This window comes from Jannaschia sp. W003 (genome assembly GCF_025144335.1).
GTDB lineage: Bacteria > Pseudomonadota > Alphaproteobacteria > Rhodobacterales > Rhodobacteraceae > Jannaschia.
The window spans coordinates 2,571,810-2,626,018 of sequence record NZ_CP083539.1 but is presented as its reverse complement, the minus strand read 5'-3'; the positions used below and the strand labels follow the sequence as shown (position 1 = coordinate 2,626,018).

General features: G+C 73.8%; 58 protein-coding genes and 1 tRNA gene (1 of these 59 only partly in view). 29 read left to right on the top strand and 30 right to left on the bottom strand.

Features of this window, described 5'->3' with window-relative positions:
• The 6 genes from acs to K3554_RS12875 all read right to left on the bottom strand — a co-directional run.
• Nucleotides 1-593, bottom strand: partial view of an acetate--CoA ligase gene (gene acs, locus K3554_RS12900; protein WP_259940872.1) — the start only. It extends 1,366 nt beyond the left edge of the window; only the first 593 of its 1,959 coding nucleotides appear in the window; it begins with the start codon at nt 591-593; the stop codon falls past the left edge of the window.
• Nucleotides 594-688: 95 nt separating this feature from the next.
• The gene (locus K3554_RS12895; RefSeq protein WP_259940870.1) at nt 689-1,444 is read right to left on the bottom strand and encodes an ABC transporter ATP-binding protein; all 756 of its coding nucleotides are present in this window, start codon (nt 1,442-1,444) and stop codon (nt 689-691) included.
• Nucleotides 1,445-1,446: 2 nt separating this feature from the next.
• Nucleotides 1,447-2,208 (bottom strand): ABC transporter ATP-binding protein, encoded by a 762-nt coding sequence (locus K3554_RS12890; RefSeq protein WP_259940868.1) that lies wholly within the window; start codon nt 2,206-2,208, stop codon nt 1,447-1,449.
• Nucleotides 2,209-2,211: 3 nt separating this feature from the next.
• The gene (locus tag K3554_RS12885; protein ID WP_259945952.1) at nt 2,212-3,429 is read right to left on the bottom strand and encodes a branched-chain amino acid ABC transporter permease; all 1,218 of its coding nucleotides are present in this window, start codon (nt 3,427-3,429) and stop codon (nt 2,212-2,214) included.
• 69 nt (nt 3,430-3,498) lie between these two features.
• A complete protein-coding gene (locus K3554_RS12880; protein WP_259940865.1) occupies nt 3,499-4,530 on the bottom strand; it encodes a branched-chain amino acid ABC transporter permease in 1,032 nt (343 codons plus the stop codon).
• A gap of 62 nt (nt 4,531-4,592) precedes the next feature.
• Nucleotides 4,593-5,969, bottom strand: a complete 1,377-nt coding sequence (locus K3554_RS12875) for a substrate-binding protein (RefSeq protein WP_259940862.1) — start codon at nt 5,967-5,969, stop codon at nt 4,593-4,595.
• Nucleotides 5,970-6,283: 314 nt separating this feature from the next.
• Here K3554_RS12875 and K3554_RS12870 point away from each other — a divergent pair, with 314 nt between their 5' ends.
• The 9 genes from K3554_RS12870 to K3554_RS12830 all read left to right on the top strand — a co-directional run bounded on the left by K3554_RS12870 (nt 6,284) and on the right by K3554_RS12830 (nt 14,926).
• The gene (locus K3554_RS12870) at nt 6,284-7,441 is read left to right on the top strand and encodes a short-chain fatty acyl-CoA regulator family protein (RefSeq protein WP_259940859.1); all 1,158 of its coding nucleotides are present in this window, start codon (nt 6,284-6,286) and stop codon (nt 7,439-7,441) included.
• Nucleotides 7,442-7,523: 82 nt separating this feature from the next.
• Nucleotides 7,524-7,922, top strand: a complete 399-nt coding sequence (locus K3554_RS12865; RefSeq protein ID WP_259940856.1) for a response regulator transcription factor — start codon at nt 7,524-7,526, stop codon at nt 7,920-7,922.
• A complete protein-coding gene (locus K3554_RS12860; protein WP_259940855.1) occupies nt 7,919-8,176 on the top strand; it encodes a hypothetical protein in 258 nt (85 codons plus the stop codon). Before K3554_RS12865 ends, K3554_RS12860 begins: the two co-directional genes overlap by 4 nt.
• A complete protein-coding gene (locus K3554_RS12855; RefSeq protein ID WP_259940854.1) occupies nt 8,173-10,836 on the top strand; it encodes an ATP-binding protein in 2,664 nt (887 codons plus the stop codon). The genes K3554_RS12860 and K3554_RS12855 overlap by 4 nt, the downstream gene beginning before the upstream one ends.
• A gap of 102 nt (nt 10,837-10,938) precedes the next feature.
• Entirely contained in the window at nt 10,939-12,039 is a 1,101-nt protein-coding gene (locus tag K3554_RS12850; RefSeq protein WP_259940850.1) for a hypothetical protein, read from the top strand.
• Nucleotides 12,040-12,104: 65 nt separating this feature from the next.
• Nucleotides 12,105-12,860, top strand: a complete 756-nt coding sequence (locus K3554_RS12845) for an HpcH/HpaI aldolase/citrate lyase family protein (protein WP_259940848.1) — start codon at nt 12,105-12,107, stop codon at nt 12,858-12,860.
• 134 nt (nt 12,861-12,994) lie between these two features.
• Complete coding sequence (locus tag K3554_RS12840) at nt 12,995-13,147, top strand: RSP_7527 family protein (RefSeq protein WP_259940846.1); 153 nt, start codon at nt 12,995-12,997, stop codon at nt 13,145-13,147.
• 64 nt (nt 13,148-13,211) lie between these two features.
• Nucleotides 13,212-14,390, top strand: coding sequence for an RSP_2647 family RNA methyltransferase (locus K3554_RS12835; RefSeq protein WP_259940844.1), 1,179 nt, complete (start codon nt 13,212-13,214; stop codon nt 14,388-14,390).
• Nucleotides 14,387-14,926, top strand: coding sequence for an RSP_2648 family PIN domain-containing protein (locus K3554_RS12830; RefSeq protein ID WP_259940842.1), 540 nt, complete (start codon nt 14,387-14,389; stop codon nt 14,924-14,926). Before K3554_RS12835 ends, K3554_RS12830 begins: the two co-directional genes overlap by 4 nt.
• 124 nt (nt 14,927-15,050) lie before the next feature.
• Here the strand turns inward: K3554_RS12830 and K3554_RS12825 are convergent, their stop codons facing one another.
• Nucleotides 15,051-16,196: an acetoin utilization protein AcuC gene (locus K3554_RS12825; protein WP_409197317.1), complete on the bottom strand. Its 1,146-nt coding sequence runs from the start codon at nt 16,194-16,196 to the stop codon at nt 15,051-15,053.
• Nucleotides 16,197-16,287: 91 nt separating this feature from the next.
• Here K3554_RS12825 and K3554_RS12820 point away from each other — a divergent pair, with 91 nt between their 5' ends.
• From K3554_RS12820 to modC, 5 genes are read left to right on the top strand one after another with little or no spacing between them, the layout of a single operon-like run.
• The gene (locus tag K3554_RS12820; protein ID WP_259940838.1) at nt 16,288-16,704 is read left to right on the top strand and encodes a DUF1178 family protein; all 417 of its coding nucleotides are present in this window, start codon (nt 16,288-16,290) and stop codon (nt 16,702-16,704) included.
• Nucleotides 16,704-17,327 carry an SDR family NAD(P)-dependent oxidoreductase gene (locus tag K3554_RS12815; protein WP_259940837.1) on the top strand — a complete coding sequence of 208 codons (624 nt, stop codon included), beginning with the start codon at nt 16,704-16,706 and terminating at the stop codon, nt 17,325-17,327. Before K3554_RS12820 ends, K3554_RS12815 begins: the two co-directional genes overlap by 1 nt.
• Complete coding sequence (modA, locus tag K3554_RS12810; RefSeq protein WP_259940835.1) at nt 17,305-18,036, top strand: molybdate ABC transporter substrate-binding protein; 732 nt, start codon at nt 17,305-17,307, stop codon at nt 18,034-18,036. Before K3554_RS12815 ends, modA begins: the two co-directional genes overlap by 23 nt.
• Nucleotides 18,033-18,716, top strand: a complete 684-nt coding sequence (modB, locus tag K3554_RS12805) for a molybdate ABC transporter permease subunit (protein ID WP_259940833.1) — start codon at nt 18,033-18,035, stop codon at nt 18,714-18,716. Before modA ends, modB begins: the two co-directional genes overlap by 4 nt.
• Nucleotides 18,713-19,747 carry a molybdenum ABC transporter ATP-binding protein gene (gene modC, locus K3554_RS12800; protein ID WP_259940831.1) on the top strand — a complete coding sequence of 345 codons (1,035 nt, stop codon included), beginning with the start codon at nt 18,713-18,715 and terminating at the stop codon, nt 19,745-19,747. Before modB ends, modC begins: the two co-directional genes overlap by 4 nt.
• Here the strand turns inward: modC and K3554_RS12795 are convergent.
• The 8 genes from K3554_RS12795 to K3554_RS12760 form a co-directional block, all read right to left on the bottom strand.
• The gene (locus tag K3554_RS12795; protein ID WP_259940828.1) at nt 19,744-19,866 is read right to left on the bottom strand and encodes a hypothetical protein; all 123 of its coding nucleotides are present in this window, start codon (nt 19,864-19,866) and stop codon (nt 19,744-19,746) included. The two genes, modC and K3554_RS12795, sit on opposite strands and share 4 nt — an antisense overlap.
• A gap of 58 nt (nt 19,867-19,924) precedes the next feature.
• Nucleotides 19,925-20,527, bottom strand: coding sequence for an SMC-Scp complex subunit ScpB (scpB, locus tag K3554_RS12790; protein WP_409197316.1), 603 nt, complete (start codon nt 20,525-20,527; stop codon nt 19,925-19,927).
• A complete protein-coding gene (locus K3554_RS12785; RefSeq protein ID WP_259940826.1) occupies nt 20,524-21,312 on the bottom strand; it encodes a ScpA family protein in 789 nt (262 codons plus the stop codon). Before K3554_RS12785 ends, scpB begins: the two co-directional genes overlap by 4 nt.
• A 14-nt stretch (nt 21,313-21,326) precedes the next feature.
• Nucleotides 21,327-22,313 carry a glycoside hydrolase family 3 N-terminal domain-containing protein gene (locus tag K3554_RS12780; RefSeq protein ID WP_259940824.1) on the bottom strand — a complete coding sequence of 329 codons (987 nt, stop codon included), beginning with the start codon at nt 22,311-22,313 and terminating at the stop codon, nt 21,327-21,329.
• Nucleotides 22,314-23,378, bottom strand: a complete 1,065-nt coding sequence (locus tag K3554_RS12775) for an SPOR domain-containing protein (protein WP_259940822.1) — start codon at nt 23,376-23,378, stop codon at nt 22,314-22,316.
• Nucleotides 23,379-23,486: 108 nt separating this feature from the next.
• Nucleotides 23,487-25,232 carry an arginine--tRNA ligase gene (gene argS, locus K3554_RS12770; protein ID WP_259940821.1) on the bottom strand — a complete coding sequence of 582 codons (1,746 nt, stop codon included), beginning with the start codon at nt 25,230-25,232 and terminating at the stop codon, nt 23,487-23,489.
• Between the two features lie 131 nt (nt 25,233-25,363).
• Nucleotides 25,364-26,770, bottom strand: a complete 1,407-nt coding sequence (gene glnA, locus K3554_RS12765; protein WP_259940820.1) for a type I glutamate--ammonia ligase — start codon at nt 26,768-26,770, stop codon at nt 25,364-25,366.
• Nucleotides 26,771-26,826: 56 nt separating this feature from the next.
• Complete coding sequence (locus K3554_RS12760) at nt 26,827-27,165, bottom strand: P-II family nitrogen regulator (protein ID WP_259940819.1); 339 nt, start codon at nt 27,163-27,165, stop codon at nt 26,827-26,829.
• Nucleotides 27,166-27,309: 144 nt separating this feature from the next.
• Here K3554_RS12760 and K3554_RS12755 point away from each other — a divergent pair, with 144 nt between their 5' ends.
• Entirely contained in the window at nt 27,310-28,791 is a 1,482-nt protein-coding gene (locus K3554_RS12755; RefSeq protein WP_259940818.1) for an NAD(P)H-hydrate dehydratase, read from the top strand.
• Between the two features lie 26 nt (nt 28,792-28,817).
• Here the strand turns inward: K3554_RS12755 and K3554_RS12750 are convergent, their stop codons facing one another.
• Nucleotides 28,818-29,327 (bottom strand): Hint domain-containing protein, encoded by a 510-nt coding sequence (locus K3554_RS12750; RefSeq protein ID WP_259940816.1) that lies wholly within the window; start codon nt 29,325-29,327, stop codon nt 28,818-28,820.
• A 143-nt stretch (nt 29,328-29,470) separates the two neighbouring features.
• Nucleotides 29,471-29,989, bottom strand: a complete 519-nt coding sequence (locus K3554_RS12745; RefSeq protein WP_259940815.1) for a Hint domain-containing protein — start codon at nt 29,987-29,989, stop codon at nt 29,471-29,473.
• Between the two features lie 161 nt (nt 29,990-30,150).
• Here K3554_RS12745 and K3554_RS12740 point away from each other — a divergent pair.
• Nucleotides 30,151-30,235 (top strand) — tRNA-Leu (locus K3554_RS12740).
• Between the two features lie 94 nt (nt 30,236-30,329).
• Nucleotides 30,330-30,788: a DUF1499 domain-containing protein gene (locus K3554_RS12735; RefSeq protein WP_259940813.1), complete on the top strand. Its 459-nt coding sequence runs from the start codon at nt 30,330-30,332 to the stop codon at nt 30,786-30,788.
• 104 nt (nt 30,789-30,892) lie between these two features.
• On the opposite strand, the gene K3554_RS12730 is transcribed toward K3554_RS12735, so the two are convergent.
• Nucleotides 30,893-31,126 (bottom strand): hypothetical protein, encoded by a 234-nt coding sequence (locus K3554_RS12730; RefSeq protein ID WP_259940811.1) that lies wholly within the window; start codon nt 31,124-31,126, stop codon nt 30,893-30,895.
• A 77-nt stretch (nt 31,127-31,203) separates the two neighbouring features.
• On the opposite strand from K3554_RS12730, the gene prfA reads away from it, so the two are divergent.
• The 3 genes from prfA to K3554_RS12715 all read left to right on the top strand — a co-directional run bounded on the left by prfA (nt 31,204) and on the right by K3554_RS12715 (nt 33,964).
• Nucleotides 31,204-32,259 carry a peptide chain release factor 1 gene (gene prfA / locus K3554_RS12725; RefSeq protein ID WP_259940809.1) on the top strand — a complete coding sequence of 352 codons (1,056 nt, stop codon included), beginning with the start codon at nt 31,204-31,206 and terminating at the stop codon, nt 32,257-32,259.
• Nucleotides 32,256-33,083, top strand: coding sequence for a peptide chain release factor N(5)-glutamine methyltransferase (gene prmC, locus K3554_RS12720; RefSeq protein WP_259940806.1), 828 nt, complete (start codon nt 32,256-32,258; stop codon nt 33,081-33,083). The genes prfA and prmC overlap by 4 nt, the downstream gene beginning before the upstream one ends.
• 155 nt (nt 33,084-33,238) lie before the next feature.
• A complete protein-coding gene (locus tag K3554_RS12715; protein WP_259940803.1) occupies nt 33,239-33,964 on the top strand; it encodes a DUF4167 domain-containing protein in 726 nt (241 codons plus the stop codon).
• A 4-nt stretch (nt 33,965-33,968) separates the two neighbouring features.
• Here K3554_RS12715 and rsmA read toward each other — a convergent pair whose 3' ends face one another.
• The 6 genes from rsmA to K3554_RS12685 all read right to left on the bottom strand — a co-directional run bounded on the left by rsmA (nt 33,969) and on the right by K3554_RS12685 (nt 41,402).
• Complete coding sequence (gene rsmA / locus K3554_RS12710) at nt 33,969-34,805, bottom strand: 16S rRNA (adenine(1518)-N(6)/adenine(1519)-N(6))-dimethyltransferase RsmA (RefSeq protein ID WP_259940800.1); 837 nt, start codon at nt 34,803-34,805, stop codon at nt 33,969-33,971.
• 80 nt (nt 34,806-34,885) lie between these two features.
• On the bottom strand, nt 34,886-35,893 hold the full coding sequence (gene pdxA / locus K3554_RS12705) for a 4-hydroxythreonine-4-phosphate dehydrogenase PdxA (RefSeq protein ID WP_409197315.1): 1,008 nt from the start codon (nt 35,891-35,893) through the stop codon (nt 34,886-34,888).
• Nucleotides 35,850-37,049, bottom strand: coding sequence for a peptidylprolyl isomerase (locus tag K3554_RS12700; protein WP_259940794.1), 1,200 nt, complete (start codon nt 37,047-37,049; stop codon nt 35,850-35,852). The genes pdxA and K3554_RS12700 overlap by 44 nt, the downstream gene beginning before the upstream one ends.
• Nucleotides 37,050-37,057: 8 nt before the next feature.
• Nucleotides 37,058-39,184, bottom strand: a complete 2,127-nt coding sequence (locus K3554_RS12695) for an LPS-assembly protein LptD (RefSeq protein ID WP_259940791.1) — start codon at nt 39,182-39,184, stop codon at nt 37,058-37,060.
• Complete coding sequence (gene lptG / locus K3554_RS12690; RefSeq protein WP_259940789.1) at nt 39,184-40,275, bottom strand: LPS export ABC transporter permease LptG; 1,092 nt, start codon at nt 40,273-40,275, stop codon at nt 39,184-39,186. The genes K3554_RS12695 and lptG overlap by 1 nt, the downstream gene beginning before the upstream one ends.
• Nucleotides 40,272-41,402 carry an LptF/LptG family permease gene (locus K3554_RS12685; RefSeq protein ID WP_259940787.1) on the bottom strand — a complete coding sequence of 377 codons (1,131 nt, stop codon included), beginning with the start codon at nt 41,400-41,402 and terminating at the stop codon, nt 40,272-40,274. The genes lptG and K3554_RS12685 overlap by 4 nt, the downstream gene beginning before the upstream one ends.
• Before the next feature lie 133 nt (nt 41,403-41,535).
• Here K3554_RS12685 and K3554_RS12680 point away from each other — a divergent pair, with 133 nt between their 5' ends.
• From K3554_RS12680 to K3554_RS12670, 3 genes are all read left to right on the top strand, one after another.
• Nucleotides 41,536-43,041 carry a leucyl aminopeptidase gene (locus tag K3554_RS12680; RefSeq protein ID WP_259940785.1) on the top strand — a complete coding sequence of 502 codons (1,506 nt, stop codon included), beginning with the start codon at nt 41,536-41,538 and terminating at the stop codon, nt 43,039-43,041.
• A gap of 4 nt (nt 43,042-43,045) precedes the next feature.
• Entirely contained in the window at nt 43,046-43,510 is a 465-nt protein-coding gene (locus K3554_RS12675; protein ID WP_259940783.1) for a DNA polymerase III subunit chi, read from the top strand.
• A 66-nt stretch (nt 43,511-43,576) separates the two neighbouring features.
• Nucleotides 43,577-43,735: a hypothetical protein gene (locus K3554_RS12670; protein ID WP_259940781.1), complete on the top strand. Its 159-nt coding sequence runs from the start codon at nt 43,577-43,579 to the stop codon at nt 43,733-43,735.
• Nucleotides 43,736-43,754: 19 nt separating this feature from the next.
• On the opposite strand, the gene K3554_RS12665 is transcribed toward K3554_RS12670, so the two are convergent.
• The 3 genes from K3554_RS12665 to K3554_RS12655 form a co-directional block, all read right to left on the bottom strand.
• Entirely contained in the window at nt 43,755-44,345 is a 591-nt protein-coding gene (locus tag K3554_RS12665) for a TIGR02281 family clan AA aspartic protease (RefSeq protein WP_259940779.1), read from the bottom strand.
• 28 nt (nt 44,346-44,373) lie between these two features.
• Nucleotides 44,374-44,988: a MarC family protein gene (locus K3554_RS12660; protein ID WP_259940778.1), complete on the bottom strand. Its 615-nt coding sequence runs from the start codon at nt 44,986-44,988 to the stop codon at nt 44,374-44,376.
• Between the two features lie 82 nt (nt 44,989-45,070).
• A complete protein-coding gene (locus tag K3554_RS12655) occupies nt 45,071-46,918 on the bottom strand; it encodes an ABC-F family ATP-binding cassette domain-containing protein (RefSeq protein WP_259940776.1) in 1,848 nt (615 codons plus the stop codon).
• Between the two features lie 340 nt (nt 46,919-47,258).
• Between K3554_RS12655 and ndk the strand changes: the two genes are divergently transcribed.
• Nucleotides 47,259-47,681, top strand: a complete 423-nt coding sequence (ndk, locus tag K3554_RS12650; protein WP_259940775.1) for a nucleoside-diphosphate kinase — start codon at nt 47,259-47,261, stop codon at nt 47,679-47,681.
• 69 nt (nt 47,682-47,750) lie between these two features.
• On the opposite strand, the gene K3554_RS12645 is transcribed toward ndk, so the two are convergent.
• Nucleotides 47,751-48,206, bottom strand: coding sequence for a hypothetical protein (locus K3554_RS12645; protein ID WP_259940774.1), 456 nt, complete (start codon nt 48,204-48,206; stop codon nt 47,751-47,753).
• Nucleotides 48,207-48,366: 160 nt separating this feature from the next.
• Between K3554_RS12645 and K3554_RS12640 the strand changes: the two genes are divergently transcribed.
• Nucleotides 48,367-49,725, top strand: a complete 1,359-nt coding sequence (locus K3554_RS12640) for an MATE family efflux transporter (protein ID WP_259940772.1) — start codon at nt 48,367-48,369, stop codon at nt 49,723-49,725.
• On the opposite strand, the gene K3554_RS12635 is transcribed toward K3554_RS12640, so the two are convergent.
• Both K3554_RS12635 and K3554_RS12630 read right to left on the bottom strand, forming a co-directional pair.
• Nucleotides 49,722-50,138 carry a hypothetical protein gene (locus K3554_RS12635; RefSeq protein ID WP_259940770.1) on the bottom strand — a complete coding sequence of 139 codons (417 nt, stop codon included), beginning with the start codon at nt 50,136-50,138 and terminating at the stop codon, nt 49,722-49,724. The two genes, K3554_RS12640 and K3554_RS12635, sit on opposite strands and share 4 nt — an antisense overlap.
• Nucleotides 50,135-51,337: a pyridoxal phosphate-dependent aminotransferase gene (locus tag K3554_RS12630; RefSeq protein WP_259940769.1), complete on the bottom strand. Its 1,203-nt coding sequence runs from the start codon at nt 51,335-51,337 to the stop codon at nt 50,135-50,137. Before K3554_RS12630 ends, K3554_RS12635 begins: the two co-directional genes overlap by 4 nt.
• A 91-nt stretch (nt 51,338-51,428) precedes the next feature.
• Between K3554_RS12630 and K3554_RS12625 the strand changes: the two genes are divergently transcribed.
• The 4 genes from K3554_RS12625 (at nt 51,429) to tig (ending at nt 54,162) form a co-directional block, all read left to right on the top strand.
• Nucleotides 51,429-51,824 carry a helix-turn-helix domain-containing protein gene (locus K3554_RS12625; protein ID WP_259940767.1) on the top strand — a complete coding sequence of 132 codons (396 nt, stop codon included), beginning with the start codon at nt 51,429-51,431 and terminating at the stop codon, nt 51,822-51,824.
• Complete coding sequence (locus K3554_RS12620; protein ID WP_259940764.1) at nt 51,821-52,084, top strand: succinate dehydrogenase assembly factor 2; 264 nt, start codon at nt 51,821-51,823, stop codon at nt 52,082-52,084. Before K3554_RS12625 ends, K3554_RS12620 begins: the two co-directional genes overlap by 4 nt.
• A 64-nt stretch (nt 52,085-52,148) precedes the next feature.
• Entirely contained in the window at nt 52,149-52,646 is a 498-nt protein-coding gene (locus K3554_RS12615; protein ID WP_259940761.1) for a MarR family winged helix-turn-helix transcriptional regulator, read from the top strand.
• A 184-nt stretch (nt 52,647-52,830) separates the two neighbouring features.
• On the top strand, nt 52,831-54,162 hold the full coding sequence (tig, locus tag K3554_RS12610; RefSeq protein WP_259945948.1) for a trigger factor: 1,332 nt from the start codon (nt 52,831-52,833) through the stop codon (nt 54,160-54,162).
• The last annotated feature ends 47 nt before the right edge of the window (nt 54,163-54,209 follow it).

The following is a 54,209-nucleotide window of genomic DNA, read 5'->3' as shown; positions in this document are numbered from 1 at the left end:
CGCCCGCCGCGGGGCGCCTCGTCCGCTGTCACCACGACCTTGGCGTCGCAGCCCGTGACGCGCGCGGCCAGGGCGTCCGAGGAGAAGCCGCCGAACACCACCGAGTGGATCGCGCCGATGCGCGCGCAGGCGAGCATGGCGTAGGCGGCCTGGGGGATCATCGGCATGTAGAGGATCACCCGGTCGCCGCGCCCGACGCCCATGCCCTTCAGCACGTTGGCGAACTTCGAGACGTGCGCGTGGAGCTGGCGGTAGGTGATGTGCTGGGCCCCGCCGCCCTCGACCACGGTGGGGTCGTCCGGCTCCCAGATGATCGCGGTCTGGTCGCCGCGGGTCTCGAGGTGGCGGTCGATGCAGTTGGCGGCGACGTTGAGGGTGCCGTCCTCGAACCACTTGATGGAGACGTCGCCGGGGCCGAACGAGGTGTTCTTGACCGTCTCGTAGGGCTTGATCCAATCGAGGCGGCGCCCCTCCTCGCGCCAGAAGCCCACGGGGTCGTCCACGGAGGCGGCGTACATGCGGTCGTAGGTGGCGCGGTCGCAGTGGGTGCGGGCGGCGACCGCTTCGGGGGGCTGGTGCATCGTGTCGGGCATGGGTCTCTCCGTTCGGGCCGCGGCGGCGCGGCGCGGCGCGCGGGGGCCCGTTGCTTGATCGCGTCGCGCGGGCGGCCAATGCCGCCCGGCGCGGCTCAGATGGCGAGGTACTCGGCGCGCAGCTCGGCGTTGCCCAGCACCTCGGCGGCGGTGCCGTCGAAGACCACGCCCCCGGTGTCGAGGATCACGGCGCGGTCCGACAACTTCAGCGCGCGCACGGCGTTCTGCTCCACCAGCACGGTGGTGATGCCCGACGCCTTGATCTCGAGCAGGGCCTCCTCGATCTTGTCGACGATCACGGGGGCGAGGCCCTCGTAGGGCTCGTCGAGCAGCAGCACCTTGATGTCGCGGGCGAGCGCGCGGGCGATGGCGAGCATCTGCTGCTCGCCGCCCGAGAGGGTCACGCCCTCCTGCTTGCGGCGCTCGCCGAGGCGCGGGAACAGGTCGTAGAGGCGGTCGAGGCCCCAGCCGATGGGGGGCGCGATCTGCGCGAGCTTGAGGTTCTCCTCGACCGTCAGGCCGGGGATGATGCGCCGGTCCTCGGGGACGAGGCCGAGGCCGGCGGCGGAGGCCTCGTGGGCCTTCATGGTGTGCAGCGGCTGGTGGTCGAGCCAGATCTCGCCGCGCTGGAGCTCGGGCGTGCCGACGCGGGCGCAGGTGCGCAAGGTGGAGGTCTTGCCGGCGCCGTTGCGGCCGAGGAGGGCGAGGATCTCGCCCTCGCGGACGTCGAAGGAGACGCCCTGCACGATGTAGCTCTCGCCGTAGTAGGCGTGGATGTCGTGCACCGAGAAGTAGGCGTGGCCGGGGCGCGTGGCGGCGGCCTCGGCGGTGAAGTCGGGCTTGATGGTCATGCTCAGTGTCCGCTCTGCTCGCCGAGATACGCTTCGCGCACCTTGGGGTGGCCCTTGATGTTCTCGGGGGTGTCCTCGACCAGGGGGGTGCCCTGGGCGAGCACGGTGATGCGGTCGGCGAGCGAGAACACGACGTGCATGTCGTGCTCGATGATCGCCACGGTGATGGGCCGCTCGGACACGATCTGCCGCAGCAGGTCGATCGTGTTGTTGGTGTCGGCGCGGGCCATGCCGGCGGTGGGCTCGTCAAGGAGCAGCAGGCGCGGCTCCTGGGCGAGGCACATGCCGATCTCGAGGCGGCGCTTGTCGCCGCGGCTCATGGCAGCGGCGTGCATGTCGCGCTTGTCGATCATGCGCATGTCCTCGAGCATGTGCTCGGCCTTCCCGACGATCTCGCGGTCCGAGAACATGCGCCCGTAGGCGTTGAGCGAGAACGCCCCGTCGCGCGCGGCGAAGCAGGGGATCATCATGTTCTCCATGACCGAGAGGTCGCCGAAGATCTCGGGCGTCTGGAACACCCGGGAGATGCCCATCTGGTTGATCTCGTGGGGCTTGCGACCCAGCACCGACTGCCCCTCGAAGGAGACCGAGCCGGTGTCGGGGATGAGCTTGCCCACGAGGCAGTTGAGCAGGGTCGACTTGCCGGCGCCGTTGGGGCCGATGATCGCGTGGACCGTTCGCTCCTGCACCGTGAGGTTGACGTCCGACAGGGCCTTGAGGCCGCCGAAGGTCTTGGAGACGTCGCGGACTTCGAGGGTGCTCATGGCTTATTCCTCCGCCTGGGCGCGCTTCACGGCCGCCGTGTGCTCGACGTCGCCGGCCTTGCGGTCGCGCCGGAACACGGTGGCGATCTTGCTCCCGCCCTGGATGAGGCCGCCGGGCAGGAAGATGACGACCAGCATAAAGAGCAGGCCGAGGGTGAGGTGCCAGCCCTTGCCCACGAAGGGGTGGACGATGGCCACCATGGCGTCCTCCATGCCCTCGGGCATGAAGGCGAACCACTGGTGCAGCACGCCGTCGTTGATCTTCGAGAAGATGTTCTCGAAGTACTTGATGAAGCCCGCGCCGAGCACCGGGCCGATCAGGGTGCCGGCGCCGCCGAGGATGGTCATCAGCACCACCTCGCCGGAGGCGGTCCACTGCATCCGCTCGGCGCCCGCGAGGGGATCCATCGCCGACAGGAGGCCGCCGGCGAGGCCCGCGTACATGCCCGAGATCACGAAGCAGGCGAGCATGTAGGGCTTGGGGTTCAGGCCGGTGTAGTTCAGGCGCTGCTGGTTCGACTTCACGGCCCGCAGCATCAGGCCGAAGGGCGAGCGGAACAGGCGGATGGCGAGGTAGAAGCACGCCATCATGATCACCGCGCAGAGGTAGTAGCCCGCGTTGAAGTCGAAGCTCCAGGCGCCGAGCCGCAGGGTCTCGGTCTCGCGCATGGCGAGGCCGAAGATGTGCGGCACGCTGGGCGTGGTGGCGGCGTCGTGGAAGATCTGCGGGTCGGAGCGGTAGACCTGCAGGCCGGTCTCGCCGTTGGTGAGGTTGAACGAGGGGTTCGAGAGCACCGAGTAGGCCAGCGCGAAGCTCATCTGCGCGAAGGCGAGGGTGAGGATCGAGAAGTAGATGCCCGAGCGGCGCAGGCTCACGTAGCCGATCAAGAGCGCGAAGAGGCCCGAGACGACGACCGCGAGCGCGATGCCGGGCAGCACGTTGTAGCCCAGCAGCTTGAACATCCACACGGTGCTGTAGGAGCCGACGCCGAGGAAGGCGGCGTGGCCGAAGCTCAGGTAGCCGGTCAGGCCGAACAGGATGTTGAAGCCGATCGCGAAGATCCCGAAGATCACGAAGCGCTGCATCAGGTCCGGGTAGCCGGCGTTGAACTGCGCCAGCGAGCTGTCCGCCGGGAAGGGGTTGAGCAGGAACGGCGCCAGCATGGTCAGGATGGCGACGACGACCAGGAGGCCGAAGTCCCGCTTGGCGAGCCCGAGGATCAGGCCGTCGCGGGCCGGGCGCGAGGGCGCGGGGGCGACGGCGGGGGCGTGGGTGGTCTGGTCTGTCATTTAATCCTCCATCACGCCCTTGCGGCCCATGAGGCCCCGGGGACGGGTCAGCAGCACCACGATGGCGACGAGGTAGATGATGACCTGGTTGATGCCGGGAACGGCGGTCGTGGCCCAGGTCGTGGATGCGAAGCTCTCGAGGATGCCCAGGAGGAAGCCCGCCAGCACGGCGCCGGGCAGCGAGCCCATGCCGCCGACGACGACGACCACGAAGCTAAGCACCAGGAAGTCCATGCCCATGTGGTAGTTGGGCGGGTTGATCGGGGTGTACATCACGCCCGCCAGGCCCGCGACCGCGGCGGCGATGCCGAACATGATGGTGAAGCGCCGGTCGATGTCGATGCCCAGGAGGCCCACGGTCTCGCGGTCGGCCATGCCGGCGCGCACCACCATGCCGAAGGTGGTGAACTGCAGGAAGGCGAACACCGCGGCGATGATGATGGCCGAGAAGAAGAAGTACACCAGCCGCCAGATCGGGTAGATGATCGTGTTCGGCTCGAAGCCCATCACCGCGCCGAAGTCGAAGGCCCCGCGCAGCGCGTCGGGCGCGGGCGTCGGGATCGGGTTGGCGCCGAAGAAGTACTTCACGATCTCCTGGATCACGATGGCGAGGCCGAAGGTGACGAGGATCTGGTCGGCGTGGGGGCGCTTGTAGAAGTGCTTGATGAGGCCGCGCTCCATCACGAAGCCGACCAGGATCATGATCGGGATCGCGACCAGGATCGCGAGGGGCACCGCCCACTCGATGATCGAATCGCCAAGGCGCTCGCCGAAGATGTCGTAGGCGTAGGGCACGTCGACCTTCATCGGGTTTCCGAGGAAGTCGGTGCGCGTCTCGTCGACCACCTGGTGGCTGAGCGAGAGCACGCGCGAGAGCGTGACGGCGATGAAGGCGCCGATCATGAACAGCGCACCGTGGGCGAAGTTCACGACGCCGAGCGTGCCGAAGATGAGGGTCAGGCCGAGGGCGATCAGCGCGTAGGCCGAGCCCTTGTCGAGGCCGTTCAGGATCTGGAGGAGGAAGGCGTCCATCGGGGTTCCCGCGCGTCAGGGGGAAGGGAGGGGGCCGCGCCGGCGCGGCCCCCGTCGGGCGATCAGGCGCCCGGGTTGCACTCGCCGAGCTCGCCGCCGGCGAACATCGGGTGGTCGGGCTCGTAGGTGACCTGCTCGGTCGGCGTGACCTCGACGATCTCCACGAGGTCGAACTCGTTCTCCGGGTTCTCCTTGCCGCGCACCACGACCACGTCCTTGAAGCACTGGTGGTCGGCGGCGCGGTAGAGCGTCGGGCCGTTGCCGAGGCCGTCGAACTCGTAGTCCTCGAGGGCCTCGACCACGGCGCAGGGGTTGAACGAGCCGGCCCGGTTCACCGCATCCGCGTAGAGCAGCGTCTGGGCGTAGCAGGTGTGCGCCGCCTGGGAGGGCGGGAAGCCGTACTTGGTGCCGAAGGACTGCACGAAGGCGTTGGTGCCCCGGTAGCGGTCGCCCTTCTCGTTCTCGAGCTTCCAGTCCCAGTTCTGCGAGCCGGGGATGCCGGCGATGTTCTGGCCGGCGCCGCGGGCCATCAGCTCGGAGTAGAGCGGCACCACGATCTGGAAGTCCTTGCCGTTGGCCTGGGCCTGGCGCAGGCCGAACTGCACGGCGTTGGTCAGCGAGTTGACCATGTTTCCGCCGTAGTGGTTCAGCACCAGCACGTCGGCGCCGGAGTTGAGGACGGGCGCGATGTAGGACGAGAAGTCCGTAGCCGCGAGCGGGGTGAGCACGTTCTCGACCGTCTCCCAGCCCATCGCCTCGGTGGCGGCGGCGATCGATTCCTGCTGGGTCCAGCCCCAGTTGTAGTCGGCGGTCAGGTGGTAGGCCTTGCGGTCCGTGCCGTAGAGGCTCTGGAGCACCGGCGCGAGGGCGGCGGCCGACATGTAGGCGTTGAAGAAGTGGCGGAAGCCGTTGGCCTTGCGGTCCTTGCCGGTGGTGTCGTTGGAGTGCGTGAGGCCGGCCATGAAGATGACGCCGGCTTCCTGGCACAGGCCCTGCACGGCCACGGCCACGCCCGAGCTGGAGCCGCCCGAGATCATGATCGCGCCGTCCTTCTCGATCATCGAGCGGGCGGATGCGCGGGCGGCGTCGGACTTGGTCTGGGTGTCGCCGGTGACGAACTGGACCTTCTTGCCCATGATGCCGTTGCCCTCGAGCGTCTTGCTCGAGAACGTCTGCATCATGCCGCCGTCGCCCTCGCCGTTCAGGTGCTCCACGGCCAGCTCGAACGCGCGCAGCTCGTCGGCGCCCTCGTCGGCGTAGGGGCCGGTCTGGGGCACGTTGAAGCCCAGCGTGACCGTGTCGCCCTGGGGCGCGTTGGTGAAGCCGGTGTGGGCGTCGGCCCAGGCGGCGCCGGTGAAGATGGTCGGCAGGGCGAGGCCTGCGCCCGCGGCGGCGCCGGTCTTCACCACGCCGCGGCGCGTGACGTTGCTTCTGGTCATGGAGACCTCCCTATTTCTGTCTGATCCGCCGGGCCTCTCCCAAGACGCGGCGGCGATCCGCGTTGACACGGATGAGGGCGTTATGGGCCACGAGGTGAAAACCGGGCAACGGGGCCCGTGCGGGCGTTGCGTCTTTCTGTGAAGTTCGTGACACGGCGGCGCGGATCGTTGTAAAGATCGTATCGACGCGCTGCGGCATTTCCTTCGCAGGCGCGGCAACGCCTGGGGGAGGCACCGAAATCGCCAGCCGCTCCACCATTGCCGGCGCGCGCATCCGCGAGGCCCGCCTCCACCGGGGCGCGAAGCAGCGCGACGTGGCGCGTGCCGCGGGCATCTCGGCCTCCTATCTCGCGCTGATCGAGGGGGGGCGGCGGCCGGTGAACGTGGCACTGCTCGCGCGACTCGCGGAGGCGCTGGGCGTGGACCCGGCGTCGCTCGGCACGCGGGGCGACGCGGCGCTCCTGTCGACCCTCGGCGCGCTCGCAGGCGAGGGCACCGAGGACGCCGCCGAGTTCGCGCGACGGTTCCCGGGCTGGGCGCGGCTGGTGGCGACCATGAGCGCCGAGCGCGAGCGCGACCGCGACCGCATCGCCGCGCTCTCGGACCGCATGGCCCACGACCCCGCCCTGGCCGAGGCCATGCACGAGCTGCTGACCACGGTGGCGAGCGTGCGCTCCACCGCCGCGATCCTGGCCCAGACGCCGGAGCTGGAGCCGGTGTGGCGCGAGCGCTTCCACGGCAACCTCGACCAGGAGAGCCGCCGCCTCGCCTCGGGCGCCGAGGCGGTGGTCAGCTACTTCGACCGCGGCGCCGAGGAACGGGCGGGCCTGACCCCCGCCGAGATCGCCCAGTCCTTCTGCGACGCGCGCACCTGGCCGGAGCTGGAGGAGGCCGGCGAGGGGGCGGAGCCGGTAATCGCGGCGCTGGTCGCGGAGCTGCCCGAGGCGGCGCGGCCCCTCGCCGCGGCGCGGCTGCGGCGCGAGGCCGAGGACGCCCGCGTGCTGCCCCTCGCGGCGCTGGAGGGCCGGGACGCCGCCGCGATCGCCGCGCGCACCGGCGCGGACGACGCCCGCGTGCTGCGCCGCCTCGCCGCCACAGACCCCTCGCTCGGTCTCGTGGCCTGCGACGCGGCGGGCGCGCTCCTGCGCCGACGCCCCGTGCCCGGCTTCGCGCTGCCCGTGATCGGCGCGGGCTGCCCGCTCTGGCCGCTCTTCGCCGCCCCCTCGCGCCCGCTCCACCCGATCGGGGCCGTGGTCGAGACGCCCGACGGCGCGCGCTGGCGGGTGGACGCCGCCGCCGAGGTGGTGGGGCGCGGCGCGAACGGCCCGATCCTGGAGGCGACGATGCTGATCGCCCGTGCGGCGGAAGGGGCGGGTGCCGCCGCCACCGTGGGGCCGGGCTGCCGCGTCTGCCCCCGTGCCGAATGCCCCGCGCGCCGCGAGCCGCCGCTCGTGACCACCGCCGCCCGCTGACGCCCGCGCGGGCGGGGCTGGACAGGCGGCGCCGATCCCCGGACAGTGCGCGGACCCCGCATGACCGGAAGGGAGGCCGGCCATGACCGCGACCGCGCGTGCCGGCCACGTGCTCCTGATCGAGGACGAGCCCAACATCGCCACCGCGATGGCCTTCGTGCTGGGCCGCGACGGCTGGCACGTCTCGACCCACGGCGACGGACGCACCGCGGTGGAGGCGGTGGAGCGGCACCGCCCCGACGTGGTGGTGCTCGACGTGATGCTGCCGGGACGCTCGGGCTTCGAGATCCTGGCCGCCGTGCGTGCCGGTCCTTGCGCGCACGTCCCCGTGCTGATGCTGACCGCGAAGGGGCAGGCCGCCGACCGCGCCCGCGCCGAGGCCGCGGGGGCGAGCCGCTTCATGACCAAGCCCTTCTCGAACGCGGAGCTGGCGGCGGCCGTGCGCGCGCTTGCCGGCGTCGGGGACGCGGCCGCGCCATGAGCGCGCCGCCGCCCCTCGGCCTCGACGCAGGCGCCGTGCGCCGCCTGCGCGCCCGCGCCCGCACGCAGGACGCCGCGCGGATCCTGCCGGCGCTCGCCGCCGTCGTGCTGGTCTTCGCGCCCGCCGCGCTGGCCAGAGGCGGCGTGCCCGGCGGCACCGCGTCCTGGCTCGCCGCGCTGTTCGCGGCCTGGACCGTGCTGATCGCGCTCGCCGCGCTCGTGGCGTGGGGCGTCCGCCGCGGGGAGGGGCGGTGAGCCTCGACGTCCTGGCGGCGGCCTCGCTCGCCTACGTGGCCTTCCTCTTCCTCGTCGCCTTCGCCGCCGAGCGCCGGCCCCGCGCGCGCTGGCTCCACGGCGCGACCGTCTACACCCTGTCGCTGTCGATCTACTGCACCGCGTGGACGTTCTACGGCGCGGTCGGCTACGCGGCCCGCTCGGGGCTGGAGTACCTGACCATCTACCTCGGCCCGACCTTGGTGCTGGTGGGCTGGTGGTGGCTGCTGCGCAAGCTGGTCGCCATCGGCAGGGCCGAGCGCATCACCTCGATCGCCGACCTCCTGTCGTCGCGCTTCGGCAAGTCGGGCGGGCTGGCGGCCCTCGTCACGGTGCTCGCGGTGGTGGGGACCACGCCCTACATCGCGCTCCAGCTCCAGTCAGTGGTGCTGAGCTTCCGCGCCTTCGCCGGCCCCGGGGCGCCGTCGGGCGACCCGGCCTGGCTGGGGCTGGCCGTGGCGGGGGGGCTGGCCGTCTTCACCATCCTCTTCGGCACCCGCCGGCTGGACGCGGGCGAGCGCCACCACGGCATCGTCTCGGCCATCGCCGTGGAGGCGGTGGTGAAGCTCGTCGCCCTGCTCGCCGTGGGCGCCTTCGTGGTGTGGGAGCTGAACGGCGGCATCGGCCCCACCTTCGAAGCCATCGCCCACTCGCCCGTGGCCGACTGGCAGACCGGCGCGGGGCGCTGGATGGGCCTCGTGGGCGTCTCGGCGGCGGCCGTCATCTGCCTCCCGCGCATGTTCCAGGTGCTGGTGGTCGAGAACACCGACGAACGCCACCTCGCCACCGCCTCCTGGGCGTTCCCGCTCTACCTCATGGCAATGTCGCTGTTCGTGGTGCCGATCGCCGTGACCGGCCTCGCGCGGCTGCCCCTCGGCAACCCCGACCTCTTCGTTCTGACCCTTCCCATGTCCGAGGGGCGCGACGGCCTCGCCATGCTCGCCTTCCTCGGCGGCTTCTCGTCGGCCACCTCCATGGTGATCGTGGCCGCCGTGGCGCTGGCGACGATGCTGTCGAACCACGTGGTCACGCCGCTCTGGCTCGCGCGGCCGGGGCGGGGGCGGGCGACCATCTCGGGCGACGTGCGCGACGCGGTACTGCAGGCGCGGCGGCTGTCGATCGTCGCCGTGCTGGCGATGGGCTGGGCCTACTTCCGCGCCACGGGAGGCACGGCGGCGCTGGCCTCGATCGGGCTGATCTCGTTCATCGGCATGGCGCAGGTGCTGCCCGCTCTCCTGGCCGCGCTGTTCTGGGAGGGGGCCACGCGCCGGGGCGCCGCCGCCGGCATCGCCGCGGGCTTCGCGATCTGGGTCTGGACCATGCTGCTGCCGGTGTTCGACGCAGGGTGGGTCGCGGCGGTGCTCCGCGACGGACCCTTCGGCATCGGATGGCTGCGTCCCGAGGCGATGTTCGGGCTGCAGGCCGACCCGCTGGTGGCCGCCCTGTGCCTGTCGCTGGGGGCCAACGCGGCGCTGCTCTGCGCCGTGTCGCTCGTGACCGACCCGACGCCGATGGAGCGGCTGCAGACCCCGCGCTTCACGCGCGTGTTCGACCGCGCCGCCGCGCCCCGCGCGCGCCGGGGCACGGCCACCGCCGAGGAGCTGCTGATCATGGCGCAGCGCATCCTCGGCTACCGCGAGGCGCGCGCGCTCTTCGCCGCTCAAGCCGCGTTGCAGGGGCGCACCGCCGGCGACTTCCCCGAGCCCACGCCCGAGCTGCTGGACGCGCTGGAGCGGCGCCTCGCGGGCTCGGTGGGTGCGGCCACGGCCCACGCGATGGTCTCGGGGCTGGCGGGCGATGCGGCGGTTTCGGTCGAGGACCTGATCGCGGTGGCCGACGAGACGGCGCAGCTCATGGACTACTCGGCCCGGCTGGAGGCGCAGTCCGCGGAGCTGTCGCGGACCGCGCGCGAACTGCGCGCCGCCAACGCCCAGCTTACGCGCCTGTCGGTTCAGAAGGACGCCTTCCTCGGCCAGGTCAGCCACGAGCTGCGCACGCCGATGACCTCGATCCGCGCCTTCGCCGAGATCCTGCGCGCGGGCGGCCTGAGCGACGCGGACCGCGAGCGCTACGCCGCCATCGTCCACGAGGAGAGCCGCCGCCTGACGCGCCTCCTCGACGATCTGCTCGACCTCGGCGTGCTGGAGAGCGGCAAGCTGGCCCTGCGCCCCGAGGCGGTGGAGCTGGGCACGGTGATCGACCGGGCGGTGGACGCGGCGGCCTCGGCGGCGGACCGGCGACTCGCGATCCGGCGCGACCGGGCGTCCGAGGCGGTCACGGTGCGGACCGACCCCGACCGGCTGGCGCAGGTGTTCGTGAACCTCGTGGCCAACGCCGCCAAGTACTGCGACGCCGACGCGCCCGAGCTGGCGATCGAGGTCGGGCGCGCGGGCGAGGCGGTCACGGTGGACTTCGCCGACAACGGCGCGGGCATCGCCGCAGGCGACCGGGACGTGATCTTCGAGAAGTTCGCGCGCCTCGGCGATGGCGCGCGCGCCGGCGGGGCGGGGCTGGGGCTGGCGATCTGCCGCGAGGTGATGGGGCGGCTCGGCGGCACCGTGGACTACCTGCCCGGGCGGGGCGGCGCGACGTTCCGGGTGACGCTGCCGGGCGCCGGGATCGGGCTACGGGCCGCGGAATAGGGGCATCCGCGAGGGGTTTGTTAACCTCTATCGGCCATCACGACCGCGACCAGACGCAGGGATTCCATGCCCGAGAGCAGCCCTCCCACCATTCTGCAGCGCATGGCCGGCATCGCTCCCGCGGGGGATGCCGCCGCGCAGGCCGACGCGCCGCTGCCGGGGCTGGACCGCGCGCTGGCCGAGGCGATGGTGCGGGTGGCGGCCGGGGCGGGGCTGGACGCCATGGTGGAGCGGCAGTCCTGTGCGCGCGCGCCGCGCGACACGGCGCTCGCGGGGCTGCCCGGGCACGCGCTGATCCTGCCCCTGCGCGCGCCGCCGGGGGAGTGGGCGGGCGCCGTGGTGCTCGACCCCTCGCTCACGGACGCGCTTGTGGAGATCGGCACGCTCGGGCGGGCGGAGCGCACGGCGCGCAAGGCGCGGCCGCCCACGCGCATCGACGCCAGCTTCGCGCGCCCCTTCGCCGCGCAGGTGCTCGCGGGCGCCGAGGGGCGCCACGGCACCGCGCGCTATCCCGCGCCCGATCCGGGCCGCCACGTGGCCGACATGCGCGCGCTGGCGCTGGAGGTGGAGGCGCCGTCGCTCGTGGTGGCGGAGCTGGCGCTCGCGCTCGGCGCCGAGCGGGCGGGCACGCTGCGCCTTGTGCTGCCCGACCGCCCCCGCGCCGCGCTGCCCGGGCCCGCCGTGCCCGAGGGGTCAGCGAAGGCATCCCGTTCCGAACCGGAGCCGGACCGCGCGCGCGAGACGCTCCTGCGCGCGCACGTCCGGCTGGAGGCGACGCTGCCGCCCCTGTCGATCCCGCTGGCCCGACTCACCGCGCTGCGGGTGGGCGATACCGTCCCGCTGCCGCTCGGCGCGCTGGGCGGCCTGCGCCTCGCGGCGGGCCGGCTCGGCGGGGGACACGGCGGGCCGCGCGGCGAGGGAGCGCTGCGGGCGCGTCTCGGGCAGCAGGACGGCATGCGGGCGGCGAAGCTGCAGGGCGCGCGGCCCGCCGCCGCGCCCGCCGCCGAAGGGGCCGCGGCGCCCGGCGGCGCGCTGCCCGACCTCGGCGACGCCGCGGCGGCGCCGCCGGCCCGCGTCGCCCGCCCCCCGGCCACGGCCCCGCAAGCGGCCCGGCCCGAGGCCGCCGCGCCCCCCGCGGCCGGCCTGCCGGCGCTGGCCGATCTGGACGACATGGCGGACCTGTCCGACCTCAAGGCGATGTAGCCGGCGCCGCCATTGCGTCGCGCCTCGCGCCGGGGCAGCGTCGCCCGGCAAAGGGAGGGACGGGAATGCACGGTTTCGGCCAACGGCTGCGGGGCGGTGAGCGCCTCGTGGGAACCTTCGTGAAGACGCCCGACCATGTGATGGTGGAGCTGCTCGCCCTCGCCGGCCTCGACTTCGCGGTGCTCGACGCGGAGCACGCCCCCTGGGACCGCGGCGCCATCGACGCGGCCATGGCGGTCGCGCGGGCGCGCGACCTGCCGCTGTTGGTCCGCATCCCCGTGGGCTCGCCCGAGCGGGTGCTCGACGTGCTCGACATGGGCGCCACCGGCATCGTGGTGCCGCACGTGGATTCGGTGGAGAAGGCCGAGGCCGTCGCCCGCGCCGCGCGGTTCGGCCACGGCGGGCGGGGCTACGCCGGATCGACGCGGTGGGCCGGGTTCACCGGCACGCCGATGCCCGCGCTGCTGGCCCGCTCGCGCGAGGAGACCGTGGTGATCGCCCAGATCGAGGAGCCCGAGGGCGTGGAGGCCGCCGCTGCCATCGCCGCCGTGCCGGGCATCGACGCGCTGTTCACCGGGCCGGCCGACCTCTCGGTCGCCTACGGGCACGACACGCTGGCCAATCCCGACCTCGCCCGCGCGATGGAGCGTGCCGGTGCGGCCTGCCGCGACGCGGGCAAGGGGTTCGTGACCTGGGTGCCGGATGCCGCCAAGGCGCGGGAGTGGTCGGACTACGGGTTCAACGGCTGGGTCGTGGGATCCGAGCAGAGCTGGATCCTGGAGGGCGCGCGGCGCGCCGTGGCGGAGGTGCCGGGCCGCTGACGCCGCGTCGCGGCAATGCGCCTGCCGCATGGCGGGTCTTCGGCCTTGGACGTGGTTGCAGGGGGTGGCGGTCCATACCTTGGGCCTGACCGCACGGCGCGGGGTCGTTTCCGCGCCGAACTCAGGAGCTTCCGATGCAATCCAGCCACCAGCACATCGACATCGTCGCCATCGAGCGCGAGGCCCGCGCCCTGCGCGCCCGCGTGCTGCGCGACGCCTTCGCCGCCCTCTTCTCGCGCCGGCCCGCCGCCGCCGCGCCCGCGCGCACCACGCTGCGTCCGGCCTGACGCGCCTCACGGCGGCGGACGGTTCTCCCTTCCGCCGCCGCGCCGGGCGGCCTATGGCCCGCCCATGACCGAAGACCGCCCCTCCGTCCGCCTGAAGCCCCGCGCCGACGCGCGCCGCATCCGCTGGGGCCACCCCTGGGCCTTCGCCGACGACCTCGTGCTCGACCGCCGCACCCGCGCCCTCGCGCCCGGCACGGTCGCCACGCTGGAGGACGCCGAGCGCAATCCCCTCGCCACCGTCGCCGTGACCCCGGACAGCCGCATCGCCGCGCGCGTGCTGGACCGCGACCCCGCCGCCGCGGTCGACGACCGCTGGATCGCCGGGCGCATCGGCCGCGCGGTGGACTTGCGCGCGCGCCTCTACGACGCTCCCTTCCACCGCCTCGTCCACGCCGAGGGCGACGGGCTGCCCGGCCTCGTCGTCGACCGCTTCGGCGCCGCCGCCGTGGTGCAGCCCAACGCCGCCTGGGCCGATGCGCGCCTCGGCGCCATCGTGGACGCCCTGCGCAGCCTCGGGGTGGAAACGGTGGTGAAGTCCGCATCCGGCCGGGCGCGGGCCGCGGAAGGTCTGGACGACCGGTCCGAAGTGCTCTGCGGCGCGCTGGACGGCCCCGTCGCGGTCGAGATGAACGGCGCACGCTACATGGCCGACCTGCTCGGCGGGCAGAAGACCGGGCTGTTCTACGACCAGCGCCCGAACCATGCCTTCGTGGCCCGCCTCGCGCGCGGCGCCCGCGTGCTCGACGTGTTCAGCCACGTGGGCGGCTTCGCGCTGGCCGCGCTGGCGGGCGGGGCTGCGAGCGCGGTGGCCGTGGACGGCTCGCAGCCCGCGCTCGACCTCGCCGCCGCGGGCGCCGAGGCGAGCGGCCTCGCGGGGCTGGAGACCCGGCGCGGCGACGCCTTCGACGCGATGGCCGCACTGGAGGGCGAGCGCTTCGACGTGGTCGTCGCCGACCCGCCCGCCTTCGCGCCCGCGAAGCAGGCCATCGCCCAAGGCCTGCGCGCCTACGAGCGGGTCGCGAAGCTGGCCGCGGCGCTGGTGGCGGAGGGCGGCTACCTCACGCTCTGCTCTTGTTCGCACGCCGCCGACCTCGACAAGTTCCGCGCCGCCTCGATCCGGGGCATCGGGCGGGCGGGGCGCGCGGGACAGCTGATCCGCACGGGCTTCGCCGGGCCGGACCATCCGGTGCACCCGCAGCTTGCCGAGACGGGCTACCTCAAGACCCTGACCTTCCGCCTGTGAAGGTGCTGCTCGACGCCTGCGTGCTGTTCCCGACCGTGCTGCGGGAGTTGCTGCTGGGGGCGGCGTCGGAAGGCCTCTACGAGCCGCTCTGGTCGGACCGCATCCTCGAAGAATGGGCGCGCGCGACGCCGAAGCTCGGTCCGGGCGCCGAGGCGCAGGCGCGGGGCGAGATCGCGCTGCTGCGCCGCGATTGGCCGCGGGCGAGCATCCAGCCGAAGCCCGGCACCGAGGCGCGTCTCTGGCTGCCCGACCCGAACGACGTCCATGTGCTGGCTGCAGCGATCGACGGCCATGCGGACGTGCTGGTGACGTTCAACCGCCGCGACTTCCCGAAGGGCGAGGTGGCGGGCGAGGGCATCGCGCTGCGCGACCCGGACGGGTTCCTCGTGGACCTGTGGCTCCGCGCGCCCGAGGCGGTGGAGCGGGTCGCGGGCCGCGTCCACGTGCAGGCCGGGGCGATGGGACATCCGATGGAGATGCGCGCGCTGATGAAGCGCGCGCGGCTGCCGAAGCTGGGCAAGGCGCTGGCGGGGTAGGGGGGAGGGGCGCCCCGGCCTTGCGTCGGGGCCTCCGGCTGCCACTCGCGCGCAGGTTCCGACCGGAAGCGCCAACTGCTACCAGAGGCCCCGGCGCAGGGCCGGGGCGTGGCGGCAGCGGAGGTTAGGCCGCCGCGCGCGGGATCAGCCGGTCGTCCCGCGTCCGCAGCGCCTCCACCCGGTCCACCACCTCCGCCCGCACCGGCCCCGGCCGGGGTGCGTCAAGCAGCGTCTCGAACCAGTGGGCCGGCGGGTTGCGGCCGCGCGAGTTGCCGCGGAACTCCAGCCCCCGCAGCACCGCCTCGGCCTCCGGGGGCAGGCGGTCCGGGATCGGCTCGCCGGCGATGGCGCCCCAGAGCAGGGTCCAGCAGCGGCCCACCGACCACGGGTTGTAGCCGCCGCCCCCCAGCACCACGACGCGCGGCGCGAGAGGCAGGCACGCACGGACGAAATCGAGGTAAGCGCCGTTCGACAGGGCGAGACGCGACAGCGGGTCCTCCTCCAAGCAGTCCGCGCCGCACTGGAGCACCAAGGCGTCGGGGGCCATTTCTTCCAGCAGGGGCAGGACGAGGCGGTCGCGGACATGGGCGAATTCGGTGTCGTTCAGGCCGCGCGGCAGGGGCAGGTTGAAGGTCTGGCCGATGCCCCGGTCCCCCAACGCGCCGGTGAAGGGCCAGCGCCGCTCCTCATGGGTCGAGATCAGCAGCGTCTCGGGATCGCGGGCGAAGGCGTGCTCCACGCCATCCATGTGATGCGCGTCGATGTCCACGTAGGCGATGCGGCGGGCGCCCGCGCGTCGCAGGCCGAGGATCGTGAGCACGGGGTCGTTGAGGTAGCAGAACCCGTTGGCCCGGTCGGGCATGGCGTGGTGCGTGCCGCCGCCCGGATGATGCAGCACGCCGCCCCCGGCGATCAGCTCGCCCGCCAGAAGCGAGGCGCCCGCGCCGGTGGCGGGGCGGCGGTAGACCTCCGGGAACACCGGATTGGCGTGCGTCCCGAGGCCGTGGCGCGCGCGGTCCGTCTCGGTCGCCTCCTGCGTCGCCTCGACCCGCACCAGCGCGTCCACGTAGTCGGCCGTGTGCCACGCCCGCAGCGCCGCCGGCTTGGCGCGGGGCGAGAGCACGAAGCGCTCCCGCGGCAGCCAGCCGAGGGCGCGCGCGAGGTCCATCACCGTGGAGACGCGCGGCACCCGCAGCGGGTGCCACGCGCCGTAGGAGCTGCCGCGGTAGATTTCCGATCCGAGCATGCGCGGGGGTAGGGCGTGCGGCATGGGGCGAGGGTAGCGGCCCGGCCCTCCGCGGCAAGCGCGGCGGTTGCGCCGGGGGGCGGGGTGCTTACATTGCAGGGGGAAGGGAACGGGCATGATCCGATACGCGCTCCGCTGCGCCGAGGGCCACGAGTTCGAGTCGTGGTTCCAGTCGGCCGAAGGCTTCGACACGCTGGCCGCGTCGGGGCGGCTGGAGTGCGCCGTCTGCGGCGGCGGCGACGTCGCCAAGGCGCTCATGGCGCCGAAGGTCGGCGTGCCGGCGGAGGCCAGGCCCTTGCGCACGCCCCGCAACCCCCTGGAGACCGCGATCGCGAAGCTGCGCGAGAAGGTCGAGGCCACCGCCACCTATGTCGGCCCGGCCTTCGCCAAGGAGGCGCGCGCCATCCACGAGGGCGAGAGGCCCGACCGTCCGATCTGGGGCGAGGCGAACCGCGCCGAGGTGAAGTCGCTGCTGGAGGACGGGGTGACCGTCGCGCCGCTGCCCTTCGGTCCCCGCGAGAAGGCCAACTGATGCGCGCCCTCGTCACCGGCGCCTCGCGCGGGATCGGCGCGGCGCTGGTCGCGGAAGGCGAGCGCCGGGGCCACGCGGTCACCGGAACGCGCCGCGACGTGCCCGAGCCGCTCGACGTGACGGACGCGGCGGCGCAGGCGGCCCTGGCCGAACGGGTCGGCCCGCTCGACCTCGTAGTCTGCAACGCGGGCGTCTACCTCGACAAGGGCAAGGGGCTGGCCGACCTCTCGGCCGAGGACCTCGCGCGCACCTTCGCCGCCAACGTCACGGGCGTGGCGCTCACGGTGCAGGCGCAGCTCCGCAACCTTGGCGAGGGCGGGCGCATCGCGATCGTCTCCTCGGCCATGGGCAGCCAGGCGAACGCGCCCGGCGGGGCCTACGCCTACCGCGCGTCGAAGGCCGCCGCGACCAACCTCGGGCGCAACCTCGCCGCCGACCTCGCCCCGCGCGGCATCGCGGTGGGCATCTACCATCCCGGCTGGGTGCGCACCGACATGGGCGGCGACAGCGCCGCCGTGGACGCGGGCGACAGCGCGCGCGGCCTCTGGGACCGCTTCGAGGCGCTGGACATGGGCCGCACGGGCGCCTTCGAGACCTGGGATGGCCACGCCGTTCCGCTGTAGCCGCCGCCGCGCGCTGCTCGGTGCGGCCGCGCTGGTGGCCGCGCCGGCCCTCGTGCGCGCGGCGGCGCCGCTGCGGGTCTTCGCCGCCGCGTCGCTGAAGGCGCCCCTCGACGAGATCGCGCCCGAGGCGGCGCTCAGCTTCGCGGGCTCCGGCGCGGTGGCGCGGCAGGTGGCGTTCGGGGCCCCGGCGGACGTGGTGATCCTGGCGGCGTCGGACTGGATGGCGTGGCTCCATGCCCGCGGCGCCGTGGGCCCGTCGCGCGTGGTGGCGCGCAATGCGCTGGTGATGGCCGGACCGCCGGGCGCGGCGCCGCTCGCGCTGCGGCGCGACGCGGTGGTGGAGCGGCTGGGCGCGGGGCGCTTCGCGGTGGGCGATCCGATGTCGGTGCCCGCGGGCCGCTACGCGCAGCAGGCGCTGGAGACGCTGGGCCTGTGGGACGCCGTGTCCGCACGGCTCGTGCTGGCCGAGAACGTGCGCGCCGCGCTCGCCTACGTGGCGCGGGGCGACGTGGCCCTGGGCGCCGTCTACCTTTCCGACGCGCTGGGCGCGGCGGTGGCGACCGTGGCGACGTTCCCCGCCGCCTCGCACGCGCCGATCGTCTATCCCGCCGCCCTGACGCGCCGGGCCGCGCCGGGGGCCGAGGCCTTGCTGGAGCGCATCGCCGCCTCGGGCGCAGTGTTCGCCCGCCACGGCTTCGCGCCCGCGTGACCCTGCCGCCCGAAGCCTGGGAGGCGCTGCGCCTTTCGCTCCGGGTCTCGGTGGTGGCGGTGCTGGTGGCGACGCCGCTGGCGATGGCCGTGGCGCACCTCCTCGCCCGCGCCCGCTTCCCCGGCCGGGGGCTCGTGGAGGCCGCCGTCCACCTGCCGCTCGTGCTGCCCCCCGTGGTGACGGGCTACGTGCTGCTCGTGCTCTTCGCGCCCTCCGCCCCGCTCGGCGCCGCGCTCGAGGCGGCGGGGCTGCCGCTCGCCTTCCGCTGGACCGGGGCTGCGCTGGCGGCGGGGGTGATGGCGTTCCCGCTGATGGTGCGTCCCATGCGGCTGGCGCTGGAGGCGGTGGACCCGCGGCTGGAGGAGGCCGCCGCGACCCTGGGCCGCTCGCCCCTCGCCGTGTGGCGCACCGTGACGCTGCCGCTCATGGCTCCGGGGCTGCTGGCCGGCGTGACGCTGGGCTTCGCCAAGGCGATGGGCGAGTTCGGCGCCACGATCACCTTCGCCGCCTCGATCCCCGGCGAGACGCGCACGCTGCCCGCCGCGATCTATGCGTTCCTTCAGGTGCCGGACGGCGAGGGCGCGGTGCACGGACTGGTCGCCGTGGCCGTCGCGGTCTCGGTGGCCGCCCTCGTCCTGTCGGACGTGGTCGCGCGGCGCCTCGCGGCGCGGCTCCGGTGAGGCTGCGGGCGGAGCTTCGGCGCGGGGATTTCTCGCTCGACGTGGAGTTGGAGGCCGGCCCGGGCGTCACCGCGCTGTTCGGGCCGTCGGGCGCGGGCAAGACCACGGTGGCGCGGCTGGTGGCGGGGCTGGAGCCCGGCGCGCGGGTCGAGATCGGGGGCCGCGACGTGAGCGCGCTGCCGCCTCACCGCCGCGGCATCGGCTACGTGTTCCAGGAGCCGCGCCTCCTGCCGCATCTCTCGGTGCGCCAGAACCTCCTCTACGGCGCGCCGCGCGGCGCGGACCCGGTCCCCACGGCGGACATGCTGGGCATCGCCCCGCTGCTGGACCGCCGCCCCCGGGCGCTGTCGGGCGGCGAGGCGGCGCGGGTGGCGCTTGGCCGGGCCCTGCTTCGGGCGCCGCGGATGCTGATCCTCGATGAGCCGCTCGCCGCGCTGGATGCGGCCCGCCGGCTGGAGATCCTGCCGCACTTCGAGCGCCTGCGCGGTGCGGGCCTGCCGATCCTCCTGATCTCCCACGCCATCGAGGAGGTCGCGCGCCTCGCCGACACGCTGGTGCTGATGCGCGCGGGGCGGATCGAGCGGGCGGGGCCGCTGGCCGAGGTGCTGGGCGATCCGGCCTCGGCCGCGCTGATCGGCCCGGCGGCGGCGGGCGCGGTGATCGAGGGTGTGGTGGGCGCGGCGCGCCACGACCTCGCCCCGGTGGGCACGCCGGCGGGCGTGATCTGGGTGCCCGCGACGGGGCTGGCCGAGGGCGCGCGCGTGCGCCTGCGCCTGCCGGCCTCGGACATCATCGTGGCCGTGGAGCCGCCGCGCGGGCTGTCGGCGCTCAACGTGCTGCCCGCGACGATCGAGGCGATCCACGAGGGCGGTGGGCCGGGCGCGATGCTGGGGCTGCGGGCGGGCGGCGCGCGGCTTCTGGCGCGAGTCACCCAGCGGTCGGTGGAGGCGCTGGACCTCGCGCCGGGGCGGGCGGTCTGGGCGGTGGTGAAGGCGACGGGCGTGGCGCGGGCCGACGTCGGCGGCGGCTAGCGCAGGCGGCGGGCCATCGCCAGCGCGCGCCCGGCGGCGCGGGCGTTGCGCGCCGCGCGGTGACCGAAGGCGCGCCCGGCGAGGCGCCACATCAACCGACGGGACAGGGCACGGATCATGGGGCAACCTCCGGTGGACACCTTCGTCAACGCCGGACGGTGCCCGGTCGGTTCCCCCTCAGGCGTCGTCGGTGTCCTCGGCGTCGTCCGCCGCCGCCGCTCCGCCTTCCGGCATCGCCTCCAGCAGGCCGGCCGCGCGCAGCTCCGCGAGGTCGGGCAGGTCGCGGGCCGAGGCGAGGCCGAAGTGGTCGAGGAAGCCCGGCGTCACCACCAGCGTGGTCGGGCGCCCCGGCGTCTCGCGGCGGCGGCCGAGGCCGACCCAGCCCATCTCCATGAGCTGCTCGACGGTGCCGCGTGAGACCGAGACGCCGCGGATCTCCTCGATCTCGGCGCGGGTCACCGGCTGGTGGTAGGCGACGATGGCCAGCGTCTCGACGGCGGCTCGGCTGAGGCGCCGGGCCTCGACCGTCTCGCGCCGCAGGAGCCAGGCGAGGTCGGGCGCGGTGCGGAAGGCCCAGGCGTCGCCGGTGCGCCGGAGCCGGACGCCGCGCCCCTCGTAGCGCGCGGCAAGGCGGGCGACCGCCGAGGCAGCGTCGCTTCCCTCGGGCAGGCGGGCCTGCAGCTCGGCGAGGGCGAGTGGCTCGGCGGAGGCGAAGAGCATCGCCTCGACCATGCGCTCCTGCTCGGCCTCCGGGGGCACGTCGGACGGCGCGTCGGTCACGCCCGGCGCCGCAGCTCGATGGGGGCGAAGGGGCCGGGCTGGCGCAGCTCCACCGTGCCGCGGCGCGCCAGCTCCAGCGAGGCCGCGAAGTTGGCGGCGGTGGCGGAGCGGCGTCGCGAGGGAGCCGCGCGCCACCCCTCGGGCAGGAAGCGGCCGAGGTCGGTCCAGGAGGTGGCCCTGGGCACGAGGGCCTCCAGCCGCTCCAGCGCCTCCTCCATCGAGAGCACGTCGCGGCGGTCCACGGCGAGGGGGCGGAACTCGTCGCGGGTGCGCAGGCGGGCGTAGGCGCGCAGGAGGTCCACGAGCGACGCGTCGCGGCGGACGCTGCGGCGGTGCTCGACGTGCTCGGGGGCGCCGCGGGCGAACACGTCGCGGCCCAGACGGTCGCGAGCCATGAGCTTCGCGCCGGCGCGCCGCATCGCCTCCAGCCGCTCCAGCTGGAACGCGAGGCGGGCGGCCATGTCCTCGGCCGAGGGGCCGTCCTCCTCGGGGTCGGGGGGCAGGAGGAGGCGCGACTTCAGGAACGTCAGCCAAGCGGCCATGACGAGGTAGTCCGCCGCCAGTTCGATCCGCAGCGCCTGCGCCCTGCCCACGAAGTCGAGGTACTGCCGCGCGAGATCGCCCACGCTGATGCGCGCGAGGTCCACCTTCTGGGTGCGGGCGAGCGAGAGGAGGAGGTCGAGCGGCCCCTCGAAGCCGTCCACGTCCACCACGAGGCCGCCTTCGCGGGCCGCGACGGCGTCGCGCGGCGGGCCCTCGGGGAACGCGGGCGCATCGTCGGGCATGAAGGCTCCCCGCCTCAGGCGATCAGGGCGGCAAGCTCCGCACGGGCGGCGTCGATGTCAAGCGGCTCGGGCGCGGTGCGGCGGGCGAGGGCGCGCTCGGCGCGCGCCTCGGCCTCGCCGGTCAGTGCCGGGGAAACGGCGACCACGTCCTCCATGTCGGCGCGCTCGCCGTTGCAATGCAGGATGGTGTCGCAACCCGCCGCGAGTGCCGCGCGGCACCGCTCGCGCATGGTGCCGGGCATGGCGCCCATGGAGATGTCGTCGGTCATCAGCAGGCCGTCGAAGCCGATGGTCTCGCGGATCTCGCCGATCACGGCGGGCGAGATGGTGCCGGGCCGCTCCGGGTCGATGTCCCGGTACACCACGTGCGCCGTCATCCCGAGGGGCAGGTCGCGCAGGGCGCGGAACACCCCGAAGTCGTGGGCGCGCAGGGCGTCGGCGGAGGCGTCGACGCGGGGCAGGGTGAGGTGGCTGTCGGCGCTCGCGCGGCCGTGGCCGGGGATGTGCTTGACGACCGGAAGCACGCCGCCCGCGAGGCACCCCTCGGCGTTGGCGCGGGCGCGGGCGATCACCTCGGCGGCGGTGCGGCCGTAGGTGCGGTTGCGCAGGAAGCGATGGGTGCGATCGCCGGCGATGTCGGCGGTGGGGGTGCAGTTCACGTCGACGCCGCTCGCGCGCAGCTCATGGGCGATGAGGCGGGCGCGCAGCCACATGGCGCGCTCGGGGTCGGCGGCGCGGTCCATCATGTCGAGGGGCGGCAGCCAGGCGCTCCAGAACGGCGGGCCGAGGCGCTGCACGCGGCCCCCCTCCTGGTCGATCAGGATCGGCGCGTCGCGGCCCACGCTCTCGCGCAGCGAGGCGCAAAGGGCGCGCAGGGCGTCCGGGGTCTCGACGTTGCGGGCGAAGAGGATGAAGCCCCAGGGATCCGCCTCGCGAAAGAAGTCGCGCTCGCCGGGGGCGAGCGCGGGACCTTCGCAGCCGAGGATGAACGCCCCGGGCAACTAGCGGACCGTGACCGGGATGCAGGCCTGCTGCTGGGCCAGCAGCGCGGTGCACAGGCGGCGCGCCTCGGCGGCGTCGTCGAAGCCCACCACGCGCAGGCGCCAGAAGTCGCGGCCGCCCGACTGGGCCTTCTGGATCATGGGCGCGTAGTCCGCGAGGTAGTCGCCGTGGCGGCCGGTCATGCGCTCCCACTCCGAACGGGCGATGCTCTCGCTGTCGAAGGCGCCGAGCTGCACCACGCGGGTGCCGGGGGCGACCGAGGCGACGGGCTCGATGTCGCGCGTGGCGGAGGCGGAGGCCACCTGCACGCCGGGCTGCGCCGCCGGCGCGGCCACGGGATCGGCGGCGACCACCACGTCGCGCAGCGCGGCGGGGCGGGAGCGGGGACGGGCCGAGCGGACGATGCCGCGGGCCAGCACGGCGCCGGCCATCGCCACGGGGGCGGGGGCCTCCTCGGCGGCGGCGGCGGGCTCGACGGCGATGACCTCCGCCAGTGCGGTCTCGACGGCGGCGGCGGTCTCGAAGCGCATGTCCTCGATGTCGGTCGCGGCGACCTGGATGGGCGCGGCGGGGGCGGCCAGCGGCGCGCCCTTGCGGCGCAGGGGGTCGAGGTCGGTGGCGGCGACGGCGGCCACGAGAGCGGCGGCGTCCTCGGTGCGCTCGGGCGCGGGCGCGGGGGCCGGTGCGGCGGCGGCCACGGCGCGCTCCTCCAGCGAGGGGGCGTCGATGGTGACGGGCGGCGGCGCGAGCACGATCTCGCGGGGCGCGGGCGCCGCGGCGCCGCCCGAGGTGATGTCCGACAGGGCGAGGCCCTGGTAGGGCATGTTGGTGCCGCCGGGATCGGAGGGCGCCACCCGCATCGGGCCCTCCACGGCGCGGATCACGGGCACCGAGGAGACGTCGCTGAAGGTGAGGTTCACGGCCCAGACCGCCATGCCGGCGGTCAGGGCGAGGGACGTGGCCGCGCCCAACCAGTTGGCCGCGCCGAAGTGCCGTGCCGCGTCCACGAGACGCGAGGTTCCGTCGACGCCGTACTCGGCACCGAAATAATCCATGTCAGCCATTGCCTGCCCCTGCGGACCCTTCGCGTGGGCCCTGTTCTTGGTTCACTGTCCAAGAGCGGTCTGCCGTCCGCTCGCCTCACGCGCATCGCCCCTTAAGGGGTCTTGGCCTTACCGAAGTTCGGTGGCCGGCGTGACACCCAAGATACCCAAGCCGGACGAGATCGCAACCAGCGCGGCGCGCGCGATGGCCAGTTTCGCCTGAGTCCGCTTCGGGTTGCCGTCTTCGACGAAACGCAGATCCGCCTCCTCGTTGCCGCGATTCCACAGCGCATGAAGGGCCGAGGCCACGTCGTAGAGGTAGAACGCCACGCGATGGGGCTCGTGGGTCCGCGCGGCCGTCTCCACCACCCGCGGCCATTCTGCCAGCTTCGCCACCAAAGCGAGCTGCGCGGGGTGCTCGATCGTTGACAGGTCCGCATCCATGAGGTCCGAATCGCCGACCGCGATTCCCCCCGCCTCGGCCTTGCGCAGCACCGAGTGGATGCGCGCCGAGGCGTACTGCACGTACCAGACGGGGTTGTCCTTGGACTGCTCGCGCACCGCTTCGACGTCGAACTCGAGCGGCGCGTCGTTCTTGCGGGTCAGCATCACGAAGCGGGTCACGTCGGCGCCCACCAGCCCGATCACGTCGCGCAGGGTCTCGAAGGTGCCCGCGCGCTTCGACATCTTCAGCTCCTCGCCGCCCCGGAGCAGCTTCACGAGCTGGATCAGCTTCACGTCGAGCGGCACCTGCCCGTCCGAGAGCGCCGAGACGGCCGCCTTCATGCGCTTCACGTATCCGCCGTGATCGGCGCCGAACACGTCGATGAGCTGGTCGAAGCCGCGGGCGATCTTGTCGTGGTGGTAGGCGATGTCGGGCGCGAAGTAGGCCCAGGAGCCGTCGGCCTTGCGGACGGGGCGGTCGCGGTCGTCGCCGTGGGCGGTGGAGCGGAACAGCGTCTGCTCGCGCGGCTCCCAGTCGTCGGGCAGCTTGCCCTGCGGCGGCTCCGTCGTGCCCCGGTAGATCAGGCCCTTCCCGTCGAGCAGCGCGATCGCCTCCTCGATGCGGCCCGTGCCGTAGAGCGACTTCTCCGAGAAGAACACGTCCATGCGCACGCCGATCAGCGCGAGGTCCTCGCGGATCAGCGCCATCATGGCGTCGGTGGCGAAGACGCGGACCTCCTCCAGCCACTCGTCCTCGGGCCGGTCCACGTAGCGGTCGCCCACCTCGTCGCGCAGCGCCTCGCCGGTGGCGACGAGGTAGTCGCCGGGATAGGTGCCGTCGGGAAAGCTGACGGGCCGGCCGTGCGCCTCGAGGTAGCGCAGGTAGACCGACCGCGCGAGCGTGTCGACCTGGGCGCCGCCGTCGTTGATGTAGTACTCGCGCGTCACCTCGTGGCCCGCGACCTCCAGCAGCGCCGCCAGCGCGTCGCCGAACACCGCACCGCGCGCGTGGCCCATGTGGAGCGGCCCCGTGGGGTTGGTGGAGACGTACTCCACGTTCACGCGCTGGCCCGCGCCCATCGCCGAGCGCCCGTAGTCCGGGCCGGCGGCCAGGATCGCGCGCACCGCGTCGTGCCATGCGGCGGGCGCGAGGCGCAGGTTCAGGAAGCCGGGGCCGGCCACCTCGGCCGAGGCGATCCGCGGGTCGGCGGCAAGCCGGACGGCCAGCGCCTCGGCGATGTCGCGGGGCTTTGCGCGCGCGGGCTTCGCGAGGACCATCGCGGCGTTCGTGGCCATGTCGCCGTGGGCCGGGTCACGCGGCGGGTCCACCGACACCGCGCCGGTCTCCAGCCCTTCGGGCAGGGCGCCGTCCCGCACCAAGGCCTCGACGGCTTCGAGGGTGAGCGTGCGGATGTCGGCGAAGAGGTTCATGATCGGGCTCCGGAATGGCCCCCGTGCTCTAGCGCCGGGCGGCCGGGGCCTCAACCGCCGCGCCGCGGCGAGGGCCCGGGACGCGAAAGGGGGCGCCGAGGCGCCCCCTTCCTGCCGGTCCCGCGTGGGGATCAGCAGCTGTAGTACATCTTGTACTCGATCGGGTGCGGCGTGTGCTCGAAGGCGTAGACCTCCTCCCACTTCAGCTCCGCGTAGCCCTCGATCTGATCGCGGGTGAACACGTCGCCGGCCAGCAGGAACTCGTGGTCCTTCTCCAGCTCGTCGAGCGCCTCACGAAGCGACGCGCAGACCGTGGGGATGCCGGCCAGCTCCTCGGGGGGCAGGTCGTACAGATCCTTGTCGGACGGCTCGCCGGGGTGGATCTTGTTCCGGATCCCGTCGAGGCCGGCCATCAGCAGCGCGGCGAAGCACAGGTAGGGGTTGGCCGAGGGGTCCGGGAAGCGGGCCTCGACGCGCTTCGCTTTCGGCGACTCGGTCCACGGGATGCGCACGCAGCCCGAGCGGTTGCGGGCCGAGTAGGCGCGCAGCACGGGGGCCTCGAAGCCGGGAATGAGGCGCTTGTAGCTGTTGGTGGACGGATTCGTGAACGCGTTCAGCGCCTTGGCGTGCTTCAGGATGCCGCCGATGAAGTAGAGCGCCTCCATCGACAAGTCGGCGTACTGGTCGCCCGCGAAGAGCGGCTTGCCGTCCTTCCAGATCGACATGTTGACGTGCATGCCCGTGCCGTTGTCGCCCGCGATGGGCTTGGGCATGAAGGTCGCCGTCTTGCCGTAGGCGTGGGCCACGTTGTGGATCACGTACTTGTACTTCTGCAGGTTGTCGGCCTGCTCGGTCAGCTCGCCGAAGATCAGCCCCAGCTCGTGCTGGCAGGACGCCACCTCGTGGTGGTGCTTGTCGACCTTCATGCCCATGCGCTTCATGGTCGAGAGCATCTCGGAGCGCAGGTCTTGGGCGGCGTCGGTGGGGTTCACCGGAAAGTAGCCGCCCTTGATGCCGGGCCGGTGGCCCATGTTGCCCATCTCGTACTCGGTGTCCGAGTTCCAGGCGGCGTCCGCGGCATCGACCTCGAACGAGACCTTCTGCATCGTGTTCGACACGCGCACGTTGTCGAAGAGGAAGAACTCGGCCTCGGGGCCGAAGTAGGCGGTGTCGCCTATGCCCGACGCGCGCAGGTAGGCCTCGGCCTTCTCGGCGGTGGCGCGGGGGTCGCGGTCGTAGTCCTCGCCCGTGTCCGGCTCGGCCACCGAGCAGTGGATGCACAGCGTCTTCTCGGCGTAGAACGGGTCGAGATAGGCTGAGTCCGTGTCCGGGATCAGCTTCATGTCGGACTGGTCAATCGACTTCCAACCGGCGATCGACGAGCCGTCGAACATGAAGCCTTCTTCAAGGAAGTCCTCGTCGACCTGGTCGCTCATCAGCGTGACGTGCTGGAGCTTGCCGCGGGGATCGGTGAAGCGGATGTCGACGTACTCGACCTCCTCGTCGCGGATCTGCTTGAGGACGGCGTCCTTGCTCATGGAATTACCTCGCTGTGGTTGTCGTGCGGGCCCCCGGAGGGGGCGGCGTGGGGTGTTCAGATGGCGTCGTCGCCGGTCTCGCCGGTGCGGATGCGGATCGCCTGCTCCACGGAGGAGACGAAGATCTTGCCGTCGCCGATCTTGTCGGTGCGCGCGGCCGAGGCGATGGCCTCCACGGCGGCCTCGACCATGTCGGAGGTAAGCACGATCTCGACCTTCACCTTGGGCAGGAAGTCGACCACGTACTCGGCGCCGCGATAGAGCTCCGTGTGGCCCTTCTGGCGCCCGAAGCCCTTGACCTCGGTGACCGAGAGGCCCTGGATCCCGATGTCCTGGAGGGCTTCCTTCACCTCGTCCAGCTTGAACGGTTTGATGATGGCCTCGATCTTCTTCATGCGCGTCCTCCCGGGTCTCCGGGGCCTGACACCAGATCGGGCGGGACGGGTCCACCGCACCGGGGGCGGGGCGGTGGCCCGATGCGCGTTTGGGCATGGGGTGTGCCCAAAGATTGTGCATCCTGCACAATCCGTGGGCGCGACATGAAGCGGACACTGCCTACCGCCGCCGAGATGCGCGCCTGGGAGCAGGCGGCGATCGCGGGCGGCGAGTCCACGGGCGCGGCATTGATGGAGCGCGCGGGGGCAGGCGCGGTCGAGGCGATGCTCGGATGGCGCCCGGCCTGGCGCCGCGCGGGCCGGGCGCTGGTGCTCTGTGGCCCGGGCAACAACGGCGGCGACGGCTACGTGGTGGCGCGTCTCCTGCGCGTGCGGGGCTGGACGGTGGAGCTGCGCGCCGTCGGCGAGCCGGTGCGCCTGCCGCCCGACGCCGCCGCGATGCGCGCCGCGTGGATCGACGCGGGCGGGGCCGTGGCACCGATGCGCGCGGGGGCGGACGGCTTCGATGTGGCCGTGGACGCGCTGTTCGGCACCGGCTTGCGCCGCCCCCTCGCGGACGCGCTGGCCGGCGTCCTGCACGGCGTCGAGCGCGCGGGCGTACCGATCGTGGCGCTCGACGTCCCGAGCGGGCTGCAGTCCGACACCGGGCGCCCGGTCGGCTTCGCGCCCAGCGTCGCGCTCACGGTTGCCTTCGGTGCGCTCAAGCCGGGCCACGTGCTCGGCGAGGGACCGGACCGGTGCGGCGCCGTGCGAACGGTGCCCCTCGGGCTGGAGGACGAGCCGGGATCGGCGCAGCTGATCGGCCCGGGCGATGCCGCGTTCGCCGCCCGCAAGCCGATGGGCCACAAGTACGACCACGGACACGCGCTGGTGCTGGCCGGCGGCGTCGGGCGCGGCGGCGCGGCCCGCATGGCGGCGCGCGCGGCCATGCGGATCGGCGCGGGCCTGGCGACGCTCGCGCCGCCGCCCGCCGCGCTGATCGAGAACGCCGCGCGGCTCGACGCGATCATGCTGCGCCCCCTGCGCGACGCGGACGCCCTTCGCGGGACGCTGGACGACGAGCGGATCAACGCGCTCCTGCTCGGGCCGGGAATGGGGACCGGCGCCCGCGAGGCGGCGCTGGTCGAGGCGGCGCTGCGGTCGGGGCGGGCGGCGGTGCTGGACGCCGACGCGCTGACGCTGATCGCGCGCGAGGGAATGCGGGACGCGCTGCACGACGCTTGCGTGCTGACCCCCCATGCGGGCGAGTTCGCGCGCCTCTGGCAGGACCTCGCCGAGCGGATCGGCACGGTCTCCGAGATCGACGCCGCGCGCGAGGCCGCCGCCCGGGCGGGGGCGACGGTGCTGCGCAAGGGCCCCGCGACCGTGGTCGCCGCCCCGGACGGGCGCGCAGCGGTGCTGGCCTCGGTGCGCGAGGATGCGGTGCCGTGGCTCGCCACGGCGGGCGCGGGGGACGTGCTAGCGGGGCTGATCGCGGGATTGCTGGCCCGGGGCGCGCCGCCGTTCGAGGCTGCGGGCGCGGCGGCCTGGATCCACGCCGAGGCCGCCCGCCGCTTCGGCCCGGGCCTCATGGCCGAGGATCTGCCCGACGCCGTGCCGGGGGTGCTGCGGACGCTGGCGAGCTGAACAGGCCGCCAGGGTCGCCGCGCCTGCTACCGCCCGGGCGCGGACACTGCGTCCGGCGCGGCGGAGACCAGCTCCAACCCCTCGCCCATCAGCACCAGCCCCACGTCGAGCACCACCGCGAAGGCCGCCGCGCCGTCCCCCGGCGCGAGGCGGATCACGCGACCGTCCACCAGCCGGGCGGCGGCGACGCGCGCCTCGGCGGTGCCGAACAGCGCGCGGGCGCGCCAGTCGCGCAGCACGACGGGCTGGGAGGGCAGGAGGTCGACGTCCCGCTCGGGGCGGCCGCGTCCGAGCGCGCCGGCGGGGATGCGCACCACCGCCGCGCCGGGCGCGAGCCGGACGCGGTGCACCGCGCGCACGACGGCCATGCCGCGGCAGCGAGTGACGACCCGGTCGCCGGGACGCAGCGCCTCCACGGAGCACTCCCCGGCGGCGGCGAGGATGCGGGTGCCCCCGAGGAGGGCGGGTCCGGGGCGGCGCAGAGGGGCCGCGGAAGCACGGGGCGCCGCCGCGCGTTCGTCCGCCTGTCGTGCCATGCGCCTGCTCCCCTCGGTCGCGGCGGGCATGCGGCCCGCCCGTCGCGCCCATCTAGGCCCCGAAGTGTTGCGGAACCCTGAACGCGGAGCGCCCGCCCCGCGACGTGCGGAGCGGGCGCCCGAAAACCGCCGGCGGAGGGGGGTCAGGCGGCGGAGATCTCGATCACGCCGTCCTCGGTGCGGCCCGTGGGCGTCTCGAGGCCGTTGGCGTAGACGGTGAGGGGGGTGCCGAAGTCGAGGCGCACGAACTCGGCCTCGCCGAAGCAGGCGATCTGGCGGCCGTCGGCGAGACGGGCGGCGGGGACCAGCGCGGCTTCGGCCTCGAACAGGGCTTCGGCGCGCCAGTCGCGCAGGGTGACGTGCTGGTCGGCGGCGACCGTGGTGTCGCGCTCGGGGCGGCCCAAGCCGAGGCTGTCGGTGCGGACCGTGACGGCGGGGCTGGTGACGTGCTCGACCGCGCGCAGGACCGACATGCCACGCTCGCGGGTGATGACCCGGTCGCCGGCGACCAGCGCCTCGACCGGAACCTCGCCGCGGGCGGTGAGGATCACGGTGCCGCGGGCGATGCCGCCCTTCACGCCGATCCCGGCCTCCGCGCCGGCGGGCACGGTGTCGTGGCGCTCGATGAGGTCGGCGGCGTTGATGCGAAGCTGCATGGTCATGGTCTGTGCTCCCCCGAGCGATGAGTGCTGTTAGGCGGATGAGACAGGGATGCAGGCGAACTTGGGCGCGATTGGGGCGGGGGTCGGGACTCTTCGGGGCCGGGGCGGAGTTCCTTCGGGGCCTTCCGGGCGGCGCAGGCGGCTGCTAAGGCGTCCCGCGTGCGGGTGTGGCGGAACTGGTAGACGCACCAGATTTAGGTTCTGGCGCCGCGAGGCGTGGGGGTTCGAGTCCCTTCACCCGCACCACTCCCCGCCCCGCGTGGCACGGGCGGGGCGGGGAGCGGGCGCCCCCGGGGCGTTCGCGCTCGCACCCGCCGGCCCGCGCGGCTAGATGCCCGGGATGACCACGCTCCAGATCGCCCTCGGGGCCCTCGCCCTCTCGACCCTCCTCGCGCTCCTGTTCGTGCGGGCCGCGCCGCTCGATCCCGCGCTGTGGCATGCGGATCCGTTCGCGCCGGCCCGCAGCGGGCGCCCCAACGACGCGCTGGCGGGTCCGGGCGGCGAGCGGCCCGCGCTTCGCGTCGCCCTGCCGCCCGCCGAGGCGCTCGCCCGCCTCGACGCCGCCGCGACCGCCGAGCCACGCACCGTGCGCCTCGCCGGCGCGCCCGACGAGGGCCGCGTCACCTACGTCCAGCGCTCCAGCCTCGTCGGCTATCCTGACGTGGTGTCGGTGGCCGCCCGCCCGGACGGCGCGGGCGCCGAGCTGGCGATCTGGAGCCGCTCGCGCTTCGGCTACGCGGACATGGGGGTGAACGCGGCCCGGATGGATCGGTGGCTGGGTGTGTTCGAGGGAGAGTAGGCGGGGAGGCGCTTCGTCAGAGGAGCCGACGGGCGCCGCCTGCCGCGGCTTGGCCTCGGCGTTCGCGGCTGGATCGGTCCACCGGACCGATCCCGGGACGCCGCTCACCCGGACACGCACCCGTGCTCGGTGTCGCGCCAGATGGGGACGTTGAGGCTCATGTCGCACAGGGCGAGGAAGCTGCGGTCGCCGACGGTGAGGCAGGCCGTCTCGCCCATCTCCACGCGCTCCCCCGCGGAGTCGGTGCAGTAGCAGTCCACGCCCGTGGCCGCCGGGACGACGCCGTCCGCGGCCGCGGGCAGGGCGCCGAGCAGGACGATGAGTGCCGCGCTTCGCATGGCGCATCCTAGCACGTTCCCCGCAACCGGGCGAGCGCGCCCTTGACCGGACGCCCGCCGGACGCCAAGGCCCGCCCATGATCCCCGAGGACCGCCTGCACCAGATCGTCGCCCGCTTCGAGTATCTCGAGGCGCGCATGCAGTCCGTGATGGACCCCGGCGAGATCGCCGCCGTCACCCGCGAGTATGCCGAGATCAAGCCCGTGGCCGAGGAGGCGATTGCCTGGCAGGCGCTGCAGGGCGAGATCGCCGACGCCCGCGCCATGCTGGCCGACCCCGAGATGCGCGAGCTGGCCGAGGCCGAGCTGCCCGCGCTCGAGGACCGCGCCGTGGCCGCCGCCGATTCCCTGCGCCTGTCGCTCCTGCCGCGCGACGCCGCCGACGCCCGGCCCGCCATCCTCGAGATCCGTCCCGGAACGGGCGGCGAGGAGGCGGCGCTCTTCGCGGGCGACCTGGAGTCCATGTACCGCCGCTACGCCGAGGCGCGCGGCTGGAGCGTGGACGTGGTGGAGCGGCAGGAGTCCGACCTCGGCGGCGTGCGCGAACTGGTGGCGCGGATCGAGGGCGAGAACGTGTTCGCGCGCCTCAAGTTCGAGAGCGGCGTGCACCGCGTCCAGCGCGTGCCCGCCACCGAGAGCGGGGGCCGCATCCACACCTCGGCCGCCACCGTCGCCGTGCTGCCCGAGGCCGAGGCGGTCGAGATCGACGTGCCCGCCGCCGACATCCGCATCGACACCATGCGCGCCTCCGGGGCGGGCGGGCAGCACGTCAACACCACCGACTCGGCCGTCCGCATCACCCACCTGCCCACGGGCATCGTCGTGACGTCCTCCGAGAAGTCGCAGCACCGCAACCGCGAGATCGCCATGAACGTCCTGCGCGCGCGCCTCTTCGAGGCCCAGCGCGCCGCCGCCGACGCCGAGCGCTCCGCCGACCGGCGCGCGCAAGTAGGCAGTGGCGACCGCTCCGAGCGCATCCGGACCTACAACTTCCCGCAAGGGCGGATGACCGACCACCGGATCAACCTCACCCTCTACCGACTCGACGCGGTGATGGGGGGCGATCTCGACGAGGTGATCGACGCGCTGACGGCCGACGCCCAGGCCCGGCAGCTGGCCGAGATGGAGGGGTGACGGCGCGCGACGCGCTGGCCCGGGCGCGCGTCCGGCTGGCCGCGGCCGGCGTGCCCGACCCGTTCACCGACGCCCGGCGCCTCCTCCAGCACCACGCCGGCACCCTCTTCGACGTCGATCCCGTGCCCGACCCCGAGGGCTTCGAGGCGCTCGTCGCGCGCCGCGCGGCGCGCGAGCCCGTCAGCCACATCCTCGGCCGCCGCGACTTCTGGCGCCACGCGTTCCGCGTTACGGCCGACGTGCTCGATCCGCGCCCCGAGACCGAGCGGCTGGTCGAGGCGGCGCTCGAGCGGCCCTTCCGCCGCGTCCTCGACCTCGGGACCGGCTCGGGCTGCATCCTCCTGTCGCTGCTGGCCGAGCGCACTGACGCCACCGGCCTCGGCACCGACGTCTCCGACGCCGCGCTCGCCGTCGCGCGAGGCAACGCGGACGCGCTGGGCCTGCGCGCGCGCGCCGAATTCGCGCGTGCCGACTGGCTGGACGGCATCGACGGCGCGTTCGACCTCGTGGTGTCGAATCCCCCTTACGTCGCCGAAGCCGAGATGGCCGCGCTTGCTCCGGAACTCGGCTTCGAGCCGCGCGGCGCGCTGACGCCGGGGGGCGACGGACTGGGGGCCTACCGCCGGATCGCCGCCGAAGCGCCCGCGCGCATGACCCCCGGCGCCCGGCTCCTCCTGGAGATTGGGCCGACGCAGGCCGCGGCGGTGTCGGAGCTGCTCGCGGCGGCAGGATTCGCACGCATCGCGGTGCTGGACGACCTGGACGGGCGAAACCGCGTGGTTCGGGGCGAAAAACCGCCCGCTGCACGGGATTCCGGCTTGTAACGCGCGCGGGCGCGGACCATAACCGCGCCACGGACCGGATGTGGCCCGCGCGACCGCGCGATGCTCCCGGTGCCGCCGTCCAGTGACACCGGGACCCCCGACGACCCGCCGCAAGGGCAGGGCAGGGTCCAAGGCAAAGCCTGCGAAAGCACCGTATGAGAAGCTCCAAGTCCCGCTCGCGGAACAAGAACCGCAACCGGCCGTCCGGCGGCAACATCATCAACCGCGTGTTCGACAGCTCGGGTCCCGAGGGCAAGGTTCGCGGCACCCCGCAGCAGGTGATCGAGAAGTACAACCAGCTCGCCCGCGACGCGCAGCTTTCCGGCGACCGCGTCGCCGTCGAGAACTTCCAGCAGCACGCCGAGCACTACACCCGCATGCTCGCCGCGGCCCAGCGCGAGATGGACGCCCGGCAGGGCGGCGGCGGTCAGGGGGGCGGCCAGGGGGGCAACCAGCAAGGTGGCGGCCAGGGCGGCAACCAGCAGGGCGGCCAGGGTGGTCACGGGGGCGGTGGCAACCAGGGCGGCGGCGGGCAGGACCGCTCGTCCAACGGCGGCGGCCAGCAGCACCACGGCGGGCAGGACAACCGGAACCAGCCCCCGCAGGGCGGCCAGGGCGGCGGCCAGCAGAACGACGGCGACGCGCAGGGTGACTCGGGGCGCCGGCGCGGTCGCGATCGCGCCCAGCCCGATGCGGGCGGCGAGGCGATCGAGGCCGACGGCGACTCCGGCCTCGTGGAGACCCCCGAGGCCCGCGCCGGCGGCCAGCCCGAGACCGCCGACGGCGAGGACGGCGCGCCGAAGCCCCGTCGCCGCACCCGCCGCAAGGCCCCCAAGCCTGATGGCACCGCCCCCGAATCCAGCCCCGCCGAAGAGGCCTGATCCGCTAGCCCGCCACCACGCGGGCCAGCGCGCACCAGCCCTCCAGCGGCACCACCTCGGCCCGGTCCGTGGGCGCGAGGCCCGCGGCGCGCAGGGCATCCTCTACGTCCGGCACCGCGCCCCGCAACGAGGCCCGCAGCATCTTGCGTCGCTGCCCGAACCCCGCCGCCACCAGCCGCGACAGCACCGCCGCATCGGCCTCGAAGCGCGGGGCGGGCAGGGCGCGCAGGTGCACCACGGCCGAGTGGACCTTGGGCGGCGGCACGAAGGCCTCGGGAGGCAGGCTCAGCGCGATCTCCACGTCGCAGCGCCACTGCGCCAGCACCGCCAGCCGCCCGTAGGCCTTGGACCCCGGCGCCGCCACGATTCGCTGCGCCACCTCGCGCTGGAACATGAGCGTCAGGCTCTCCCACGGGGGCGGCCAGGCAGGCGGGGTCAGCCATCGCACGAGCAACTCTGTCCCCACGTTGTAGGGAAGGTTCGCGCAGACCCGCCACGGAGCCTCCAGATGCGCCGCCGGGTCCACCGCCAGCGCGTCGCCGTGCACCACCTCCAGCCGCCCGGGATTGGCGTCGGCGATCTCGGCCAGCGCGGCCAGGCAGCGGGCGTCCTTCTCGATGGCCAGCACCCGCTCGGCGCCCTCGGCCAGAAGGCCCCGCGTCAGGCCGCCGGGGCCGGGGCCGACCTCCAGCACCCGCGCCCCCCGCGCCCCGGCCACGCGGGCGATGCGCGCGGTGAGGTTGAGGTCGAGGATGAAGTTCTGCCCGAGCGCCTTGCGGGCGGTCAGCCCGTGGGCGGCGATCACGTCGCGCAGGGGGGGAAGGTCGTCGATGCGGGCCATGGCGCGTCGCTACGGCACGCGGACCTTTCGCGAAAGGTCCGCCGCGAACTCTTCGCGAAGAGTTCGTCCCGCGAAGCCTTCTAGAAGGCTTCGGCGCGCCGCCGCGCCATGTCCCACGCCATCCGCAGGGCCGCGGTCATCGACGTCGCGTCCGCCACGCCGCGCCCCGCGATGTCGAAGGCCGTGCCGTGGTCGGGCGAGGTGCGCACGAAGGGCAGGCCCAGCGTCACGTTCACGCCGCCCGCGAAGTCCACGGTCTTGATCGGGATCAGCGCCTGGTCGTGGTACATGCACACGGCGGCGTCGTATCCGGCCCGCGCGCCGGCGTGGAACATCGTGTCGGCGGGCAGGGGGCCGAAGCAGCCCAGTTCCTCGCTCAGACGAACGACGAGTGGGGCGATCCACTCCACCTCCTCGCGGCCCATGGTGCCGCCCTCGCCGGCGTGGGGGTTCAGCCCCGCCACGGCGATGCGCGGGGCACGAACACCGAAGTCGCGGCGCAGGCCCGCGTGGGTCACGCGCAGCGCCGTCTCCAGCGTCGCGGGGGTCAGGACCTCGGGCACGCGGGTGAGGGCGACGTGGATCGTGGCAGGCACCACGCGCAGCGCGTCGCAGGCGAGCATCATCACCACCTCGGCGCCGCCCGCGAGCGCGGCGAGGTACTCCGTGTGCCCGGGGTGGGGGAAGTCCGCGCCGTCCTTCAGGGCCTTCTTGTGGATCGGCGCGGTGCAGACCGCACCGGCCTGGCCCGATTCCGCCAGCGCCACGGCGCGGGCGATCGCGGAGATCACGCCCGCGGCCTGCGCCGGGTCGGGGCGGCCCGGCACCGCGGGTCCGGGCACGTCGTGGGGCAGCACGCAGAGCGCGTCGGCGGTCGCCTCGCGGGGGGCGCCGATCACCCGCACCTCGGCCGAGCTGCCGCGGAAGTGGTCGGGATTGCCGATCGCGAAGAACGGCACCTCGGGCGCCAGCGCGCGGGCCTTGGCGATCACCTCCGGCCCGATGCCCGCGGGCTCGCCGCAGGTCACCGCGACGGGGGCGGGATCAGCGGATGTCGGCACGGACGTGCAGGTCGGCGAGGGCGGCATCCGCGAGCGTGCCGAGGCGACGGCTGAGGATGGTGCGGCCGATCCGCTCCAGCGCGTCCTCGTCCACCGCGGCGGCGGCGCCGCGCCGGCACAGCATCACCAGCCGCACCGCGTCCGCGCCGCCGAGGATCGCCGCCTCGCCCGCGTCGAGCGTGGCGACGGCCTGGCGCACGTCGGCGGGCAGCGCCCCCGGCGTGGTGGTCTCGCGCGCCAGCGACAGCCCCCCGGCGGTGCCGTAGAGGTCGTCGCAGCGGTCGGAGTCCTGCCGCACGCGGGCCGCGCGTCCCAGCGCCTCGGCGCGGGGGCCGGGCACGGTGACCACGGCGATCTCCACCGGCTCGGCCGCGGTCGGGGCGGCGCCGGCGTCGAGGCCGCGCAGCAGGAACAGGCCCACGAAGCTGCCGAGGTCGAGGGGCTCGCTCACCTCGCCGGGCGCGAGCGCGAGCACCTGCGCGGCGATCGGGGGCGCGAGCCGCCCGAGGGGCAGCGGATCGAGGCGCCCGCCGCGCGCTGCCGAGGGCGAGCGGCTGTACTGCCGCGCGGCCCGCTGGAACGCCTCCTGTCCCCGCAGGCCGTCCGAGAGCTGCCGGGCCAGTGCCAGCACCTCGGCCTTGTTCTCCGGCCCGTAGGGGATCGCGATCTCCGACAGGAGCACCGTGGTCCGCTCGGCCGGGTCGCCCGCCTCGAGGGTCCGCACCACCTCGGACTCGGCGGGGCGGGCGGCGGCGCCGAAGCGTCGCTGCACGTAGCCGCGCCAGAGCAGGCCGTTGCGCACGAAGTCGCGGAACGCCTCGGGGGCGATGCCGGCCTGCTCCAGCACGGCCAGGAACCGCTCGGGCGAAAGGCCGCCGCGGGCGGCGAACTCCACCATGCCCGCGTCCAGCTCGGCCGGGGTGACGCCGATCCCGGCGCGCCGCGCGGCCTGGATCTGGAGCGTCTCGTCGACCAGCGCCGCGCGCGCCGCCTCGAACGAGGCGTCGGGCGCGCCCAGGAGCCCGAGGAACCGCGCGCGCTGCTCCACCTGGAAGCGGGTGATCGCGGCGCCGTTCACCGTGGTCACGGCCTCGAAGGGGTTCTGGGCCAGCGCAGGCGGCGCGGGGGCCATCGCGGTGGCCAGCACGAGCGCCAGCGCCCCGAGCGTCGTCTTCATCGGCATGGTCGTCCTCATGTTCCGCAGCGCCCCGGGGTGCGGCCCGGGCGGGCGTCGGCGCCGAAGCCCGCCAGCTCGACCGAGAGGCCGAAGCGGGTGGTGGGCTCCAGCGTGGTGGTGGAGGTGAAGCGGCGCTCCACGTCGAACTCGACCGTGACGCAGTCCGAGCGGTAGGCGAGGCCGAGGCCCGCGCGGCTGGCGTCGTCGGTCACGAAGTCATAGCGCCAGTTCGCGCTGGCCGTCCAGTCGCGGCTCAGGTCCAGCGAGCCGTCGAGCGCCAGCTCCGAAGTGTCGCGCGGGCGCCCCGCGCGCGCGTCCGACTCCAGGTAGGTGTAGCGCGTCTCCAGCGCGTAGCCCTCGCCGTCCGAGCGCAGGATCGCCTCGGAGCGCGACGTGTTGGCTTGGTCGTCGAAGAGCGTGCGCGCCAGCAGCGAGAAGCGGTCGTCCAGCACCGCGCTGCCCGACACCAGCCAGTCGCTCGCCTTGCTGTCGAGCCCCGTGCCGGTGGGGAACTGCCGCAGGTCGCGGTCGCGCACCGTGCGCCCCGCGTAGAGCGCGAGCTGCAGCCCCGAGGGAGCCGTGCGCGCGTAGCGCAGGCCGAGGTTCACGCGGTTGCCCAGCTCGCGCGCGTCGCGGCCCGGGAAGCGCGAGGTGGCGAGCAGGTTGCCCTCGTCGAACTCCGGCGTGATCGAGTCCTCGTTCGGCACCCGCGCCCGCGACGTGGGCGCCAGGATCGCCTGCGCCACGGGCTCCAGCAGGTGGGTGACCCCGTCGGCATCCACCCGCGCGAGCGGCAGGCGCGCCTCGATGCCGGCGTAAGGCGTCAGGGCCGTGACCACGCCCTCGTCGAAGGCCGGGTCCTGCGTGACGCGGTATGCGTCGGCGTGGATCTCGGCCAGCGTGGTCACCACCATGCCGCCCGCGCGCACGGTGCTGCGCCGCCACCCGGCCGAGGCCGACAGGCGCAGCACGTCGCGCGCCGAGCCGGGGCCGAAGCCCACAGGCTCGAAGCCCGCGGCCCGCTCGCGCCCGTGGGCCTCCAGCTGCCAGAAGCCGATGCCACCGAAAAGGTCGCGCCGCTGCTCGCGGGTGATCGTGGCGACGCGCGTTGGCTGGGTGTCCGAGGTCTCGCCCTGGCGCAGGGTGCGGAAGGCGATGGCCTCGGCCAGGAAGCGGTTGTCGCGCTCCACGCGGGCCAAGGCGATGCGGCTCTCGAGGCGGTCGGCCTCGGAGATGTCATACTCCAGCAGGAAGTCGTCGTCGGAGGTCGTCTCGATGGCGAACTCGAGCTGGTACTCGCGCGGCAGGCGGAACGCGCCGTCCGCGAACAGGTAGCCGCGGGTGATGTCGGGGCGCACGTCGTCGCGCGCCACGGCGCCGTTGATCTCGATCGCCCCGCTGCGGAAGGCCTGCCGGTAGCGCAGGTTCAGCGCGCGGGTGTCCGAGAAGGTGGCGTAGGGGGCCACCGTCAGGTCCGCCGACGGCCCCAGCGCAATGAAAGAGGGGACCGTCACGCCGAAGCCGAGTTGGTCGTCGGACGAGAAGCGCGGGGCGAGCAGGCCCGTGGCCCGCTCGTTGCCCGGCCCGGGCAGGCGCATGCGCGGCAGCCACAGGATCGGCACGCCCACGACCTCGAAGCGCGCGCCCTCGAAGTAGAGCTGGTTCTCCTGCTGGTCCTGCACGATGCGCCGGGCGCGGATCTGCCACAGCGGCACGGGGCGGCCGGGGCAGACCTCGCAGGACGAGGCGACCGCCTGGTAGAGCTGCGTGTAGCGGCCCTCCTCGTCGCTCGCGACTTCCGTGGCGGCGATCTGGAGGCGCTGGTCCAGCACCAGCCGCGCGCCGCGCAGCACCGAGGCGCGCAGGTCCTGCCCGAGGGCCGCGAAGTCGGCCACGAGGACGCGGTCGGCCCCGTCCACCAGCGTGAGGGGGCCCTCGACCTCCAGCCGATCCTCGTCGCGCAGGTAGCGCACGGAGCGGGCGCGCAGGATGCGCCCCTCGGACAGGATCTCCACGTCGCCCGAAGCCACGAGGCTCCCTTGGTCGAAGGTGATCGAGTCGGCCACCAGCGTCGCCGCCTCCTGCGCGGCGGCGGGGGCGGCGGCGGCGAGCCACAGGGCGACGAGCGTGCGGCGAAGCATCATCCCTCCTCCAGGTGCAGGATCACGCCCAGCGCCAGCCCGATCGCGGCGACGGGGGGCGCCCAGGCGGCCAGCACCACGGGGATCTGGCCGTTCTCGCCCAGCACCTGCGCGAAGTTGCGCAGGAAGAACACGCCGAAGCCGAGCAGCAGCGCGGCCAGCACCATGGCGCCCGTGCGCCCCATGCGGCTGTGGCGCATCGTGAACGCGGCGGCGATCATCACCATCGCCGCCAGCATCACCGGGGTCGCCAGCTCCATCTGCAGCCAGACCCGGTGCGTCAGCGCCGAGAAGCCCGCCCGCTCCAGCTGCGCGATGAAGCGCGGCAGCTCGAACACGGGGATCGAGGACGGCACGCCGAAGCTGTCGCGGATCTGCGCCTGCGTCAGCGACGAGGGGATCACCGCCAAGGGAATCTCGCGGGCCAGCGCCTCGGGGTTGCCGCCCTGCAGCGGCCATCGCTTGGCGCGTTCCAGATGCCAGCCGTCGGCCTGCAGCTCGGCGCGCATCGCGTCGATGCGCTCCGTGGGGCCGCCGAGGGCGTCGAAGCTCAAGAACGTCGCGTCGAACAGCACCGTCCCATCCAGCGAGGCGCGCGCGGCGCGGATCACGGTCTGGCCCAGCGCGTCGCCCTGGCGCAGCCACACCCCCTCCTCGGACACCGACAGCACCGAGGAGATGCCGCCCTGAAAGCCTGCGATCTCGCGCTCGTAGGCCTTCTGCGTGGCCGCCACGAGGGGGTTGAGGACGAGAAGCGCGGCGATGCCCAGGAGCGCCGCCGCCGCCACGGGGGCCATCAGCGCGCGCAAGGCCGAGCGCCCTGCAGCGCGGATCACCACCAGCTCCGAGGAGCGCGCGAGCCCCAGGAACAGGGCGAGGGTGGCCAGGATCACGATCAGCGGCAGGATCTGCGAGATCGCCGCCGGAAGGTTCAGCGCGGCGAGCCGCAGCCCGTCCGCGAAGCTGGCCCCGTCGCCGTAGCGGCGCAGCTGCTCGGCCAGGTCGATGGGCAGCAGGAGGCCCGTGAACACCAGCGCCACCAGCGCCGTCAGCCACGCGAACCGCCGCGCCACGTAGAGCGCGAGCGTCATGCCGCGCGCTCCCGAACGAGGCGCCGGCGCAGGGGTCGCGGCCCCAGGGTGGCGTGCACCAGCAGCAGCCCCGCCAGCCCCGCCGCTAGGAGGGCGGGCGCGTAGGTCCAGCCCCATTGCCCTGTGTCGAGCGCCCGCTTCTCGGCCACGTTGTTCAGCAGCTCCAGGAGGATCGCCGCCGCCACCGCGCCCCCGATCTGCCGCCAGAGCCCCAGCCGCGAATAGCCCCCCTGCAGGAGGAACCCCAGCGCCAGCAGCGGCACCGCGGCGGCGAACAGCGGATCGGCGATGCGGGCATGGCCCTCGTAGCGCAGCTCCGCCGGCGGATCGCCCGTGACCCGCTGCGCCTCCGCGGTGGCCCCCAGCAGCGCCACCGTCCCCAGCTCGCGCGGGTCGCGGCGGCGCTCGGTCTCGGTGCCCGTCAGGCCGCCGAGGTCGTAGGCGAAGTCGTCGAAGGTCGTAGTCACGAGGTCGCGCGCCGCCACCTCCAGCGACTGCGCCATGCCATCGAGCATCACCAGCCGCGGCCCCGCCTCCAATGAGACCAGATAGGCGCGCTCCGCGGTGTAGGAGGTCTGCAGCGCCGCGTTGCGCCGGTCCTGCAGGAACAGCCCCAGCAGCTCGCCCTCGGGCGTGATCTCGCGGACGTAGACCGTGACGCCCTCGCCGGGATGCAGGAACTCGCCCTCCTTCAGGAACCGCGCGGTGACGTCCTGGCTCAGCGCCTCGCCCCGCTCCGCCAGCGCGGTGCGGGCCTGCGGCACCAGGAGGTTGCCGAGCACGGCCAGCATCAGCCCCACCGCCAGCCCGAAGGCGGCCACGGGCCGCGCGAGGCTCCACGGGCCGAGGCCCGCGGTCTGCGCCACCACCAGCTCGCTGTCGCCCGCCAGCCGGTTCACCCCGTAGAGCGCCGCCACGAGCGCCGCGACGGGCACCACCGCGTAGATCACCGCCGGCAGCGCCAGCGCCGTGAACGCGAGGAACGTGGCGAGGTCCGAGCCGCCCGCGATCAGCCGGTCGAACAGGCCGATCGCCCGGTTCACCCAGTAGACGGCCACCAGCACCAGCGCGAAGAAGCCGAAGAAGGCGAGCAGCTGCCCCGCGAGGTATCGGTCGAAGGTGCGCATCGCTCTCCCTCGAAGGCTGCCGCGCCTCCCGTCTAGCCGCCGCCCCGCGGGGGGCCAAGGGGGCGCGGGGGCCACTGGCACTCCGCCGCCCGCGCCCCTAGGGTCCGGCCCGAACCGCGCAGGAGCCGCCCCCATGACCACCCCCGCCGCCGTCTCGTTCCAACCCGTCGACCTCGAGGCCCTCGGCGCCGCCCCCGGCGCGGTGGCGATCCTGGTGCCGGCCGAGGGCACGCTCGGGCCGGGCGCGCGCCGCGTGAACCGCCTCACCCGCGGCGCCGTGAAGCGCGCCGTGGAGAGCGAGCGCTTCGCCAAGCTCGCCGACGGCGAGGTGCTGGCGCTGGCCTTCCCGCAGAACATGGAGGCGGAGAGCGTGCTCGTCCTGCGCATGCCGCGCCGCGCCGGCCGCGACCTCGCCCTGCGCGGCGGCGCGGCCCTCGCCGCCGCCCGCGGCCGCCACCCCCTCCTCGTCCTCGCCGGCGGCCACCGCGCCGCCGCGGAGATCGCCCACGGCGCCGCGCTGCGCGGCTACGGCTTCTCCGACCACAAGACGGGCGATGACCGCGAGCCCGCCGCCCCGATCACCGCGATGGTCTCCGACGCGGACGCCGCGGCCGCCGCCCACGCCCCCATGGCCGCCGCGGCCGAGGGCGTGTTCCTCGCCCGCGACCTCGTGAACGAGCCGGCCAACGTGCTGACCACCACCGAGTTTGCCCGCCGGCTGGAATCCCTGCGCGACCTCGGCGTCGAGGTCGAGGTGCTGGAGGAGGCCGAGCTGGAGGAGCTGGGCATGCGCACCCTCCTCGCCGTCGGCCAGGGCTCCGAAAGCCCCTCCAAGGTCGTGGTCATGCACTGGAAGGGCGGCGGCACCGAGAAGCCGCTGGCCCTCGTGGGCAAGGGCGTCGTGTTCGACACGGGGGGCATCTCCATGAAGCCCGCCGCGGGCATGGAGGACATGACCATGGACATGGGCGGGGCCGGCACCGTGGCCGGCGCCATGCACGCCATCGCCCGCCGCGGCGCCAAGGCCAACGTGGTCGGCCTCGTGGGCCTCGTCGAGAACATGCCGGACGGGCGCGCCCAGCGCCCCGGCGACGTGGTCCGCTCCATGAAGGGCGACACGGTCGAGGTCATCAACACCGACGCCGAAGGGCGCCTCGTGCTGTGCGACGTGATGTGGTACGCGCAGGAGCGGTTCGAGCCGGTCGGCATGGTCGACCTCGCCACCCTCACGGGCGCCATCATCATCGGGCTGGGCCACGAGAACGCGGGCGTCTTCTCGAACGACGACGCCTTCTGCGACCGCTTCCTCCGGGCCGCCCGGCAGGAGGGCGAGGGCGCCTGGCGCATGCCGCTCGGCCGGGCCTACGACGAGCAGCTGAAATCCCGCGTGGCCGACATGAAGAACGTCGGCGGCAGGCCCGCGGGCTCGATCACCGCGGCCCAGTTCCTCCAGCGCTTCGTGCGGGACGGCATGCCCTGGATCCACCTCGACATCGCCGGCGTGGCGAGCGTGTCGAAGGGCACCCCCCTCTCACCCGCCGGCGCCACCGGCTGGGGCGTGCGCGCCCTGGACCGCATGGTGCGCGGCTACGAGGCCCCCGAGGCCGGCGACGCGGCGGGCGCAGACGCCGGGGTCTGAGGCGTTGGGCGAGGCCTACTTCTATCACCTCACCCGCCGCCCCGTGGAGGAGACGCTGCCGCTCCTGCTGGAGCGCGCGCTCGCGCAGGGCTGGCGCGTCGCCGTGCGCGGCGCCGACCCCGAGCGCCTGCGCTGGCTCGACGAGAAGCTCTGGCTCGGGCGCGCCGACAGCTTCCTGCCCCACGGGCTCGCGGGGCAGGGGCGCGCCGACGCCTTCCAGCCGGTGCTGCTGACGCCCGGACCCGCGGCCAACGACCCGCACTGCCTCGTCAGCCTCGATGGCGCCGAGGTGGAGGCGGCGGAATGCGCGCCCCTTCGCCGCGTCATGGTGCTGTTCGACGGCACCGACGGCGAGGCGCTCGCCGTGGCCCGCCGCCAGTGGACCGCGCTGACCGAGGCGGGCGTGGGCGCGCGCTACTGGTCCGAGGAGTCGGGCAAGTGGGAGGAGAAGGCGACCAGGAACGTCTGACGCCCCCGCGTGCCGATTTGATGCGAATTCGCGGGAACCTTCCGCCCGCGCCGGTGCTTGGGCTCCATGCGCATCGCCTCCGCCGCCCTCGCCCTCGTCGCCCTCGCCACCGCCGCCGGCGCCACGCCTGCACCGATGCTGCCGCTGGTCCCGGGCCTGCCCATCGTCGAGCCCGCGGCCCCTGCGCCCGACGCGCAGCCCTGCTTCCCCGACTGCCCGGTCTGAACGGACCGTTCCGGCGCCGCTAGCGGATCAGTCGCAGCCGGTCGTTCTCGATCTCGATGCGCCCGAAGTGCTGCAGGTAGCTCATGCCGAGCAGGCTCTGCTGCATCTCGCCCTCGTTCACGACCGCGCGCACGTCGCGGTCCACCACGCCGCCCAGGGCGACGGCGTCCAGCCACACGTCGGCGGTGCGGACCTGCCCGTTGGCGGTCTGGGCGCGGCCCGTGAAGCGCAAGGTCTCCATGTCCACGCCCGCCAGCTCCGCGTCCGCGCTGGTCAGCACGAGGTCGCTCGCCCCGGTGTCCACCACGAAGCGCAGCGGCGCGCCGTTCACGTCGAGCACCATGTGGTAGTGCCCGTCGCGCGAGCGAGGGATCTCCACCACCGAGGCGCCGCCGTCCCCGGCGATCACGGTCTGCCGGGGCATGGCGGTGCGAGCGATGTCCTCCCACAGGCCGTAGACGACCACGCCGCCCACGAAGATCAGCCCCCAGATCGCCGCCTGCTGGACCATCGCGCCTAGGCGGTGCCGGTTCTGCACCACGAGCGACAGCGCGATCACCGAGCCGAGGATGCCGAGGAACAGGAGGCGCATGAGCTGATCGTCGTTCATCGGCCTAACCTAGGGTGCCCGCGCCGGATCACCAGATCGCCAGCGCGCCGTCCACCACGAACTGCACCGAGAGCGCCGCCAGCAGCATGCCGAGCAGCCGCGTGACCACGTTCGTGCCCACCGGCCCCAGCAGCCGCTCCATCGGCCCCGCCAGCGCGAACAGGGCCAGCACGAGGGCGAGCACGCCGAGCATCACGCCGATCGCCGCGGCGATGCCGAACGCGTCGGCGCCGTCGGCCAAGAGGATCATGGTCGCGATCGCGCCCGGCCCGGCGATCAGCGGGAGGGCCAGCGGGAACACCGACGGGTCGTCGTCGCCCGGCGCGTGGGGCTGGTCGGCGGTGTCCTCGCGGCGCTTGGTGCGGCGGTCGAACAGCATGTCGAGCGCGGTGAGGAACAGCAGCAGGCCCCCCGCGATGCGGAACGCGGGCATGGAGATGCCGATGAAGTTCAGCAGCGCCTCGCCGGCGAGCGTGAACAGGATCAGCAGCACGGCCGCCACGGCGCAGGCCCGCAGCCCGATGAACCACCGCGCCCGCGCCGAGCGCCCCCGCGTCAGCGCCACGAACAGCGGCGCCAGCCCGATCGGGTCGATCACCACGAAGAGGGCGGTGAAGGCGGTGATGGCCTCGGCCGAGGTCACGCGCGGCCCCCGCGGGAGGCGCCGGATGTGTGCACGGGGGGCGTACGGGGGGTGCACGGGGGGCGCCCCCCGGATTCGGCCCTCATGCCTCGGCGCGCTCCAGCTTCTCGGCGGCGCGGATCCACAGGGCCTCGGCCCGGTCCGCGGCCTCGTTCACCTCGGCGTACTTGCGGTTCCAGACCTCCAGCTCGGGCACCTTGTCGTCGTCGTAGAGCTTCGGGTCGGCCAGCTTCTTGGCCAGCTTGTCGCGCATCGCCTCAATCTTCGCGATCCGCTCCTCGCAACGCTTCAGCTCCGAGCGCAGCGACGCGATCTTCTCGCGGCTCGGCTTGGGCTTTTCCTTGCGCTTCTCGGCCTTTGCGGGGCGTTCCTCACCCTGCAGCAGCTCGGCGCGGTAGGTCTCCAGATCGCCTTCGTAGGGGGCCACCGTGCCGCCGCCCACCTTCCACAGCCGGTCCGCCACCAGCCCCAGGAGGTGCATGTCGTGGCTCACCAGAACCACCGCGCCGCTGTAGGCCGTCAGCGCCTCCACCAGCGCTTCGCGGCTCTCGATGTCGAGGTGGTTGGTCGGCTCGTCCAGGATCAGCATGTGCGGCGCGTCCAAGGTGGCCAGAAGCAGCGACAACCGCGCCTTCTGCCCCCCCGACAGCTTCGCCACCACCACCTCCGCCTGATCGGCCCCGAGGCCGAACGAGGCCAGCCGCGCGCGCAGCCGCGCCGGGGCCTCCTCGGGCCGCTCGCGGCGGATGTGGTCGAGCGGCGTCTCGTCGAGGTGCAGCTCGTCCACCTGGTGCTGCGCGAAGTAGCCGATCCGCAGCTTTCCGGACGCGTGGCGGTCGCCCTCCATCACTTCAAGTCTGTCCGACAGCAGCTTGGAAAGCGTCGATTTTCCCTCGCCGTTCCGGCCCAGCAGCGCGATGCGGTCGTCCTGGTCGATCCGCAGGTTCAGCCGCCGCAGCACCGCACGCCCGTCGTAGCCCACCTCGGCCCCCTCCAGCCGCAGGATGGGGGGCGAGAGCGCTTCCGGCTCGGGGAACGAGAACACGGTGCGCGCCGCGTCCTCGGGGGCACGCACCGTCTCCATGCGCTCCAGCATCTTGACCCGGCTCTGGGCCTGCTTGGCCTTCGACGCCTTCGCCTTGAAGCGGTCCACGAAGCTCTGCAGGTGCGCGCGCCGGGCCTCCTGCTTGGCGGCCTCGGCGGCGAGGCCGGCGCGCTTCTCGGCGCGGGCCTTCACGAATTGGTCATACGTCCCGGTGTAGAGCGTCAGCCCACGGTCCTCGAGATGCAGGATCGCGCCCACCGCCCGGTTCAGGAGGCCCCGGTCGTGGGAGATGATGATGACCGTGTGGGGATACTTGGCGAGGTAGCTTTCCAGCCACAGCGCGCCCTCGAGGTCGAGGTAGTTGGTCGGCTCGTCGAGCAGCAGCACGTCGGGCTGCGCGAACAGGACGCCGGCGAGGGCCACGCGCATGCGCCAGCCGCCCGAGTAGTCCGAGCAGGGGCGCCCCTGCATCTCGGGGTCGAAGCCGAGGCCGCGCAGGATCGAGGCGGCGCGCGCCTCGCCCGACCATGCGTCGATGTCCTGCAGCCGCGCCTGCACCTCGGCGATGCGGTGCGGATCGCGCGTCGTCTCGCTTTCGCCCAGGAGCGCGTGGCGTTCCTCGTCGGCCGCGAGCACGGTGTCGAGGACGCTGGTGGACGACGACGGCACCTCCTGCGCCACGCCGCCGATGCGGGCGCGGGACGGCAGGGCGATCTCGCCCCCGTCGAGCGCAAGCTCGCCGCGGATCAGGCGGAACAGCGTGGTCTTGCCGGTGCCGTTGCGGCCCACCAGCCCGACCTTGTGGCCGTCCGGGATCACGGCCGAGGCGCCCTCGAAGAGGGGCCGGCCGGCGACGGAATAGCGGATGTCCTCGATGCGTAGCATGGGGGCGCAGATGCGCGGGGCGCGGGGCGGCGTCAAGGCGGGGCGGGTGCGGGGCGGTGCGGGCCGTCGGGAGTCCACACGCCCCGGACTTGCTCCGGGGCCTTCGGTCGCCGTTGGCGCACTGGGGGCGGAGCGAACCGCCCGTGGTCGGTCGAGGCCCCGGATCAAGCCCGGGGCGTGCGGGTAGGTGCCGTTCGCGTTGCTTGGTGGAGCGATGCGCGTGTGAAAGGCCAAGGCCCCGGAGCAAGTCCGGGGCGCACTCGCCGCCCGCACCCCCGCCTTTCCCTCCGCCCGCCGCTCTGCTAGCGCCCGCGCCGAACCATTTCCCACGGAGAGCACCATGGCCACGCAGCGCACCTTCTCGATCATCAAGCCCGACGCCACCAAGCGGAACCTCACCGGCAAGATCGTCGCCAAGTTCGAGGAGGCCGGCCTGCGCGTGGTCGCCTCGAAGCGCATCCACCTGTCGAAGGACGAGGCCGGCCGCTTCTACGCCGTCCACAAGGAGCGCCCCTTCTTCGACGAACTGACCACCTTCATGGCCTCCGAGCCGATCGTGGTGCAGGTGCTGGAGGGCGAGGACGCCATCGCGAAGAACCGCGAAGTGATGGGCGCCACCAACCCCGCCGATGCGGCCGAGGGCACCATCCGCAAGGAGTTCGCGCTGTCGATCGGCGAGAACTCGGTCCACGGCTCGGACGCCCCCGAGACCGCAGCGGAAGAGATCGCGTTCTTCTTCTCGGAGCTCGAGATCGTCGGCTGAAGCCGCCCCCGCACCATCGCGTCCCGGCCGCCGCGCGGCCGGGGCCTGCTGCCAGAGCGTCCCAGCCGCTCAGATCCCGCAGCGCTCCAGGAACGCGAGGCGCGCCGCCCCGGTGCCCCGCATGTCGCCCGCCAGGAACGTCCGCCGCGTCTGCGGCGAGTCCAGCTCGAAGCGGCTGGCGTTGCGGAATAACTCCAGGTTCTGCCCCGACACCACCAGCGGCCCCGAGACGCCGGGCCCTTCCTGCACCACGCGGACCGGCCAGCGATCGGTCCGGCCGTCGGGCAGCGTCACCCACATCATCAGCGAGGCGACGCCCGGGAACTCGTTGCCGGAAAGGGTGAGGTCCCGGAGCCAGAGCTCCATGCCCGCACCGCGGCGGCAGTGGATCCAGACCTCGTAGCGTCCGTCCTGGTAGACGGCGCGCGCCTTGCCGTCGGACTGGACCGTCTGCCACTCGGCCGCCGCGGGCGTGACGAGAAGGGTGGCCGCGGCGAGGCCGCACAGGAATGACGTGAGACGCATGACGAACTCCGGACCCTGCACACGGATTGATGACGTAGGGTAATGCAACCTGTGCGCCGGGTCGAGCGCGCCGGGGCCGCCGTCCCGCGCGCCCGGGGGCGGGGGCGCCTTCGCGCCCGCGGCGATGGACAGGGCGGCGCCCAGCCCCTAGCGGCGGCCCATGACCTTCGCGCACCACCTCCGCCGCACACTCCTCCTCGGCCTGCCCCTCGTGGGCAGCCAGCTCGCGCAGATCCTGATCGGCGTGACCGACACCGCGATGCTCGGGCGCTACTCGGTCGAGGCGCTGGCGGCCGGAACCCTGGCGCACACCGTGTTCTTCTCGCTGCTGCTCCTCTGCGCGGGCTTCGCCTTCGCGGTCATGGGCATGGCCTCCGATGCCGCGGGCCGCGCCGACGAGCGCGCGGTGCGCCGCGCCACGCGCATGGGGCTCTGGCTCTCGGTCCTGGCGGGCCTCGTCGTGCTGCCGCCACTGATCCTCTCGGCGCCGATCCTGCGGGCGCTGGGGCAGGGCGAAATGCTCGCCGCGGACGCGCAGGCCTACCTGCGCATCGCCGCCCTCGGCATGGTCCCCGCCCTCGTCTCCTTCACCCTGCGCTCGCACCTCTCGGCTCTGGAGCGCACGCGCGTCGTCTTGTGGTCGACGCTGCTGGCAGCCCTCCTAAACGTCGGCCTCAACTGGCTGCTGATCTTCGGCAACGCGGGTTTCCCGGAGCTCGGCATCCGCGGCGCGGCCATCGCCTCGGTGGGCGTGCAGGTGCTGACGACGGCGGTGCTGGCGCTCTATGCCGCGCGCGGCCCCGGCATGGCCCGGTGGGAGCTCTTCCGCAACATCCACCGCTTCGACCGCGAGGTGTTCGTGCGGGTCGCCCGCCTCGGCTGGCCCATCGGGCTGACGCACCTGAGCGAGAGCGGCCTCTTCGCCGCCTCCGCCCTCCTCATGGGCCTTCTGGGCACCGAGGCGCTGGCCGCCCACGGCATCGCGATCCAGGTCGCGGCGGCCACCTTCATGGTCCATCTCGGCCTCAGCCAGGCCGCCACCGTGCGCGTGGGCCGCTTCGCCGGCGGCGGCGACGCGGTCGAATTGCGGCGGGCGGCGCGGGCTGCCGCCCTCTTGTCGGCGGGCGCGGTGGTGCTGTCGATGGGGGTCTACTTCGGGGCGGGCCGCGCGATCATCGCGCTGTTCATCGACCCCGCCGACCCGCAGGCGCCGGTGATCCTCGCCATCGGGGCACGGCTGCTGATCGTGGCCGCCCTGTTCCAGGCGGTGGACGCCGCGCAGATCATGGCGCTGGGGATGCTGCGGGGGCTGCAGGACACGCACCGCCCGATGATCTACGCCGTGGTCGCCTACTGGCTGATCGGCATGCCCACGAGCTGGCTGCTGGGGATCGAGGCGGGGCTGGGACCCGAGGGCGTGTGGCTGGGTCTGGTCACGGGGCTGGGCGCGGCGGCGATCGCCATGACGCTGCGCTTCGTGCGCCTGGCTCCGGCGGCGCCGGCGGAGGCCGCCGCCTAGTCGCCCAGCACCCGGTCGGCGCGCTTCTTGGCCAGGACGGTGCGCAGGTCGTGCATGGCCATCAGCAGCCGGTCGGTCACCGCCTCCAGCTGCGCGTCCGTGGCCTTGGCCTGCGCCCAGTGGGCGGCGAGGTTCAGCGTGTCGACCGTGCGCAGGATGTCGTCCACCTCGCGCCGCGCCAGCTCCTCGGTGCGCGCGGCCATCCAAGCGTCGATGGCGGCGCGGTCGGCCTCCGACAACTCGGTGTCGCCCTGGGGCTTCACCGCGCCGTTGTTGACGTTGACGTTGGCGATCTGCTCCAGCTCCAGCCGGCGCTGGCGGTTCTCGGCGTCCACGCGGAACACCAGCGCGCCGTTGTCCTTCACGCGGAAGTAGTAGGGTGGCAGGCCGCCGTTCGCGGGCTTGTCGGTCACGTGAGCCCCTCGCAGAACCGCTTGATGCGCGCGCAGGCCTCGGCCAGCTGCTCGTCCGACGTGGCGTAGGAGACGCGGAAGTGGGGCGAAAGGCCGAAGGCCGCGCCGAACACGACCGCGACGCCCTCCTCCTCCAGCAGCGCGGTCGCGAAGGCCTCGTCGTCGGCGATCTCCGCGCCGCCCGCCGAGCGCTTGCCGATGCAGCCCGCGACCGAGGGATAGACATAGAACGCGCCCTCGGGGACGGGGCACTCGATGCCGGGGCAGGCGTTCAGCCCCTCGACCACGAGGTCGCGGCGGCGGCGGAACAGCGCCTGGTTCGGCTCGATGAAGTCCTGCGGCCCGTCCAGCGCCTCGACGGCGGCCCACTGCGAGATCGAGCAGGGGTTCGAGGTGCTCTGCGACTGCACCTTCCGCATGGCGGCGATCAGCTTCTGCGGCCCCGCCGCGTAGCCGATGCGCCAGCCGGTCATGGCGTAGGCCTTGGACACGCCGTTCACGGTGAGGGTACGGTCCTTGAGCCGCGGCTCCACCTGCGCCGGCGTCGCGAAGCGGAAGCCGTCGAACACGAGGTGCTCGTACATGTCGTCGCTCATCACCCAGACGTGCTCGTGGCGCAGGAGCACGTCCGTCAGACCGCGCAGCTCGGCCTCGGTGTAGCCCGCGCCCGTGGGGTTCGAGGGCGAGTTGAAGATCAGCCACTTGGTGCGCGGCGTGATCGCCGCCTCCAGCGTCTCCGGGGTCAGCTTGAAGCCGGTCTCCATGCCGGCCTCGACCACCACGGGCGTGCCGCCGCCGAGCAGCACCATGTCCGGGTAGCTGACCCAGTAGGGCGCGGGGATGATCACCTCGTCGCCGGGGTTCAGCGTGGCGATCAGCGCGTTGTAGAGCACCTGCTTGCCGCCCGTGCCGACCGAGACCTCGGCGGGCTCGTAGTGCAGCCCGTTGTCGCGCGCGAACTTGCGGCAGATGGCCGCCTTCAGCTCGGGGATGCCGTCGGGCGCGGTGTACTTGGTCTTTCCTTCCGCGATCGCCCGCACCGCCGCGTCCTTGATGTTCTCGGGCGTGTCGAAGTCCGGCTCGCCGGCCCCGAGGCCGATCACGTCGCGGCCGGCGGCGCGCAGCTCGGCGGCCATCGTGGTGACGGCGATGGTCGGCGAGGGCTTCACCCGCGCCAGCGTGTCGGAAAGGAAGGCCATTGGGTCGGGCTCCGGTTGCGGGGCTTCGGGGCCGCGTCCTAGATGGGGCGGCGCGGGTCGGCAAGGCGCGCGAGCGGTGGAGGGACGGCCCATGGACGGCGGCGAGGACGACGGCACGGCCACAGACGCGGGCTGGTACGACCCCGAGGCGACCACCTTCGGCGACCGGCTGTCGGGCGCACGCGAGGCGGCGGGCATGGGGCAGGCGGCGCTGGCAAGGCGCCTCGGCGTCAAGGCCACCACCCTGCGCGCCTGGGAGGAGGACCGCGCCGAGCCGCGCGCCAACCGGGTGCAGATGCTGGCGGGGCTGCTGAACGTCTCGCTGATCTGGCTGATGACGGGACAGGGCGCGGGCGTGACCCCCGCGCAGCCCGGCGACGGCGAGCTGCTGGCCGAGCTGGACGGCGCGCGCCGCGAGGCGCTGAAGCTGGCCGAGCGAATCCGCAAGCTGGAGATCCGCGTGCGCGCGCGGATGGACCGCACGTGAGCGAGGATCCCGAAACCCGGCGCAAGCGCCTGCGCATCCGGGCCTGGCGGCGGGGCATCAAGGAGATGGACCTGATCCTCGGCGGCTACGCCGACGCGGAGCTGGCAGGCATGGACGACGACGCGCTGGCCCTCTTCGAGGCGGTGCTGGGCGAGGCCGACCACGACCTCTACGCCTGGGTGGCGGGGCAGAGCGAGCCGCCGCCGCGCTACGCCGCGCTCCTGGCGGAGATGGGACGGCGCGCGGCGATTCCGCGCTGACTTTACGAAATCGCAGGAAAGTTCTGCGACCCCTCGCCCCGAAGAGGTGCCGAGAGGGAAGTCGATGAGCCGCCTAGAAAGCTTCAAGCCGCGCAACGGGGCGGATTTCCTGTCGGGCTACCTCGACGGGCTGCAACTGGTGGAACGTCTCCACCGCCTGCTGCTCGACGTCATCAAGGACGAGTTCGAGCGTCTCGGCATCCTGGAGATCAACGCGGTGCAGGGCCTGCTGCTGTTCAACATCGGCGACAACGAGGTGACCGCCGGCGAGCTGAAGTCGCGCGGCTACTACCAGGGCTCCAACGTGTCCTACAATCTCAAGAAGCTGGTGGAGCAGGGCTACATGCACCACCAGCGCTGCGAGATCGACCGCCGCGCGGTGCGGGTGCGGCTGACCGCCAAGGGGCGCACGGTGCGCGACGCCGTGCAGGAGCTGTTCGGGCGCCAGGCCGAGGGGATCCGCGGCACGGGCGTGCTGACCGATGCCGACATGATCGAGATCGTCTCCACCCTGCGCCGGGTGGAGCGGTTCTGGGCCGACCAGATCCGCTACATCTACTAGGCGCGGCCAGGCCGGGCGGCGGGGCCGGCATGGGCGCCGGCGCGGCGCCGGAATGCGCGCCGCGGGCCCCTCCTTCGGCGCCCCTTGCACCGCTCCGGGGGCCTCCATAGAAGGGCGCGGATTCAAACCATACCCGGCGGGCCATCGGCCCGGCCGGGCATCCGTGCCCGAGGAAGATGACGCGATGCAGGTGACCGAGACCACGAACGAAGGCCTCAAGCGCGGCTACACGATCACCGTGCCCGCCTCCGACCTTGCCGCCACCGTCGACGCCAAGCTCGCCGAGGCGCGGCCCACGATCGAGATGAAGGGCTTCCGCAAGGGCAAGGTGCCGCTCGCCCTCCTCAAGAAGCAGTTCGGCCAGCGCCTCATGGGCGAGGCCATGCAGGAGAGCATCGACGGCGCCATGTCGAAGCACTTCGAGCAGTCGGGCGACCGCCCCGCCGCCCAGCCCAAGGTCGAGATGACCAACCAGGACTGGAAGGAAGGTGACGACGTGGTCGTCTCGATGGAGTACGAGGCGCTGCCCGACATTCCCGAGGTCGACTTCTCGGACGTCGCCGTGGAACGCCCCGTGGTGGAGCCGTCGGACGAGGACGTCGCCGAGGCGCTCGACGGGCTGGCCAAGAACGCCCAGTCGTTCGAGACCAAGGACGGCGCGGCGGAGGACGGCGACCAGGTCGTGATCGACTTCCTGGGCAAGGTCGACGGCGAGCCCTTCGAGGGCGGCGCCGCCGAGGACTACCCCCTCGTGCTCGGCTCCAACTCGTTCATCCCCGGCTTCGAGGAGCAGCTGGTCGGCCTGTCCGCCGGCGAGGAGAAGGCCGTCGAGGTCTCGTTCCCCGAGGAGTACCAGGCCGAGCACCTGGCCGGGAAGGCCGCGACCTTCGAGTGCACCGTCAAGGAGGTGAACGCCCCCGCGGAGTCCGCCGTCGACGACGAGCTGGCCAAGCGCTACGGCGCCGAGGACCTCGAGTCGCTCAGGACGCAGATCAAGGACCGCCTCACCCAGGAATACGCCGGCGCCGCGCGCCAGGTGGTGAAGCGCCGCCTCCTCGACCAGCTCGATGGCAAGGTCGACTTCGCGCTGCCGCCCTCGTTGGTCGACGCCGAGGCGAACCAGATCGCCCACCAGCTCTGGCACGAGGACAACCCCGACGTTCAGGGCCACGACCACCCCGAGATCGAGCCCACCGACGAGCACCGCAAGCTCGCCGAACGCCGCGTGCGCCTCGGACTGCTGCTCGCCGAGGTCGGCCAGAAGGCCGAGGTCCAGGTGTCCGACGCCGAGATGACCCAGGCGATCATGCAGCAGGCCCGCCAATACCCGGGGCAGGAGCGCGAGTTCTTCCAGTTCGTGCAGCAGAACCCCCAGGCCGCCCAGCAGCTCCGCGCGCCGCTGTTCGAGGACAAGGTCATCGACCACATCCTCGAGCAGGCGAAGGTCACCGACAAGCCGGTGTCCAAGGAGGAGCTGCAGAAGGAGGTCGAGGCGCTGGAAGCCGAGACCGAGTGATCCGGCCAACCCGTCCGGTCGTGGAAGGGGCGCCCCGCGGGGCGCCC

Coding starts and splice junctions, on each gene's coding strand:
- K3554_RS12895 (WP_259940870.1), bottom strand. CDS start 1,444: ATGACCATCAAGCCCGACTTCACCGCCGAGGCCGCCGCCACGCGCCCC.
- K3554_RS12890 (WP_259940868.1), bottom strand. CDS start 2,208: ATGAGCACCCTCGAAGTCCGCGACGTCTCCAAGACCTTCGGCGGCCTC.
- K3554_RS12880 (WP_259940865.1), bottom strand. CDS start 4,530: ATGGACGCCTTCCTCCTCCAGATCCTGAACGGCCTCGACAAGGGCTCG.
- K3554_RS12875 (WP_259940862.1), bottom strand. CDS start 5,969: ATGACCAGAAGCAACGTCACGCGCCGCGGCGTGGTGAAGACCGGCGCC.
- K3554_RS12865 (WP_259940856.1), top strand. CDS start 7,524: ATGACCGCGACCGCGCGTGCCGGCCACGTGCTCCTGATCGAGGACGAG.
- K3554_RS12860 (WP_259940855.1), top strand. CDS start 7,919: ATGAGCGCGCCGCCGCCCCTCGGCCTCGACGCAGGCGCCGTGCGCCGC.
- K3554_RS12850 (WP_259940850.1), top strand. CDS start 10,939: ATGGCCGGCATCGCTCCCGCGGGGGATGCCGCCGCGCAGGCCGACGCG.
- K3554_RS12845 (WP_259940848.1), top strand. CDS start 12,105: ATGCACGGTTTCGGCCAACGGCTGCGGGGCGGTGAGCGCCTCGTGGGA.
- K3554_RS12840 (WP_259940846.1), top strand. CDS start 12,995: ATGCAATCCAGCCACCAGCACATCGACATCGTCGCCATCGAGCGCGAG.
- K3554_RS12835 (WP_259940844.1), top strand. CDS start 13,212: ATGACCGAAGACCGCCCCTCCGTCCGCCTGAAGCCCCGCGCCGACGCG.
- K3554_RS12825 (WP_409197317.1), bottom strand. CDS start 16,196: ATGCCGCACGCCCTACCCCCGCGCATGCTCGGATCGGAAATCTACCGC.
- K3554_RS12820 (WP_259940838.1), top strand. CDS start 16,288: ATGATCCGATACGCGCTCCGCTGCGCCGAGGGCCACGAGTTCGAGTCG.
- K3554_RS12815 (WP_259940837.1), top strand. CDS start 16,704: ATGCGCGCCCTCGTCACCGGCGCCTCGCGCGGGATCGGCGCGGCGCTG.
- modA (WP_259940835.1), top strand. CDS start 17,305: ATGGCCACGCCGTTCCGCTGTAGCCGCCGCCGCGCGCTGCTCGGTGCG.
- K3554_RS12795 (WP_259940828.1), bottom strand. CDS start 19,866: ATGATCCGTGCCCTGTCCCGTCGGTTGATGTGGCGCCTCGCCGGGCGC.
- K3554_RS12785 (WP_259940826.1), bottom strand. CDS start 21,312: ATGCCCGACGATGCGCCCGCGTTCCCCGAGGGCCCGCCGCGCGACGCC.
- K3554_RS12775 (WP_259940822.1), bottom strand. CDS start 23,378: ATGGCTGACATGGATTATTTCGGTGCCGAGTACGGCGTCGACGGAACC.
- argS (WP_259940821.1), bottom strand. CDS start 25,232: ATGAACCTCTTCGCCGACATCCGCACGCTCACCCTCGAAGCCGTCGAG.
- glnA (WP_259940820.1), bottom strand. CDS start 26,770: ATGAGCAAGGACGCCGTCCTCAAGCAGATCCGCGACGAGGAGGTCGAG.
- K3554_RS12760 (WP_259940819.1), bottom strand. CDS start 27,165: ATGAAGAAGATCGAGGCCATCATCAAACCGTTCAAGCTGGACGAGGTG.
- K3554_RS12755 (WP_259940818.1), top strand. CDS start 27,310: ATGAAGCGGACACTGCCTACCGCCGCCGAGATGCGCGCCTGGGAGCAG.
- K3554_RS12750 (WP_259940816.1), bottom strand. CDS start 29,327: ATGGCACGACAGGCGGACGAACGCGCGGCGGCGCCCCGTGCTTCCGCG.
- K3554_RS12745 (WP_259940815.1), bottom strand. CDS start 29,989: ATGACCATGCAGCTTCGCATCAACGCCGCCGACCTCATCGAGCGCCAC.
- K3554_RS12735 (WP_259940813.1), top strand. CDS start 30,330: ATGACCACGCTCCAGATCGCCCTCGGGGCCCTCGCCCTCTCGACCCTC.
- K3554_RS12730 (WP_259940811.1), bottom strand. CDS start 31,126: ATGCGAAGCGCGGCACTCATCGTCCTGCTCGGCGCCCTGCCCGCGGCC.
- prfA (WP_259940809.1), top strand. CDS start 31,204: ATGATCCCCGAGGACCGCCTGCACCAGATCGTCGCCCGCTTCGAGTAT.
- K3554_RS12715 (WP_259940803.1), top strand. CDS start 33,239: ATGAGAAGCTCCAAGTCCCGCTCGCGGAACAAGAACCGCAACCGGCCG.
- rsmA (WP_259940800.1), bottom strand. CDS start 34,805: ATGGCCCGCATCGACGACCTTCCCCCCCTGCGCGACGTGATCGCCGCC.
- pdxA (WP_409197315.1), bottom strand. CDS start 35,893: ATGCCGCCCTCGCCGACCTGCACGTCCGTGCCGACATCCGCTGATCCC.
- K3554_RS12700 (WP_259940794.1), bottom strand. CDS start 37,049: ATGCCGATGAAGACGACGCTCGGGGCGCTGGCGCTCGTGCTGGCCACC.
- K3554_RS12695 (WP_259940791.1), bottom strand. CDS start 39,184: ATGCTTCGCCGCACGCTCGTCGCCCTGTGGCTCGCCGCCGCCGCCCCC.
- lptG (WP_259940789.1), bottom strand. CDS start 40,275: ATGACGCTCGCGCTCTACGTGGCGCGGCGGTTCGCGTGGCTGACGGCG.
- K3554_RS12685 (WP_259940787.1), bottom strand. CDS start 41,402: ATGCGCACCTTCGACCGATACCTCGCGGGGCAGCTGCTCGCCTTCTTC.
- K3554_RS12680 (WP_259940785.1), top strand. CDS start 41,536: ATGACCACCCCCGCCGCCGTCTCGTTCCAACCCGTCGACCTCGAGGCC.
- K3554_RS12670 (WP_259940781.1), top strand. CDS start 43,577: ATGCGCATCGCCTCCGCCGCCCTCGCCCTCGTCGCCCTCGCCACCGCC.
- K3554_RS12665 (WP_259940779.1), bottom strand. CDS start 44,345: ATGAACGACGATCAGCTCATGCGCCTCCTGTTCCTCGGCATCCTCGGC.
- K3554_RS12655 (WP_259940776.1), bottom strand. CDS start 46,918: ATGCTACGCATCGAGGACATCCGCTATTCCGTCGCCGGCCGGCCCCTC.
- ndk (WP_259940775.1), top strand. CDS start 47,259: ATGGCCACGCAGCGCACCTTCTCGATCATCAAGCCCGACGCCACCAAG.
- K3554_RS12645 (WP_259940774.1), bottom strand. CDS start 48,206: ATGCGTCTCACGTCATTCCTGTGCGGCCTCGCCGCGGCCACCCTTCTC.
- K3554_RS12640 (WP_259940772.1), top strand. CDS start 48,367: ATGACCTTCGCGCACCACCTCCGCCGCACACTCCTCCTCGGCCTGCCC.
- K3554_RS12630 (WP_259940769.1), bottom strand. CDS start 51,337: ATGGCCTTCCTTTCCGACACGCTGGCGCGGGTGAAGCCCTCGCCGACC.
- K3554_RS12625 (WP_259940767.1), top strand. CDS start 51,429: ATGGACGGCGGCGAGGACGACGGCACGGCCACAGACGCGGGCTGGTAC.
- K3554_RS12615 (WP_259940761.1), top strand. CDS start 52,149: ATGAGCCGCCTAGAAAGCTTCAAGCCGCGCAACGGGGCGGATTTCCTG.
- tig (WP_259945948.1), top strand. CDS start 52,831: ATGCAGGTGACCGAGACCACGAACGAAGGCCTCAAGCGCGGCTACACG.